A 57671-nucleotide genomic window follows, 5' to 3' on the forward strand; every position below is an offset into this window, starting at 1 on the left:
TGGTAGCCGTCCTTCTGAGCGCCCACCGTGCCAAAGGCGATCCCGACCTCCCACACCGAGTCCGCCCAGGGCCGGACGATCTTCAGGACGTCCTCGGGACGGGCATCGGTAGTGAAGTCCAGGTCGTTCCCGAGCCTGCCCAGAAGTGCGTCCCGGACCGAGCCGCCGACCAGGGCGAGACTGAATCCGGCATCCTGGAATCGGCGGGCGAGATCGTCGGCGACCGGGGACACCCGGAGCAGTTCACTGACTGCGCGGTGCTGCACCTGGGTCAGGACACTGGCGTTGTCTTCATTGGCATTCGGCACAACAGAAAAGGGTACGTGCCCGGACCGGCCCGGACGTCATGGTTTCCTTCAGCCCTGCGAGACTCTCCCGATCATGTGCCGTACACCCCAGCACTTAGCCGCCGCGCACATCGTTACCATGCGTGGACGCAGCAACGGACGACGATCGACAGCAGCTCATGACGACGAGGGACGGGTAGGCGCGTGGCCGAGGCGGCAGACTTCCAAGGGATGAGTCCCTCTCCTGCCCGCCGGTGGCTGCGGCGCACAGCCGCCGTGCTCGCCGGGGCTCCGCTCATCGCCGCCCTGCTGGCCGGGGCAGCCGCTCCGGCGGCACAGGCCGGCGTGCCGGACAAGGCCCCGACGAGCTCCGGGACGGTCGCGGTGTCCCTGGACACGGTGACTCCGAGTGCCCCGGTGAAGGGGGACACCCTCACCGTCTCCGGCACCCTGACCAACAAGAGCAAGGAGACCGTCACCGCGGCTCAGGTCGATCTGCGCGTGGGCCCCCGGCTCTACAGCAGGACGTCGATCGACGCGGCCAACCGGCGCACGGGATATCTGCCCGGTGCCGACCCGTCTCCGGTCGGCGGCAAGTACACGGTGAAGATCGCCAAGCTGCCCTCCGGGATCAGCCAGGACTTCACCCTGTCCGTGCCGGTCAGCAAGCTGGGGCTCGGCGACGACGGCGTGTACCAGCTCGGCGTCACCCTGTCGGGCCGGACGTCCCACACCCTGTACGACCAGGTGCTCGGGATCGAGCGGACGTTCCTCCCCTGGCAGAGCGAGGACCGCGATTCCAAGCCCCGGATCAGTTACGCCTGGCCCCTGATCGCAGCGGCGCACCTCACCGCGGAGACCGGCTCCGACTCCCAGCAGACCCCGGTGTTCGCCGATGACGGGCTGGCCGCCGAGATCGCTCCGGGCGGCCGCCTGGAACAGATGGTGTCGCTGGGCAGGCAGCTGCCCGTGACGTGGGTCATCGACCCGGACCTGCTGGCCAGCGTGGACGCGATGACACGGGACTACCGGGTCAAGTCCGGTGACACCACGATCGCCGGTACGAATCAGAACGTGGCCAAGCAGTGGCTGAGCTCGCTGGAGGCGGCGGTGACCGAGGGCAAGGTCATCGCGCTGCCGTTCGGTGATCCCGATCTGGCATCGATCGCGCACCGCGGCAAGAACGTGTCGGGCACCCTGAGCCACCTCCAGAACGCCAGCGAGGTGGCCGTGACGACGGTGCAGACGATCCTGCACCTGAAGCCCTCGACGGACTTCGCGTGGCCGGTCGACGGTGCCATCGATCCGTCGATCGTGGACGTGGCCACATCGGCGGGCGCCCACAACGTGATCTCCCGCAGCGACAGCCTCCAGGAGAACGGCGGCCTGGTGTACACGCCCACCGCCGCCCGGCCGATCGGCGGCGGCACCACCGCCGTGGTCTCCGACTCCCGGCTCTCCACCGCCTTCCAGGGCGATATGACGAAGGCCGGGGACTCCACGCTCGCCGTGCAGAAGTTCCTCGCCCTCACGCTCTCCCTGGCCGAACAGGACACGGACAAGGACCGCAGCGTCGTCGTCGCGCCCCAGCGGATGCCGACCGTCGCCCAGGCCCAGACGATGGCCCGTGCCCTGCACGCCCTCGACGACGATCGCTGGACGCAGTCCCAGGGGCTGATCCAGGCGGCCGAGGGGAAGCCCGACGCGAAGGCGACCACACAGGTCCCCCGGACGTCCCGGTACCCGAAGAAGCTGCGCAGCCAGGAGCTGCCCACCCAGGCCTTCCAGGACATCAAGTCCACCCAGGCCTCCCTCAACAACTTCCAGGTCATCCTCACTCAGCCCGAGCGCGTGGTGACCCCCTTCGGCAACGCGGTCAACCGCTCCATGTCGACGTCGTGGCGGGGCAGGCCGCTGGAGGCCCAGCAGTACCGGGATTCGGTGCGCACCTATCTGCAGGGCCTCGTCAACGAGGTCCAGCTGATCTCGAAGTCGGACGTCACCCTGTCCGGGCGGAGCGCCACCATCCCGGTGACGGTGCAGAACAGGCTGTTGCAGGACGTCGACCACCTGGTGCTGCGGCTGAAGTCGGAGAACGCGACGCGGCTCAAGCTGAACGACGGCGGCGCTGTGGCGGAGCAGCCGATCCAGATCGCCGGCGGTCACAGCCAGTCCGTGAAGTTCGACGCCGCGGCCAACATCAACGGCCAGGTCCAGATGACCGCCCAGCTGTACACGGAGGACGGCACCCCGTACGGCGCGGAGATGAACTTCACCGTGAAGGTGTCCGAGCTGACGCCGACCGTCCTTCTCGTGATCGCCGGCGGACTGCTGCTCCTGGTCCTCGCCGGCATCAGGATGTATGCACATCGCAAGCGCGCCAACGCGGGCGGCGCGGCGGGCGACGACGGCAGTGAACCCGAGCAGCCGAGTGACCCGACGCCGGACACCGGTCCCGAAAGCACGGAGCCGTCGGGCACGGGTGAGAAAGTGGACCGTTGAGCGATGTCTGTCGTGGCCGGTCGGCCGGGGACGATGAGGTGGGGTTTCGATGAACGCGCCGTACGACGGTGATCGCGGTCAGGGTACGGGCGGAGCTGGGTTTTCCGGCGGTCCTCCGGTGCCCCCTGATCCGGAGCAGGTGCCACCGGCACACGATCCGTATCTGCAGGCCGCGTACGACTACGACCCCTACCGGGCGCAGGACCTCTCGGCACAGGATCCGGTGAACGAGGCCCTGTACGACCGGGCGGCGCATCCGCCGCCGCCCCCCGGCACCTACCAGCAGCCGCAGCCGCTCTACCAGCAGCCGCCTGCCGCCCCATACGCCCCCGACCCGCGGATCTGGGCACAGACTCCACCGCCCGAGCCCGACGGCCCCTCCCGGCACCTTCCGTACGGCGACGACGCGGCGACCACCCAGTTCGTCGGCGTGGACGATCTCGTCACCCAGGCCTCTGCGGGGCGCGACGAACCCGACGCGTTCGCCCACCTCTTCCGGGACCAGGAGGGCCCGGCGGGCTCCCCCGTCCCTGAACGGCCAGAACCGGCCCCTGCACCCGTACCGCCGAAGTCCGGCGGCCGGGCCTCCGGGCTGCTGAAGTCCAGTGCGGTCATGGCGGCCGGCACCCTCGTCTCACGGCTCACCGGATTCGTACGCAGCCTGGTGATCACCGCGGCGCTCGGCGCGGCCCTGCTCGGTGACAGCTTCATCATCGCCTACACGCTGCCGACGATGATCTACATCCTCACCGTGGGCGGCGGCCTCAACTCGGTGTTCGTCCCCCAGCTCGTCCGCTCCATGAAGGACGACGAGGACGGCGGCGAGGCCTACGCGAACCGGCTGCTGACCCTGGTGATGGTCGCGCTCGGCGTGATCGTCGCCCTGGCGGTCTTCGCGGCGCCCTGGCTCATTCATCTGATGTCGCCGACGATCGCCAACGACGCGGCGGCCAACAACGTGGCCACGACCTTCGCCCGGTACTGCCTGCCCACAATCTTCTTCATGGGCGTGCACGTCGTCATGGGCCAGATTCTCAACGCCCGCGGGAAGTTCGGCGCGATGATGTGGACCCCGGTCCTCAACAACATCGTCATGATCTTCACCTTCGGCATGTTCATCTGGGTCTACGGCACCTCCGCCGATTCCCACATGCGTGTGCAGACGATCCCGCCGGAGGGCGTGCGGCTGCTCGGTGTCGGCACCCTGCTCGGTCTGATCGTCCAGGCGCTGGCGATGATCCCGTACCTGCGCGACGCCGGCTTCCGTTTCCGTCCCCGCTTCGACTGGAAGGGGCACGGGCTGGGCAAGACGGTCAGCCTGGCCAAGTGGACAGTCCTGTTCGTCTTCGCCAACCAGGCCGGTGTCATCGTCGTCACACAGCTGGCGACCGCGGCCGGTAAGGCGTCCGGTCGGGACGGGGCGGGCTTCCTCGCCTACTCGAATGCCCAGCTGATCTGGGGCATGCCGCAGGCGATCATCACCGTCTCGGTCATGGCCGCCCTGCTGCCCCGTATCTCCCGTGCCGCCCACGACAACGACCCGGGCGCGGTCCGCGACGACATCTCGCAGGGCCTGCGCAACTCCGCCGTGGCCATCGTGCCGGTCGCCTTCACCTTCCTCGCCCTGGGCGTTCCGATCTCCACCCTGCTGTACGCCTCCACCGGTCCTGAGGCCGCCCGTTCGATGGGCTACATCCTGATGGCCTTCGGCCTCGGGCTGATCCCCTACTCGGTGCAGTACGTGGTGCTGCGAGGGTTCTACGCCTACGAGGACACCCGCACCCCCTTCTACAACACGGTCATCGTCGCTCTGGTCAACGCGGCCGCCTCGGCCATCTGCTACGTCGCCCTGCCCGCCCAGTGGGCGGTGGTCGGCATGGCGGCCTCGTACGGCCTCGCCTACGCCGTCGGTGTCGGTATCGCGTGGCGCCGGCTGCGGAACCGTTTGGGCGGCGATCTGGACGGCGCCCACGTCCTGCGCACCTACGCCCGGCTCTGCCTCGCCGCGATCCCCGCGGCACTGATCGGCGGCGGTGTGGGGTTCGCCCTTCTCCACGCGCTCGGCGACGGCGCATCGGGCTCGCTCCTCGCGCTGGTCTGCGGTGGGATCGTGCTGCTGGGTGTTTTCGTCGTCGCGGCGAAGCGGATGCGGATCGAAGAGATCAACGGCATGGTCGGCATGATCCGGGGACGGCTCGGCCGCTGAAGATCACCGGCCCGCACAACCATCTCCGGCCCCTGCGTGTCGTGCATGGTGCCGGAGTATGGGCACAATTGGCGTGACTGTGCAGAGCTGGCTGGCATCGCGCAACGGATGGGGAGGCAGGAACGACGGTGGCGGAACGTAGCACGGCTGCCGTTGACGTGGCCGACAACAGCGGCAACAAGCCGCTGTCCGCCAAGGCGGACGAGGCCACGACCGACGGCACGGCAGAAGCCCAGGAATCAAAGGGCGCAGGCCCCCAGGAAGCGGTGGACGAACCGGCAGACGCCGATGCCACCGTGTCTTCCCCCGATCTGCACAGCGGTCACAAACTCGCCGGGCGCTACCGTCTGGAGGAGTGCGTCACCCGTCTGGACGGTTTCAGCAGCTGGCGCGCCGTCGATGAGAAACTGCGTCGCGCGGTGGGCGTCCATCTCCTCCCCGCCGACCACCCGCAGGCCCGCTCGGTGCTGGCCGCGGCCCGTTCCTCCGCGCTGCTCGGCGACCCCCGCTTCGTGCAGGTCCTCGACGCCGTGGAGGAGAACGACCTCGTCTACGTCGTTCACGAATGGCTTCCGGACGCCACCGAGCTCACCGCGCTGCTCGGCGCGGGTCCGATGGACGCCCACGACGCCTACCAGCTCGTCAGCCAGATCTCCCAGGCCATGGCAGCTGCGCATCGCGAGGGACTGGCCCATCTGCGGCTCACTCCCGGCGCGGTGCTCCGCAGCTCCTCCGGTCAGTACCGGATCCGCGGTCTCGCGGTGAACGCGGCACTGCGCGGCATCACCTCCGAGGGCCCCCAGCGCGCCGACACCGAAGCGATCGGCGCCCTGCTCTACGCCGCGCTGACCCAGCGCTGGCCGTACGAGAGCGACGCCTACGGCCTCACCGGGCTCCCCAAGGGCGTGGGCCTGATCCCGCCCGACCAGGTACGGGCCGGCGTACACCGCGGCCTCTCCGAGATCGCCATGCGGGCGCTCGCCAACGACGGCGCCACGGCCTCCCGCCAGGAGCAGCCGTGCACCACGCCCGACGAACTGTCCAAGGCAGTCGCGGCGATGCCGCGCATCCGCCCGCCCGAGCCCACGTTCACCGCACCGCCCGAGTACCAGCGGACCACCTACCAGCAGGGCACCTACGGACGTCCCGCCGTACCCGGCGCCCCTCCCACCCAGTCCATGCACGCCGTACCGCCCGCCCCGCTCCAGAGCCGCACCGGCAAGGCACTCAAGTGGGCCGTCTCCGCGCTGCTCATCGCCGCACTGGGCCTCGGCAGCTGGCAGCTCGCGGAAACCCTCCTGAACCGCGACAGCAAGTCGGGCGACCCGGGTACCACGCAGAGCAACCCGGAGAACGGCGACGCCCCGCCGGTCGAGAAGAGCAAGCCCGTCCGGATCGTCAGCGCCAAGGACTTCGACCCGCTCGGAGACGGGACCGAGAAGCCTCAGGACATAGATCACGTCTACGACGGAGACGTGAACACGTACTGGCACACCGACGGCTACTACTCCGCCGACTTCGGGAACCTGAAGGAAGGCGTCGGGGTCGTACTCGATCTCGGAGAGGTCCAGCGGGTCCGCAAGGTGGACGTGACGTTCCTGGGCGGCACCACGTCGGCCGAGTTGCGCACCTCCAGCGATGCCACGGCACCGACAATGCCCAACAGTTTCAGCAAGGTTGCCGAAGGTTCGGGCACAAACGTGTCACTCAAGCCCGGCGAGCCCGTTCAGGCGCGGTACCTTCTGGTCTGGCTCACCAAGCTGCCGCCGAGCGAGGGGACCTTCCGGGGCAAGATCTCGGACATCAAGGTCACCAGCTGACAGCACCGAGGGAGGGGGCTCACCGTTGGACGACACCAGATTCGCCGACTCGACTGATCAGGACCTTCTGGCCAGCCACGTAGCCGGTGAGCCGGACGCCTTCGGTGAGCTCGCACGGCGACATCGCGACCGGCTGTGGGCTGTGGCTCTGCGCACCCTGGGCGACCGCGAGGAGGCGGCAGACGCCGTGCAGGATGCCCTCGTCTCCGCCTTCCGCGCCGCCCACACCTTCCGCGGCCAGTCCGCCGTGACCACCTGGCTGCACCGCATCACCGTCAACGCCTGTCTCGACCGGATCCGCAAGGCGTCCTCCCGGAAGACCTCGCCCGTCAACGACCCGGAGCGGCTCGACCAGCTTCTGGAGCCGCACGAGTCCGCCGAGGCGCCGGCCGAGCGACAGGACCTGCACCGCGAACTGTTCGCGGCCCTCGCCACTCTCCCCGCCGCACAGCGTGCGGCCCTCGTCCTCGTCGATATGCAGGGGTATCCGGTGGCCGAGGCCGGTCGCATCCTCGACGTGCCGGTCGGCACCGTGAAGAGCCGCTGCGCCCGGGGCCGCGCCAGACTGGCCCCGCTGCTCACCCATCTCCGGGGAACCGGGGACAGCGGTGAGCGGGATACGGGAAGGAACCGGACGGCGAGGACATCCGTCCCACCGGCAGCGGGGCCAAGAGACGCGGGAACAAGCGATCCAGCTGGAGTGAAGGGCGGAGGTGGGCGGACATGACATCGACAACCGACACGCCCCAGCACCCGGACGTCTCAGAGATCTCCGACCTCACCGAGGGCGTGCTCTCACCTCCGCGCACCGCTGATGTCCGCCGCCACGTGGACGGCTGCGAGCTCTGCTCCGACGTCCAGGCCTCGCTGGAGGAGATCCGCAGCCTGCTGGGCTCCATGCCTGCCCCGCAGGCCATGCCCATCGACATAGCGGACCGCATCGATGCCGCGCTCGCCGACGAAGCCCGTGCCGTTGCTTCCGCTTCCGACACGGAGGCAGATGTTTCACGTGAAACAGAGCCGGCCGCTAGCGGGCAGGAGCTCGCGGACCGCCCCGCCGGGCATGCGCGCGCTGCCACCGGTCCCGGCCGCAGTCCCGTGCGCCGACGCCGCCGCAGGGCGGTGCTCGGCACCACACTGGGTGCTGCCGTAGTCGGTGTCAGCGTCTTCCTGCTGCAGAACATCCCCACGTCACACAACTCCGCCGATGTCAGTGCCTCTGACCAAGGAACCAGCGCCAAGAAATCCGACTCGCAAGCGTTCTCGCAGTCCACGGTCCAAGAGCGTGTCCGGAGTCTGCTGAGTTCCAGCACGGAACCGTCGGACCCGGAGAAGCCGGCCGGCCAGAATCAGGCACCTTCCATCGACACGAAGTCCTCGCCGGAGACCGAGCCTCCCGGCTCGGCGTCCCCGCAGGCGCCACTTCGCGCTCCGGCAGTGACTGTCCCTTCCTGTGTGGAGAAGGGGATAGGACGGAACGCCGCCGTCCTCGCTGTGGAGAAGGGCACCTATCAAGGCGCGGATGTCTTCCTCGTCGTCCTTCCTCATCCCACCGACACGACCCGGGTCGAGGCCTACGTCGTCGATGCCGCATGCGTCGGCGCGGACCCTGGAGTCAAGGGGAAGCTGCTGCTGACCCACGCCTACGCCCGCCCCTGAGCATCACGCCGGATGCCGCCCCGGGCACGTCGGGAATGCATCCCCCGTAGGATCCGTTGGGTGGGGTGAGAGTCGTTGAACCGGCCCCAGTAGGCGTGGACAGTAGGCAGTCTGCAGAGACGAGGAAGAAACCCGTGAGCGACGTGCGTAATGTGATCATCATCGGCTCCGGCCCAGCGGGGTACACGGCCGCGCTGTACACCGCGCGCGCCTCTCTGAAGCCGCTGGTCTTCGAGGGTGCCGTCACCGCCGGTGGCGCGCTGATGAACACGACCGACGTGGAGAACTTCCCCGGATTCCAGGACGGAATCATGGGCCCGGAGCTCATGGACAACATGCGCGCCCAGGCCGAGCGGTTCGGTGCCGAGCTGGTCCCCGACGACGTTGTCTCCGTCGACCTCACCGGTGACATCAAGACCGTCACCGACACCGCGGGCACGGTACATCGCGCCAAGAGCATCATCGTCACCACCGGGTCGCAGCACCGCAAGCTGGGTCTGCCCAACGAGGACGCCCTCTCCGGGCGCGGCGTCTCCTGGTGCGCGACCTGCGACGGGTTCTTCTTCAAGGACCAGGACATCGCCGTGGTCGGCGGCGGCGACACCGCGATGGAGGAGGCAACGTTCCTCTCCCGCTTCGCCAAGTCGGTCACCATCGTCCACCGCCGCGACTCGCTGCGAGCCTCCAAGGCCATGCAGGACCGCGCCTTCGCAGACCCGAAGATCAAGTTTGCCTGGGACAGCGAGGTCGCCGGGGTGCACGGCGAGCAGAAGCTGTCCGGTCTGACCCTGCGCAACACCAAGACCGGCGTTACCTCCGAGCTCCCCGTCACCGGCCTGTTCATCGCAGTCGGCCATGACCCGCGCACCGAGCTCTTCAAGGGCCAGCTCGACCTCGACGACGAGGGCTACCTCAAGGTCCAGGCCCCCTCGACGCGCACGAACCTCACCGGTGTCTTCGGCGCAGGCGATGTCGTCGACCACACCTACCGGCAGGCCATCACCGCTGCCGGCACCGGCTGCTCCGCCGCACTCGACGCCGAGCGCTTCCTTGCCGCGCTCGCCGACGACGAGAACGCCGCCGCAGCCACCGTCTGATCCAAGCCTCACTCACACCCCCGCGAAGTTAAGGAGGCCGCCGTGGCCGGCGCGCTGAAGAACGTGACTGACGACTCGTTCGACGAGGTCGTCCTGAAGAGCGACAAGCCCGTACTGGTGGACTTCTGGGCTGCCTGGTGCGGCCCGTGCCGCCAGATCGCCCCCTCGCTGGAGGCCATCGCGGCTGAGCACGGCGACCGGATCGAGATCGTCAAGCTCAACATCGACGAGAACCCGGCCACCGCCGCCAAGTACGGCGTCATGTCCATCCCGACGCTGAACGTCTACCAGGGCGGCGAGGTCGCCAAGACCATCGTCGGCGCCAAGCCGAAGGCCGCGATCCTTCGCGACCTCGAAGGCTTCATCGCCGAATAAGGCAGAACCGCTGCCTGATGTTTCACGTGAAACGGGCTCACCCCTCGGGGTGAGCCCGTTTCACGTTTCACGGCACGTACATACGACTACGACACCTCTGTGCGTCGTCCGAATCAGAGCGGCCGCAGCACCGGCTCCTTCTGGACCGCACCCAGCAGCCGGTCCAGAGCCAGCTCCACATCCTCTTTCCACGAAAGGGTCGTACGCAGCTCCAGCCGCAGCCGCGGATGCGACGGATGTGTCCGTACGGTCTTGAAGCCCACTGCCAGCAGATGATCCGCAGGCAGCACGCAGGCCGGTTCCTTCCAGCGGGCGTCCGCGAACGCCTCGATCGCCTTGAATCCGCGACTGAGCAGATCCTTGGCAACGGTCTGCACCATGACCCGACCCAGGCCTTGTCCCTGGTACCCCGGCACGATCAGGGCAGTCATCAGCTGAACGGCATCGGGGGAGACCGGGCTGGTCGGAAAGGACGCAGCCCGCGGGACGTAGGCCGGTGGTGCGTAGAGGACGAAGCCGACCGGAACATCATCGACGTAGACAACGCGGCCGCAGGATCCCCACTCCAGCAGGACACCGGAGATCCAGGCCTCCTTCTCCGCACCGGGCCTGCCGGCCTTGACCGCGGCCGCCCCACGCACCGGATCAAGTTCCCAGAACACACAGGAACGACAGCGCTCGGGTAGATCAGAGAGGTTGTCCAGCGTGAGCGGTGCGAGCCGACGCCCCATGAAGGCTGTTCCTCACTTCCTCGTCCACCGCATCGCGTGCGACGGACGGTGCACTCCGTTCACGGAGACGGATCAACCGGATGTGGCCTACCTGAACGCATCGTATCCACGAAGGGATCAAGCTGACACCGAGAGAAAGCAAAGGGCGGGCTGTGTTCCGTCCTACCGGAACACAGCCCGCCCACCGTCGCTCAGAAGTCAGCTCTCGTCGTTCTCAGACTGCTCCTCCGCCGGACTGCGGTCCAGCACACGGCCTTCGCCGGGAGCGAGACTGCCAAGGATGCGGTCCAGATCCTCCATCGAGGCGAACTCGACGACGATCTTGCCCTTCTTCTGACCGAGGTCGACCTTCACCCGGGTCTCGAAGCGGTCCGAGAGCCTGGATGCCAGATCGGACAGGGCCGGTGACAGCCGACCGCCGGCTCGCGGTCCCTTGGCCTTGATGGTGCTCGTGGGCCTGGAGCTCATGAGCGTCACGATCTCCTCGACCGCGCGCACCGAGAGGCCCTCGGCCACGATGCGATGTGCCAGCTTGTCCTGCTCCTCGGAGTCGTCCACCGAGAGCAGCGCACGTGCGTGTCCCGCCGAGAGCACACCGGCAGCGACCCTTCGCTGCACCGGGGGCGACAGCCTCAGCAGACGCAAGGTGTTGGACACCTGCGGCCGGGATCGCCCAATGCGGTCGGCCAGCTGGTCATGCGTGCACTTGAACTCCTTGAGCAGCTGGTCGTACGCAGCCGCCTCCTCCAACGGGTTCAGCTGAGCCCGGTGAAGGTTCTCCAGGAGCGCGTCCAGGAGGAGCTTCTCGTCATCCGTGGCCCGGACGATGGAGGGGATCCGCTCCAGACCTGCTTCACGGCAGGCCCTCCAGCGCCGCTCGCCCATGATGAGCTCGAAGCGGTCGGCGCCGGTCTGCCGCACGACGACCGGCTGAAGGAGACCGACCTCCTTGATGGAGGTCACCAGCTCGGCGAGCGCGTCCTCGTCGAAGACCTCTCGGGGCTGGCGAGGGTTCGGCGTGATGGAATCGAGCAGGATCTCGGCGAAGTACGCCCCTGCCACCTCGCTCGGTCCGCCGGCCCCGGCCGAATCCGAAACAGGAGCACTCGTCTCCGGCACCGCACCGAGTGACGTCACCTTGGCGGCAGCAACTCCCCGCTCGGCCGTCATGACCGGACCCGCCCCGGCAGAGGACGCACCGGACTTGGTCGACGAGACCGGCTTCTCCTGCGGAGCGGCGGGAATCAGGGCACCGAGCCCTCGCCCCAACCCTCTACGACGCTCACTCACTGGATCCCCTCCGAAGTGTTCTGCTGGCTGTTCCGACTGCCCGTGTGGGCCTGCTGCGCCTCGTAATGCAATCCCACCCCGCGCAGAGCGATCTCACGTGCCGCCTCAAGATACGACAGGGAGCCGCTGGACCCGGGATCGTAGGTGAGCACGGTCTGCCCGTAGCTCGGCGCCTCGGAGATCCGCACCGAGCGCGGAATGCTGGTGCGCAGCACCTCCTTGCCGAAGTGGGTGCGCACCTCCTCCGCGACCTGCGACGCGAGCCTGGTCCGGCCGTCGTACATGGTGAGCAGGATCGTCGACACATGGAGTTCGGGGTTGAGATGCCCCCGTACGAGGTCGACATTGCGCAGCAGCTGCCCGAGCCCTTCCAGCGCGTAGTACTCGCACTGGATCGGGATCAGCACCTCGGCACCGGCCACCAGGGCGTTGACGGTCAGGAGACCGAGCGAGGGCGGGCAGTCGATGAGGATGTAGTCCAGCGGCTGTTCATAGGCCTGGATCGCCCGCTGGAGTCGACTCTCCCGCGCCACCAGCGACACCAGCTCGATCTCCGCACCGGCGAGATCGATGGTCGCTGGGGCGCAGAAGAGACCTTCGACGTCCGGGACGGGCTGAACCACGTCGGAGAGAGGCTTGCTCTCCACCAGGACGTCATAGATCGAGGGGACTTCGGCGTGGTGGTCGATGCCTAGCGCCGTGGAGGCGTTCCCCTGCGGATCCAGGTCGACCACCAGGACCCGAGCACCGTGGAGGGCTAGTGACGCGGCAAGGTTGACCGTCGAGGTGGTCTTGCCCACCCCGCCCTTCTGGTTGGCCACCACCATGACGCGCGTCTGGTCAGGTCGCGGCAGCCCCTCGCCGGCGCGGCCAAGGGCCTCGACCGCCAGCTGGGCCGCGCGGCCGATGGGTGTGTCGTCCATCGGCGGCGGTGTTTCACGTGAAACACCGTCCACCGCCGATTCGGATCGGGGACCGGGGACCGGGTCGGTCATCGGTCCCGCGATGTTGGCGTCGGACCGCAAGGATTCACCCTCCTCGACTTCAGGCTCGCAATGAGCAGAGCCTGCCATGCTTTCGGGGTCGCGAACCAGCGAGGCCCGCTCTTCTGTGGACGAATCCACTTCTGTGGACAACTCCGTAGCCCTAACGGGCCTGCGATGGCGAGGCGCGGCAGCCGCACGACCGCGGCCGATAATTCCATGCAGCAGAGAGCGACGTTTCACGTGAAACACGATGCCCCTGCAGCGTAGCTACAGGGGCACGACACTCCGCGCGGGGTACGTACACCTCCCCGTGCGAGGCATCCCCGATACGACCACCAAACGGTGCGTAACGGTCATGCGCACAGCGTGATCGGACAGGTCAGCGACGACGGCGTGTCCGGCTGACTCTCGCGGCCTTGGCCCTCTTTGCGGCGAACCTCACACCACCGGGACTCTCGCCCACCACCACACGCACCACGGTGGACATCGGATCAACGATACCCTCGCCCACCTGCAGGACCTCGGTCTCCAGCACACCGAGCTTGCTCAGGGCCGCCCGCGCACCGTTGATCTCCTCCTCGGCGGTATCACCCTTGAGCGCCAGCATCTCGCCGTACGGGCGAAGCAGTGGCACTCCCCAGCCCGCCAAGCGGTCCAGCGGCGCCACCGCGCGGGCCGTCACCACGTGGACCGGCTGAAGCGTCCCCAGGACCTCCTCGGCCCGGCCGCGGACGACCGTCACATGATCGAGCCCCAGGAGCTCGACGACCTCCTGGAGGAAGTTCGTCCGCCGCAGCAAGGGCTCCAGTAGGGTGATCTTCAGATCCGGCCGCACCAGCGCCAGCGGAATGCCCGGAAGCCCGGCACCCGAGCCCACATCGCAGACCGTGACGCCGTCGGGGACGACCTCGGAGAGCACCGCACAGTTCAGCAGGTGCCGCTCCCACAGCCGGGGCACCTCGCGCGGACCGATCAGCCCGCGCTTGACCCCCGCGTCGGCCAGCAGTTCCGCGTACCGGACAGCCTCGGGGAAGCACTCACCGAACACCTCCCGGGCCTCGTCGGGCGCCTGGGGAAGCTCTACTTCCTCCGTCACGGGAACCGTCCTTCCATACCGCATTACCGCACCATGGTGGCTGACTATCAGGCTGACAAAGATCGGCCCCGCCTGCGAACAGACGGGGCCGACAGGAGAAGAGCCGGTCAGGCCGGCAGGACGACGACGAAGCGCTGCGGCTCCTCGCCCTCCGATTCGCTGCGCAGACCTGCGGCCGCGACCGCGTCGTGTACGACCTTGCGCTCGAACGGCGTCATCGGGTCCAGCTTCACCGGCTCACCGGAGCTCTTGACCTCGTCCGCGGCCTTGGCACCCAGCTCGGCCAGCTCCGTACGCTTCTGCGCACGGAAGCCCCCGATGTCGAGCATCAGACGGCTGCGGTCACCGGTCTCCCGGTGCACGGCCAGCCGCGTCAGCTCCTGGAGCGCCTCCAGCACCTCACCGTCGCGGCCCACGAGCTTCTGCAGTTCACGTGCCGACTCACTGATGATCGAGACCGCGGCCCGATCGGCCTCGACGTCCATGTCGATGTCGCCGTCGAGATCGGCGATGTCGAGCAGGCCCTCAAGGTAGTCCGCTGCGATCTCCCCTTCCTGCTCAAGGCGGGTCAAGGTGTCGCTGCCCTCAGCGGCCGTGGAGGTGGTGCCTTCCGTCACGGATGGACTCCTTCTTACTTCTTGGACGGGTGCTTGGGCCGCTGCGGGCCCTTGCGCTGTCCGGACTTGGCTTGGCGTGAGTAGCCGGACGCGGGCTTGCCGCCCGCAGGCTTGGGCTTGTCGTCCTGCGGTGCCTTCTTCTGCAGGGAGGTCGTGGTCCCCGACTCGCTGGAGTCGGTGTCCTTCGCCCCGCCCTGCTGACCCGAGGCGGTCTGACGCTTCGCCTTGGTCTGGCGCTTGGGCTGCTGGCGTCGCTGCGCGGCTCCGGCCTCGGCGTCGGCCGCGGCGGTCTCGCTCTTCACCACCGTGCCGTCCTCCTGGGCGGCGAGACCGAGCTTGGCGAGTCCGGTGATGAACTTCCGCTCGATGTCATTGCGGTCCGGGCCCTTGGACACGATCCGCTTGACCGTATTGCGCTTGGTCCTGCCGCGCACCTCACCGTGGGTGGTGACGCTCTTCAGCAGACGTCCCAGGTACTGGTCCTGCGCCTTGCTGCCCGGCGTGGGGTTCTGGTTGATCACGTACATCTGCTGACCCATGGTCCAGACGTTGGTGGTCAGCCAGTAGACGAGGACACCGACAGGGAAGTTGATACCCATGACGGCGAAGATCAGCGGGAAGATGTACATCAGCATCTTCTGCTGCTGCATGTACGGCGTCTTGACCGTCAGGTCGACGTTCTTCGTCATCAGCTGGCGCTGGGTGAAGAACTGCGAGGCCGACATCATCACGATCATGACCGCGGTGACGACCCGGACATCCACCAGCGAGGCGCCGAGCGCCTGGACCTTGTCCGCGCTGTCCATAAACTTGGCGGCCAGCGGGGCACCGAAGATGTGTGCCTGACGCGCGCTGTCCAGCAGCGACTGGTCGATCACACCGATCTTCTTGTTCGACGCGATGGCCGAGAGCACGTGGTACAGGGCGAAGAAGAACGGCGACTGCGCCAGGATGGGAAGGCACGAGGACAACGGGTTGGTACCCGTCTCCTTGTACAGCTTCATCATCTCTTCGGACTGACGCTGCTTGTCGCTCTTGTAGCGCTCCTGGATCGCCTTCATCTTCGGCTGGAGCACCTGCATGTTCCGCGTCGACTTGATCTGCTTGACGAACAGCGGAACGAGACAGATACGGATCAGCACCACGAGGGACACGATGGACAGACCCCAGGCCCATCCCGTGTCGGGGCCGAAGATCGCCCCGTACAACTTGTGGAACTGGACGATGACCCAGGAAACAGGCCATGTGATGAAGCTGAACAGACTGGCAATCGTGTCCACTAATCAGGCTCCTTGAGCATTGGGCGAAGTCTCTGCGGCCGAGCTCGGAAGATCGGTGGCCGATCCCCCGGGAGGCACATCAGCGGCGGAGTCCCCGCCCTTACCGCCGCGGAAGAGATCTCGCAGCAGTTCGTGCCAACGCGGACGTTTGCGTGGTGGTATGTAATCCACGCCGCCGGGTGACCACGGATTGCATCGCAGGATGCGCCAGGCTGTCAGCGCCGTTCCCTTGATCGCTCCGTGCCGGTCGATCGCCGTATATCCATAGTGGGAACACGACGGGTAGTAACGGCAGACAGGCCCGAGAAGTGGGCTGATCGTCCACTGGTACAGCTTGATGAGAGCCAGCAGCGGGTACTTCATCGCGCGCCCCCTCCCAGCAGCCGCTGGAGGGCGGCATCCAGGTCTCGGGCCAGCTGTTCATGGTCGGCGCCGCCCGCACCGGGCAACGCTCGTACGACAACCAGGCTACCGGGGGGCAGCAGGGCCAGTCGCTCTCGGACCAGATGGCGAAGCCTTCGCTTCACCGCTGTGCGGACGACCGCGCCACCCACGGCTTTGCTGACAACGAAACCCGCACGCGGCGGGGGAGCGTTCTCCCCAGTCACGTGCGGGTCCGTTGCACCGCTACGTAGATGGACGACGAGTAGCGGGCGGCCGGCCCTGCGTCCTCGTCGTACCGCGGTCGCGAAGTCCTCGCGCCGCCTCAGCCGATTCTCGGTAGGCAGCACGTCATGACGACCTGTACGCGATCAGGCGGACAGGCTAGCGCGGCCCTTGCCACGGCGGGACGCGAGAATCGCGCGGCCGGCACGGGTCCGCATACGCAGGCGGAAACCGTGGGTCTTCGCGCGACGACGGTTGTTCGGCTGGAAGGTGCGCTTGCTCACTCGGGGGCTCCAGAAATGATCGTGTGTTGGCGGGACATCGCCTGGCTGTCACCGTGCGCCCACGAGAGACTCGCGTAAACGCCCTAGTGCACCGCTTCACAATCACAGATCGTGATCTTTGCCCATCGGAGGCAGGCGGCAGCAGCCATCGACAACTCGACCTGTTCACGGTACGCGCGGCTACGCCATCCGGTCAAACCGACCCTGTCGGGCCTTCCATTGTGCACAGCCTGTGGACAACGACTTGAACCGCACGGGTCGGCCCGCCTACCGTGGCCGAACCCCGGTTCTTTTTCTTCCCGCCTGCCGGTCCTCACCCATCCCGACCCATACGTCCCGAGAAACACACATTCGTGGGACCAGCGAGAGAGCGTGCCTTGTGGCTGACGTACCTGCCGATCTTGCCGCAGTGTGGCCACGAGTGCTGGAGCAACTCCTCGGGGAGGGCCAGCAGGGCATCGAGCCGAAGGACAAACAGTGGATCGAGCGCTGCCAGCCGCTCGCCCTGGTTGCCGACACCGCGCTGCTCGCCGTCCCCAATGAATGGGGCAAGCGCGTCCTGGAGGGCCGGCTCGCTCCGCTCATCAGCGAGACGCTGACCCGGGAGTGCGGCCGCCCGATCCGGATCGCGATCACGGTCGACGACTCCGCGGGCGAGCCGCCGAGCCCGCCGGCGCCCCCGATGCACCAGTCGCAGCAGCACCAGTCCCAGCAGCAGCACCGCTACCAGGGACCGCAGCACGACGAGCGGCAGCACAACGACTCCTACGACGGTTACGGCCACCGCCCCTCGGACGACGGCATGCCGACCGCCCGTCCCGCCTACCCCGACTACCAGCAGCAGCGCCCCGAACCCGGCGCCTGGCCGCGCACCCAGGAGGACCTCTCCTGGCAGCAGCCCCGGCTCGGCGGATACCAGGACCGCGACACCTCCGGCGAGCACTGGCGCGAGCCGTACGGCGGCCGCTCCCAGCAGCAGCCCCAGCACGACTACCGCCAGCAGCCCCCCGAGCACCAGGGCTACGACTCCCAGCGGTCCGAGCGGCGCGACATGCAGGAGCCCCAGCACCGGCAGGGCGGCGGAACGGGCCGGCCCGGCGGCGTCCCGGGACCGATGGGCGCACAGCCCGCACCCGCGCCCGGCCCCGGTGAGCCGCACGCCCGGCTGAACCCGAAGTACCTCTTCGACACCTTCGTCATCGGAGCCTCGAACCGCTTCGCGCACGCCGCGGCCGTCGCCGTCGCCGAGGCGCCGGCCAAGGCGTACAACCCGCTCTTCATCTACGGGGAGTCGGGACTCGGCAAGACCCACCTGCTGCACGCCATCGGGCACTACGCCCGCAGCCTCTACCCGGGCACCCGGGTGCGGTATGTGAGCTCTGAGGAGTTCACCAACGAGTTCATCAACTCGATCCGCGACGGCAAGGGCGACACCTTCCGCAAGCGGTACCGCGATGTCGACATCCTGCTGGTCGACGACATCCAGTTCCTGGCGAGCAAGGAGTCGACGCAGGAGGAGTTCTTCCACACCTTCAATACGCTCCACAACGCCAACAAGCAGATCGTGCTGTCCTCCGACCGGCCGCCCAAGCAGCTGGTGACCCTGGAGGACCGGCTGCGGAATCGTTTCGAGTGGGGTCTCACCACCGATGTGCAGCCGCCGGAGCTGGAGACGCGTATCGCGATCCTCCGTAAGAAGGCGGTGCAGGAGCAGCTCAACGCTCCGCCGGAGGTGCTGGAGTTCATCGCCTCCCGTATCTCCCGCAACATCCGGGAGCTGGAGGGCGCGCTCATCCGGGTCACGGCCTTCGCCAGTCTCAACCGCCAGCCGGTGGACCTCGGGCTGACCGAGATCGTGCTGAAGGACCTGATCCCGGGCGGCGAGGACGCCGCCCCGGAGATCACCGCACCGGCCATCATGGCGGCGACCGCCGACTACTTCGGGCTGACGGTGGAGGATCTCTGCGGATCGTCCCGCAGCCGGGTGCTCGTGACGGCGCGCCAGATCGCGATGTACCTGTGCCGTGAGCTGACGGACCTCTCACTGCCCAAGATCGGCGCCCAGTTCGGCGGCCGCGACCATACGACCGTGATGCACGCCGACCGCAAAATCCGGGCCCTGATGGCGGAGCGGCGTTCCATCTACAACCAGGTCACCGAGCTCACCAACCGCATCAAGAACGGCTGACGGCCCACCACCTCGTCTCACAGCCGCGCCTCCACGAGCACCGAAAGGGCGCTCCGAGACCCGAATCGGGTCTCGGAGCGCCCTTTTCAGTCCAGTCCGGGGCCGCTGCGCACGAGGTTTCCGGGGCGCGGGCCCGTCCCCGCTGTTCGAATACCTGCCGCTGAGGGGCCGTTCTCCACAGATCTGGGCACAATCTCCCCTCCACAGCCTGGGGATTGAAAAGTTGTCCATACTGCTTCCACAGGCACGGCAGCCGATACTCCATCAGGCCTGCTCAGAGGCCTGGGGATTTGTGGTCAACAATGATCCACAGCCTGTGGACAAGTTTTTCGTCCACAGGGTCGCGTCAGCGTTGTCCACCGGCGGCCCACAGGCCGGGCCTTCTTGTCCCCAGCTTGAGCAGGCTTCTCCACACCTCTGTCCACTGTTCGGCAACACGACACCCGCTGTCACCGCCCCGAGTGAAAGGCGTCACACCAAGAGGGCAGGTTGGGCTGTGGGGAAGCTGGGTAAAGCTGGGGACAGACCTGGGGAGAAACCCCCCTGCCCTGTGTACCGGTTGTGCAGAACTTTCGGGTGTCCACAGAAACCCCGGGTTGTCCACCGGTTCCGCCCACAGGACCGGTGGACAAAAAATAGGGCCTGACCTGCGGAAACGACGTTATCCACGGTTTCCACAGGCCCTACTACTACTACTACCTCTAGTTAGCCCGGAATCCGCTTCGAAGTGGGGCCTGTGCACAACTCGGCGCCGGAGCTCCGCGGACCGCTTGTCGCGACTTGACCCCGAGCAGCACCGAGTGTCGGTGCCGTACGTCAGACTGGACCCCGGCGTCCTCCCCGTCCCATCGGTGGAGCGACCCGACCAGACGACGAAGGCCAGCAGGGCGAGCGAGCAACAGCAGGAGGCGGTTCCGGTGAAGATCCGGGTGGAGCGCGATGTACTCGCGGAGGCTGTGGCCTGGGTGGCCCGTAGCCTCCCGGCCCGGCCGCCGGCGCCCGTTCTTGCGGGGCTGCTGCTGAAGGCGGAGGACGGCGCCCTCAGCTTCTCCAGCTTCGACTACGAGGTCTCGGCCCGGGTCTCGGTGGATGCCGAGATCGAGGAGGACGGCACGGTGCTGGTCTCCGGCCGGCTGCTCGCCGACATCTGCCGCGCCCTGCCCAACCGGCCGGTGGAGATTTCCACAGACGGTGTACGGGCGACGGTGGCCTGCGGCTCCTCGCGGTTCACACTCCACACCCTTCCTGTGGAGGAGTACCCCGCACTCCCCGAGATGCCGACGGCGACCGGGACGGTCCCCGGTGAGGTCTTCGCCTCCGCCGCCGCCCAGGTGGCCATCGCGGCGGGCCGTGACGACACGCTGCCCGTCCTGACCGGTGTGCGCATCGAGATCGAGGGCGACACCGTCACCCTGGCCTCCACCGACCGCTACCGCTTCGCGGTCCGCGAGTTCCTCTGGAAGCCGGAGAACGCCGACGCCTCCGCCGTCGCCCTGGTCCCCGCCAAGACGCTGCTGGACACCGCCAAGGCGCTCACCAGCGGCGACACGGTCACGCTGGCGCTGTCGGGCTCCGGTGCCGGTGAAGGTCTCATCGGCTTCGAGGGCGCCGGCCGGCGGACGACCACCCGGCTGCTCGAAGGCGACCTGCCGAAGTACCGCACGCTCTTCCCGACCGAGTTCAACACGGTCGCGGTCATCGAGACCGCCCCGTTCGTCGAGGCCGTCAAGCGCGTCGCGCTGGTGGCCGAGCGGAACACCCCGGTCCGGCTCAGCTTCGAGCAGGGTGTGCTGATCCTGGAGGCGGGTTCCAGCGACGACGCACAGGCTGTGGAGCGCGTGGACGCGGTCCTGGAGGGCGACGACATCTCGATCGCCTTCAACCCGACCTTCCTGCTGGACGGGCTGAGCGCGATCGACTCCCCCGTCGCCCAGCTCTCCTTCACGACATCCACGAAGCCCGCGCTGCTCAGCGGCCGCGCCGCCGTGGATGCCGAGGCTGATGACGCGTACAAGTACCTGATCATGCCGGTCCGCCTCTCCGGCTGATCCGGTCACCGGTCCTGTCACGGCAGGCCCCGACGGGCACGCTCAGCGCCGAGCATGCCCGTCGCCCTGTCCCCGGCCGGGCGTAGGCTCGGTCCTGGGTACGAATCGGCACAACGCTTAAGGAATCTCTGATGGAGATCGGTCTCGTCGGCCTCGGCAAGATGGGCGGCAACATGCGCGAGCGCATCCGCCGCGCAGGTCACACCGTCATCGGTTACGACCGCAACCCGGACGTCGCCGATGTCCACAGCCTCGAAGAGCTTGTGGGCAAGCTGAAGGGCCCCCGGCTCGTGTGGGTGATGGTCCCGGCCGGTGCCGCGACCCAGTCCACGATCGACGAGCTGGCGGAACTGCTGTCGGCCGGTGACGTCGTGGTGGACGGTGGGAACTCCCGCTGGACCGACGACGAGAAGCACGCGGTCGAGCTCGGCATCAAGGGCATCGGCTTCGTCGACTGCGGCGTCTCCGGCGGTGTCTGGGGCCTGGAGAACGGCTACGCGCTGATGTACGGCGGCGACGCCGAGAACGTCGCGAAGGCCCAGCCGGTCTTCGACGCACTGAAGCCCGAGGGCGACTTCGGTTCCGTCCACGCGGGCAAGGTCGGCGCCGGCCACTTCGCGAAGATGGTCCACAACGGCATCGAGTACGCCATGATGCAGGCCTACGCCGAGGGCTGGGAGCTCCTGGAGAAGGTCGACTCCGTCACCGACGTGCGCGAGGTCTTCCGCTCCTGGCAGGAGGGCACGGTCATCCGTTCCTGGCTGCTCGACCTGGCGGTCAACGCGCTGGACGACGACGAGCACCTGGACCAGCTCCGCGGTTTCGCCGCCGACTCCGGCGAGGGCCGGTGGACGGTGGAGGCCGCGATCGACAACGCCGTTCCGCTGCCCGCGATCACCGCGTCGCTCTTCGCCCGGTTCGCCTCGCGCCAGGACGACTCCCCGCAGATGAAGATGATCGCCGCGCTGCGCAACCAGTTCGGCGGCCACGCGGTCGAGAACAAGAAGTAGCACCGAAGGGGTGCGGGCCGGACCGGGTGTCCGCCCGCACCACACAGCACGGAGCAACAGCACGGAGCAGGAAGCCGGGAAGGTCGGCGTACACCATGCATGTCACGCATCTGTCGCTGGCCGACTTCCGCTCGTACGCCCGGGTCGAGGTGCCTCTCGACCCGGGCGTCACCGCGTTCGTGGGGGCCAACGGCCAGGGCAAGACCAATCTGGTCGAGGCCGTCGGCTATCTCGCGTCGCTCGGCAGCCACCGCGTCTCCTCGGACGCGCCGCTGGTGCGCATGGGCGCGGAGCGGGCCGTCATCAGGGCTGCCGTCACCCAGGGCGAGCGCTCGCAACTGGTCGAGCTCGAACTGAATCCGGGCAAGGCCAATCGCGCCCGGATCAATAGATCGTCGCAGGTCAGACCCCGTGACGTGCTAGGCATCGTACGGACGGTGCTGTTCGCTCCGGAGGATCTGGCGCTGGTGAAGGGCGATCCGGGCGAGCGCCGCCGGTTCCTGGACGAGCTGGTCACGGCACGGTCGCCGCGGATGGCCGGGGTCCGCTCCGACTACGAGCGGGTGCTGAAGCAGCGCAACACGCTCCTGAAGTCGGCGGCGATGGCGCGCAGGCACGGTGGCCGTTCGATGGACCTGTCGACGCTCGACGTCTGGGACCAGCACCTGGGCCGGGTGGGCGCCGAGCTGCTGGCTCAGCGGCTTGATCTGATCGCGACGATGCAGCCGCTGACGGACAAGGCGTACGCGGACGTGGCTCCCGGCGGTGGCCCCGTGACGCTGGAGTACCGCAGTTCGGTGGGCGCGGACGTGAGCCCCGCCCGTACCCGCGAGGAGCTGTACGCGCAGCTGATCGCGGCCCTGGCAGAGGTGCGCAAGCAGGAGATCGAGCGGGGCGTGACGCTGGTCGGCCCGCAACGCGACGACCTGGTGCTCGGGCTGCGCGGAATGCCGGCCAAGGGCTACGCGAGCCACGGGGAGTCCTGGTCGTACGCGCTGGCCCTGCGGCTGGCCTCGTACGATCTGCTGCGCGGCGAGGGCAATGAGCCCGTGCTGGTCCTGGACGACGTCTTCGCCGAGCTGGACGCCCGGCGGCGTGAGCGCCTTGCCGAGCTGGTGGCGCCGGGTGAGCAGGTGCTGGTGACGGCCGCGGTGGACGACGACGTCCCTGGGGTGCTCGCAGGGACGCGGTACGCGGTGACCGCGGGCGAGGTGGAGCGGCTGTGAGCGGCGCCGTGGGCAGCCCGGAGCCGCTCCCGGAGGGACCGCGCGAGGCGGCCCCGGGAGAGGTGAAGCAGCCGGAGCCCTCGGGGGTGGACCTGGCTCGGGTGGCTCTGCGCGCGGCGAAGGAGCAGGCGCGGGCCCGCGGTGCGGCGGTGCAGCAGAAGAAGCAGGCCCGGCGGGGCGGCGGGCTGCGGTCCGGGGCGCGGGCGGACGGCCGGGATCCGCTGCCACTGGGTGCGGCGATCAACCGGCTGATCACCGAACGCGGCTGGGAGGCGCCCGCGGCGGTGGGCGGTGTGATGGGCCGCTGGCCGCAGATCGTAGGTGATGATCTGGCCAATCATTGTGTTCCGCTGCGCTACGACGAGGATCCCGACGCGCGGGTGCTGACGGTGCAGTGCGACTCGACGGCGTGGGCGACCCAGCTGCGGCTGCTGGCGCCTCAGCTGGTGGCCCGGCTGAACGCGGATCTGGGGCACGGCACGGTGCGGATGATCAAGGTTCTGGGACCGGGAGGACCGCAGCGGAGGTTCGGTCCGCTGCGTGCGCCGGGCAGCAGGGGACCGGGCGACACCTACGGCTGACCTGGTCTTTTACCCGTTTTCGAGACCGGTGCGGCGGTCCTGTCGAAGGGGGCCGCGGTGAGGTCTGCCCCGTGTGTTCCCGATGCCTGTGGACTCCGTGTCGCACGGGTGCACGGTGGTGGAAACCACGGGGTGCGGAGCGGACGTCCCTCACCGTAGCGGGAGGTTGACAGGCCGAAGCGCTCAACGCCCGTTTGAGCCCCTTGAGGCCCCTTCCCGAATATGGGGAGTCGTCAGGCGTGGATTCAGGGCGGCACATGCGGACTCAGGTACCGGCAAACCCCCATTCGGGTCGGCGCTACCGGTAGACTGGTGGACAATCCCGCGTCCTTGCGGGATTCGTCGATACAAGCCGAACGACGCAGCCGCTCCCGCCTGCCCGGAGAACGGCCTGTGCTGTGCCAGAAAGGGCGCTTCGTGGCCGATTCCGGCAACCCCAACGAGAACATTCCGTCCATCCCCGACGGGAGCGACGCCGCTCCCGTGACGGGCGAGGTGACCTCACCCGTCACGGGCGAGGTGACCGCCTCGTACGACGCCAGCGCGATCACCGTGCTGGAGGGCCTGGACGCGGTCCGCAAGCGACCGGGCATGTACATCGGCTCGACCGGTGACCGCGGTCTCCACCACCTCGTCCAAGAGGTCGTCGACAACTCCGTCGACGAGGCCATGGCCGGTCACGCGGACACGATCGACGTCACGATCCTCGCCGACGGCGGCGTGCGCGTGATCGACAACGGCCGCGGCATCCCGGTCGGCATCGTGCCGTCCGAAGGCAAGCCGGCCGTCGAGGTCGTGCTCACCGTGCTGCACGCGGGCGGAAAGTTCGGCGGCGGCGGCTACGCGGTCTCCGGCGGTCTGCACGGCGTCGGTGTCTCCGTCGTCAACGCCCTGTCCACCCGGGTCGCCGTCGAGGTCAAGACCGACGGCTACCGCTGGACCCAGGACTACAAGTTCGGCGTCCCGACCGCCCCGCTGAAGCAGAACGAGGAGACCGACGAGACGGGCACGTCCGTCACCTTCTGGGCCGACGGCGACATCTTCGAGACGACCGAGTACTCCTTCGAGACGCTCTCGCGCCGCTTCCAGGAGATGGCCTTCCTCAACAAGGGCCTCACGCTCAAGCTGACGGACGAGCGGGAGTCCGCGAAGGCGACGGCGGGCGCGGACAGCGCGGAGGTGACCGAGGTCCCCGAGGACGAGACGACCCGTACGGTCACGTACCACTACGAGAACGGCATCGTCGACTTCGTCAAGTACCTCAACTCCCGCAAGGGCGATGTCATCCACCAGTCGGTGATCGACATCGAGGCCGAGGACAGGGACCGGCTCCTCTCGGCCGAGATCGCCATGCAGTGGAACACGCAGTACAGCGAGGGCGTCTACTCCTTCGCCAACGCGATCCACACGCACGAGGGCGGCACGCACGAGGAGGGCTTCCGCGCGGCGCTGACCTCGCTGGTCAACCGGTACGCACGCGACAAGAAGCTGCTGCGCGAGAAGGACGACAACCTCACCGGCGAGGACGTCCGCGAGGGCCTGACGGCGATCATCTCGGTGAAGCTGGGCGAGCCGCAGTTCGAGGGCCAGACGAAGACCAAGCTGGGCAACACGGAGGCCAAGACCTTCGTGCAGAAGGTCGTCCACGAGCAGCTCACGGACTGGTTCGACCGGAACCCCAACGAGGCCGCCGACATCATCCGCAAGGGCATCGCCGCGTCGACCGCCCGGGTGGCGGCCCGCAAGGCGCGTGACCTGACCCGCCGCAAGGGGCTCTTGGAGAGCGCCTCGCTGCCGGGCAAGCTGAGCGACTGCCAGTCCAACGACCCGACGAAGTGCGAGATCTTCATCGTCGAGGGTGACTCCGCCGGTGGTTCGGCGAAGTCCGGCCGTAACCCGATGTACCAGGCCATCCTGCCGATCCGAGGCAAGATCCTGAACGTCGAGAAGGCCCGGATCGACAAGATCCTGCAGAACACCGAGGTCCAGGCGCTGATCTCGGCCTTCGGCACCGGGGTCCACGAGGACTTCGACATCGAGAAGCTCCGCTATCACAAGATCATTCTGATGGCGGACGCCGACGTCGACGGGCAGCACATCAACACCCTGCTGCTCACGTTCCTCTTCCGCTTCATGCGGCCGCTGGTCGAGGCCGGGCACGTCTACCTCTCGCGCCCGCCGCTCTACAAGATCAAGTGGGGCCGGGACGACTTCGAGTACGCGTACTCGGACCGCGAGCGCGACGCCCTCGTGGCGCTCGGCAAGCAGAACGGCAAGCGGATCAAGGAAGACTCGATCCAGCGCTTCAAGGGCCTCGGCGAGATGAACGCCGAGGAACTGCGCGTGACCACGATGGACGTCGACCACCGCGTGCTCGGCCAGGTCACGCTCGACGACGCGGCGCAGGCCGACGACCTGTTCTCGGTGCTGATGGGTGAGGACGTCGAGGCGCGACGCTCGTTCATCCAGCGCAACGCCAAGGACGTCCGCTTCCTCGACATCTGAGTCGGCCGTACAAGCAAGCCGAAGCCGCAGCGCGAAAGGACTTTGACCAGCAATGGCCGACGAGAACACCCCTGCCCCCGTGACACCGGAAGAGGTTCCGCCCGTCGAGGGCGTAGGCATGCGTGTCGAGCCCGTCGGGCTCGAAACGGAGATGCAGCGCTCCTACCTCGACTACGCGATGTCCGTCATCGTGTCGCGTGCCCTGCCCGACGTGCGGGACGGCCTCAAGCCCGTCCACCGCCGGGTGCTGTACGCGATGTACGACGGTGGCTACCGGCCCGAGAAGGGCTTCTACAAGTGCGCCCGCGTCGTCGGTGACGTCATGGGTACGTACCACCCGCACGGCGACTCCTCGATCTACGACGCCCTGGTGCGCCTGGCGCAACACTGGTCGATGCGCATGCCGCTGGTCGACTCCAACGGCAACTTCGGTTCACCGGGCAACGACCCGGCCGCCGCCATGCGGTACACCGAGTGCAAGATGATGCCGCTGTCCATGGAGATGGTCCGCGACATCGACGAGGAGACCGTCGACTTCCAGGACAACTACGACGGCCGCAACCAGGAGCCGACCGTCCTGCCGGCGCGCTTCCCGAACCTGCTGGTGAACGGTTCCGCGGGCATCGCGGTCGGCATGGCGACCAACATCCCGCCGCACAACCTGCGCGAGGTCGCCTCCGGTGCGCAGTGGTACCTGGAGCACCCGGAGGCCTCGCAGGAGGAGCTCCTGGACGCCCTGATCGAGCGGATCAAGGGCCCGGACTTCCCGACCGGCGCCCTCGTCGTGGGCCGCAAGGGCATCGAGGAGGCGTACCGCACGGGCCGTGGCTCGATCACGATGCGCGCGGTCGTGGCGGTCGAGGAGATCCAGAACCGACAGTGCCTGGTGGTCACGGAGCTTCCGTACCAGACCAACCCCGACAACCTCGCGCAGAAGATCGCCGACCTGGTCAAGGACGGCAAGGTCGGCGGGATCGCCGACGTCCGTGACGAGACCTCGTCGCGTACGGGTCAGCGCCTGGTCGTCGTGCTCAAGCGGGACGCGGTCGCCAAGGTCGTCCTGAACAACCTGTACAAGCACACCGACCTGCAGTCCAACTTCGGCGCCAACATGCTGGCGCTGGTGGACGGCGTGCCGCGCACCCTGTCGATCGACGCGTTCATCCGCCACTGGGTGACGCACCAGATCGAGGTCATCGTCCGGCGCACGCGGTTCCGGCTGCGCAAGGCGGAGGAGCGGGCGCACATCCTGCGCGGCCTCCTCAAGGCCCTGGACGCCATCGACGAGGTCATCGCCCTCATCCGGCGCAGCAACACCGTGGAGATCGCGCGTGAGGGCCTGATGGGCCTCCTGGAGATCGACGAGATCCAGGCGAACGCGATCCTGGAGATGCAGCTGCGCCGGCTGGCCGCACTGGAGCACCAGAAGATCACCGCTGAGCACGACGAGCTCCAGGCGAAGATCAACGAGTACAACGCGATCCTGTCCTCGCCCGAGCGGCAGCGGCAGATCGTCAGCGAGGAGCTGGCGGCGATCGTCGACAAGTTCGGCGACGACCGGCGCTCCAAGCTGGTGCCCTTCGACGGTGACATGTCCGTGGAGGACCTGATCGCCGAGGAGGACATCGTCGTCACGATCTCCCGCGGCGGCTATGTGAAGCGTACGAAGACCGAGGACTACCGCTCGCAGAAGCGCGGTGGCAAGGGCGTGCGCGGCACCAAGCTGAAGCAGGACGACATCGTCGACCACTTCTTCGTGTCGACCACGCACCACTGGCTGCTGTTCTTCACGAACAAGGGCCGCGTCTACCGGGCGAAGGCGTACGAGCTCCCGGACGCCGGCCGTGACGCGCGCGGTCAGCACGTCGCCAACCTGCTGGCCTTCCAGCCGGACGAGCAGATCGCGCAGATCCTGGCGATCCGTGACTACGACGCCGCGCCGTACCTGATCCTGGCCACGAAGGGCGGTCTCGTGAAGAAGACCGCGCTGAAGGACTACGACTCCCCGCGCTCCGGTGGCGTCATCGCTATCAACCTGCGCGAGACGCCGGACGGCTCGGACGACGAGCTGATCGGCGCGGAGCTGGTGTCGTCGGAGGACGATCTGCTGCTCATCAGCAAGAAGGCCCAGTCGATCAGGTTCACCGCGACGGACGACGCGCTGCGCCCGATGGGCCGTGCCACCTCGGGCGTCAAGGGCATGAGTTTCCGCGAGGGAGACGAACTCCTCTCGATGAATGTCGTCAGGCCCGGTACTTTCGTGTTCACTGCCACTGACGGCGGGTACGCGAAGCGGACCCCTGTCGACGAGTACCGCGTCCAGGGTCGCGGCGGCCTGGGCATCAAGGCCGCCAAGATCGTGGAGGACCGGGGCTCACTGGTCGGTGCGCTGGTGGTCGAGGCTACGGATGAGATCCTTGCCATCACGCTCGGCGGTGGTGTGATTCGTACGCGAGTCAATGAAGTCAGGGAGACGGGCCGTGACACCATGGGCGTCCAACTGATCAACCTGGGCAAGCGTGATGCCGTGGTCGGCATCGCCCGTAACGCCGAGGCGGGTCGTGAGGCCGAAGAGGTCGACGGTCCCGTCGACGCCGACGGCGATGCGGCCGAGGCAGTGACTGCTGAGGCAGTGACTGCTGAGGCCGAGACGGCCGACGCGGCTGGTGAGAGCACTGTCGAGGGCACGACGTCCTCGACCGGGGAGCACGAGGAGTAGAGCGTGAGTGGAGCCACGGGCGCCGGTTCGGCCGCTTCCGGAGCCGGCGCGAACGGTGCCCGTGGCCCTGCCACGGACTCCCAAGGGGGCACTGTGACGGATACCCGGGGTCCTCAACCCCAGTACGAGGGCTACGCGGCCGGGCCCCTGCCCGGCGAGCGTGAGCCCGCACCGGGCCAGGCGGGGCCCTATCACCCGCCGCAGGCCTACCCTTCGCCTCCGGGCGGGACCCACGGGGGCCGCCCCCAGGGGGCCCCGCAGGGCGCGGGCGCGGCTCAGGCGGCCCGCAAGCCGCGGACGGGGGCGCGGACCACTCCGCGTACCCGCAAGGCGCGCCTGCGGGTGGCCAAGGCCGATCCGTGGTCGGTGATGAAGGTCAGCTTCCTGCTGTCCATCGCGCTCGGCATCTGCACGGTGGTGGCGTCGGCGGTCCTGTGGATGGTGATGGACGCGATGGGCGTCTTCTCCACCGTGGGCGGCACGATCAGCGAGGCGACCGGCTCCAACGAGGGCAGCGGCTTCGACCTGCAGTCGTTCCTGTCGCTGCCCAGGGTCCTCATCTTCACGTCGGTCATCGCCGTGATCGATGTGGTGCTGGCGACCGCGCTGGCGACGCTGGGTGCCTTCATCTACAACTTGTCGGCCGGCTTCGTGGGCGGTGTCGAGCTCACGCTGGCCGAGGACGAGTAGCGGCGCATCTATCGATTTTGGGACTGGCCCCGACGTGCGCTAATCTTCTTCACGTCAGCGCGACACAAAAGCGCGGCGGGGCTATAGCTCAGTTGGTTAGAGCGCATCCCTGATAAGGATGAGGCCACAGGTTCAAATCCTGTTAGCCCCACAGCGACAAACAGAAGGCCCGGTTCCTCTTCGGAGAGACCGGGCCTTCTGCGTGGGCGGGGTGCGGTGTTGGGGGTGGGGTTGAGGCTGGGGGCGAGGGGCCGCTCCGGTGGTACGGGGCCTGCTGCGGTGGGTCGCACCGTCGGGGACGAGTGCTCCGGGTGCGTCCAGGTGCCCCGTCCGGTACGGGCGTGACTGCTGCGGCCTCTGTCTGCTGTGGCCTCCTGCTGTGACCTGAGCTGTGGCCTTCTGCCGGCGTGGGCGGCGGGCGCACGGGAAAGCCCCCGTCCGGTGTGAACCGGCCCGGGGGCTCTGGGAGTCAGGTGCGCCGCTCTCAGGGGGGCAGCAGGGACGCGTCCCCCGCCGGGGCTCCGTGTGAGGCGCGGGCGGTACTGGTGGTGTTCGCGGTGTTCGTGGTGTCTGCGCTGTCCGTGGTGTTGGCGGACAGGTGCCGGGTCGAGGGTGAGGAGCCGTGTGCCTCGGCGCGGATGCGCTGCTTCATCGTGGGCGGCAGCGCCCGGTCACGCGGAAGGGTCCATCGCACCGACGGGGTGGTCGCGGTTGCCGCGGTCGCACCCGTGTGCTCATGGGTCGTGGTCGTCGGCTCCGTGACCGTGGCTTCCGTGGCGGAAGCGGTGGAGCCCGCGAGGCCCAGTGCCGCGAGAAGTGCGAAGAACGCTGTGATGAAGGCGGTCCAGATGTTCTTGGCCCGGTAGGTGCTCATGGCCCCTCACTCACTTTCAGGTGGTCCGTTTTGCTTACCTTCCTGATGATGTGGATCCGGGGCGCGATTTCACGGACCGACGCCGCCGATGCGCCGATGTTCAGATGAACACCACTCGTATGGTGCAACCGGGCCCGATCGGTCGGAGCGGGGCCCTTGAAGGCGTCGGTGACGGGGTGTCGGCGGGGGTGGCCCGATCCTTCGACGATCGCTTCTCCGCAGGCCCCAGTTGGGTTGCGGGGAGGTCACCGGTCGATATCGGCCGGTGTGTATAGTCGGGCGGCAGAAGTCCCCTACGCCAACGAAAGACGAGGTCGCGCGGTGAAGAAGCTTCTCCTGGTCGCACTGGCCGCCATCGGCGGGCTCCTCGTGTACCGCCAGATCCAGGCGGATCGCGCCGAGCAGGATCTGTGGACGGAGGCGACTGACTCCGTGCCCGCAGGTTCGGGTGTGTGAGACAGAACAGCCTGTTCGCGAGCCCCGGTCGCCCTGAGCGGCCGGGGCTTCGTGCTGTTGCGGGACCGTGACACCTGTGCTCTTGAGTTTCACCTAAGCAAATCAATAGGTTGCTTGAGCAAATAAGCCGGGGATTTCGGTCTAGGGGGAACGGATGAGGGCTGGCAGCCACCGCCGCATGGTGCGGGCGGGGACACTGATCGGTGGGGCACTGTTCGCCCTGGTGGCAGGCGCGCTGCCCGCTACGGCGGCGCCCGGGGGGACCGGTGCGGCGGCGAACGCGTCCGGCGGCAGCGGCAGCCTGGTCATGGTGCTCGACTCGTCCGGCTCCATGGGAGACGACGACGGTACGGGCCGGACCAGGATGGAGAGCGCCCGCACGGCCGTCGGCACGGTCGTGGACGCCCTTCCCGACGGCCACCCGACGGGCCTGCGGGTGTACGGCGCCGACCGGCCGCAGGGCTGCACGGACACCCGCCTCGTGCGCCCGGTGCAGAAGCTCGACCGGACCGCGCTGAAGCGGGCGGTAGCGGCCTTACGGCCCAGGGGTGACACCCCCATCGGCCTGTCACTGCAGAAGGCGGCGCGGGATCTGCCGCGGCCCGCGGCCGGCGCCATCGGCACGCGCACGATCCTGCTGATCTCCGACGGCGAGGACAACTGCGGTACGCCGCAGCCCTGCGAGGTCGCCGAGCAGCTCGGCAAGGAGGGCGTCGGGCTGCGGATCGACACCGTCGGCTTCCAGGTGAAGGGCGCGGCCCGCGAACAGCTCGAATGCATCGCCCAGGCGGGCAACGGGCGTTACTACGACGCCCCGGACGCCAAGGCGCTGTCCCGTCAGCTCCAGCGCGCCGCGCAGCTCTCCGCCGACGGGTACCGCTTCCGGGGCGAGCGGGTGACGGGCGCGGCCACGGCGGACCGGGCCCCCGTGCTGGTACCCGGGCAGCACCTGGACACCATCGGGCCGGGCGAGAAGCGGTACTACGCGGTGGATCTGGACGCGGTGTCCACGGCGGACTTCGCGGCTACGGCGGTCCCGCAGCCGGGTGCGGCCGTCGACACGTTCGACGCGCTGAGCACCAGGATCGCCTACGACGAGCACGGCTCCTGCGGGTCGGACACCGCGCGCTTCCTGCAGAAGGAGGGGGCGGCCCCGCTGACATCGGCGGTCGCCCGGATCCGCTCGGAGGAGGGCACCCGCACCTGCGACCGGGCGGGCCGCTACCGGCTGGTGGTGGAGCGGCAGAGCAAGAAGGGCTCCGACGCGGCACGTTGGCCGCTGGAGCTCGTGTACGGGGTCGAGGCGCCGCTGGACAAGGGCGTGACGCCCGCCCAGTCGGAGGCGGAGTACGGCAGGGGCGGCAAGGAGGCCGTGCTGCCGACGGACGATCCCCGCGATGTGCGGGGCGGCACCGGATTCAACGATGCCCGCAAGATCGGCCAGGGCGTCTGGCGCGACCGGATCCTGCCGTCACAGACGCTCTGGTACAAGGTCCCGGCCGGCTGGGGCCAGCAGGTGCGCTACGACGTGGAGTTCGCCAACGAGCCCACGGTGGACCGCACCTCCGGCACCTACTCCTACGGGGCGACCCAGCTCTACACCCCGGCCCGCCACCCCCTCACCGGAGGCGGCGAGTTCCCCTCGACCACGATGTACAACGGGCGGCCCGCGGCGCTTCCGATGGGCGGTGTCCCGGTCTCCTGGACCAACCGCTACGAGAACCGGAGCAATGTCCAGCCGGTGCACGCCAGGGGCGGCTTCTACATCTCGGTGACGCTGGGCGCGCGGGCCGCGGAGATCGCGGAGAACCCGCAGATCGGCCTGGTGCTGCGGGTGTCGGTGCTCGGCGCGGAGCGGACCGGCCCGCAGCACGGAGCGCCCGTGGCGGCCGGATCCGGCGGCAGTACCGACAATGCCACCGGCAACGATGCGGACAAGAAGGGCGAGTCGACCGCGTCCGCAGACAGCGGTGGTGCTGGAGGGGCAGGATGGACCGGCATCGCGGCTGCTGCCGGGGCGGCCGTCATGGCTGTGCTCATCGCCGTGTTCGTATATGTACGCAACCGCCGCGGGGCAGCCGCACGGACGACGAGGGGAAGCGCGTGATGAGGCAGCGCAGCAGGGGCCGGGCGATACTGGCCGCGGTCGCGGCGATGTGCGCGGTGGCGGCGCTGCCGGGGCAGGCGTACGGAGCCGGCGCGGCAGCCGCGTACACCTTCGAGCCGGAGGCGAAGACGGTCAGTGGCGCCGAGGTCAATACCGATGCGAACGAGCTCACGGCCGGTTCGGTCTACCGGAGTTCGATCAAGTTCGGCCAGAAGCTGTACTACCGGCTGAACCTGAAGGCGACGACGAACGCGTACGTCTCGGCCGTCGTCGTGCCCAAGGACGGCGGCAAGGTCGCCTACGGGGACGGCATCTCGATCAGCATCAGGGACAAGTCGGACCTGTCGTGCAGCTCGGAGAGCGCCCGCTTCGGGTCCGCGGAGTACCCGCGCCCGATCGCCGCGTACGCCTACCGCAACGTGGACAAGGACAGCAACAGCTGCCAGGGCGCCGGTGTGTACAACGTCCTGATCGAGCGGACGAGCGAGGACACCTCGGGGCGCGGGGAGTGGGAGCTGGAAATCCGTTACGCCTCCGAGCCGGGGCTCGCGAAGGGCGGGGCGACGCGGACCGAGGCGCCGGAGGACTGGCCGTCCGCGTCACCGGAGCCGCCCGAGGCGGCGAAGGACAACCGCAGGCACGGCGGCAGCAGTTACTACGAAGCGACGAGTCTGGAGACCGGTGAGTGGAAGGACGAGGCCAAGCCCGGCCAGACGCTCTTCTACCGGGTTCCGGTGGACTGGGGCCAGCAGATCTTCGCCACCGCCGCACTCGGCAACAGCACCGTCCCGGACGCGGACGAGTACGTCAGCGGTGCGCTCGCCCTGTCCCTGGACAATCCGGCGCACGGCCACGTCGACAACGCGTCCCCGATGGCCTACTCGGGCAAACCGGCCTCTGTCTCGCTGGACCCGGTGCCGCCGGTGGCGTACGAGAACAGGTTCTCCTCCAACACCAGCGTCAGCGCGATGCGCTTCGCGGGCTGGTACTACCTGTCCGTCACGCTGAGCCCGGAGGTCGCCAAGGCGTACGGTTCCAAGCCGTTCCCGCTGACCCTCACGGTCAAGGTCGAGGGTGAGGCCGGGGACACGCCGTACCAGGGAGACGCGGGGATCTTCGGCGTCTCACAGGGCGACAAGGACATGGCGAGGAGCGGCCAGAGCGGCGCCCAGGCCGCCGAGAGCAAGAGCGGCAACATGAAGCTGCTCGGCGCGGCCGGCATCGGCGCGGGCGCCGTTCTGGTGCTCGGGCTCGGAGCGTGGATGCTGCTCGCACGGCGCGGGCAGGCCGCGACCGCGGCACCGGGCGGGCCGGTCGACGGCGGGCAGCAGAATCCCTACGGAGGCCCGCCGCAGGCCTGGTAGCCGGACGGGGGCCGAAGCCTGTCGGGGTGCCGAAGCCCCTCGGTCAGGCCTGGGTCAGGGCCCAGATCCCCACGGCGAAGCAGATCAGCGCCACCAGCAACACCGGGACCACCACCTTCGTGGACGGTCCCGGACGCTTTTGCCGGGCGGGTGCCGGGATCTGCGAAGCGGTCATGACCTGCGGCGACGGCGACTGCGCGTAGTGCGGCGGTGCCCCGGCCCCGGCAATTCCCGGTCCGGGAACGGGAACCTGCGACGGCTGAGCGGTGTATGGACGAGTGAGAGCTTGTTCGTGCTGCACCGCCGCCGTGGTGACCTGTGAGGGGTTCGGCACGGCGGCGGGGAAGGGGGATGCCGCATGCGCCGGATGCTGCGGGGCGGGGATGCCGGGAGGCACGGCCGGAGTGCCGGGCTGCGCCGGTTGGTGAGCGGCGTGCTGCGGGGCCTGGGGTGCGGAGTCGGGCTGCCGCGGGGGCGGCGGGAGGTGGAAGCTGCCCGTCTCCGACATCGAGGCCGGGGGCTGCGCGTACGACTGCTCCGTGGGCTGCTGCCCCGTGTGCTGTGGGCCTGTGTGCTGTGGGCCTGTGTGCTGTGGGCCTGTGTGCTGCTGGCCTGTCTGCTGTCCTGGTACCAGCGCTGCCTGTCCCTGTCCCTGAGCCTGTCCGGTCGGGGAGTCGGGGCGGCCGGGCTGCTGGGGTGGGGGTACCGGGCCCGTGGGACCGAAGCCGTCGGGCAGCGGGCCGATCTGGTCGAAGACCTCCACCGGCTCGTCGTCCGGGCCGGGCTCGGGCAGCATCTCGACGGCGGCGGTCAGCGCCTTGCGCGCGCCCGTGGCCGTACGGAAGCGGGCCTGCGGGTCCGGCTGCAGCAGCCCCGCGAGCACCTGCCAGAGAGGCTCGGGGATGCCCTGCGGAGCGCTGGGTGTGCCGTGCGCGGCGAAGTGCTCGATGAGCGCCTGCGCGTCGGGCTTCTTCCCCTGGAGCAGATACAGGGCGACGAGGCCGACCGCGAAGAGGTCTGCGGGGAAGTCCGGCTCCGCGCCCATCATCTGCTCGGGAGCGAAGTAACCCGGCGTTCCCACCACGTAGTTGGTCTCGGTGAGGCGCGGCTCACCCTTGCGCATGGAGATGCCGAAGTCGGAGAGCCGCAGGTGCGGCCGGCCGGTGCCGGTGGCCTCCATGAGGATGTTGGCGGGCTTGATGTCCCGGTGCACGACCCCCTCGGCATGCACCGTCGACAGCCCGGACAGCAACTGGTCGAGCAGGGTGCAGACGAACCGAGGGGGGAGCGGGCCGTAGTCACCGATGACGTGGGCCAGCGAACCGCCGGTGATGAGGTCCATGGTGAACAGGACCTTGTCGTCGTCCGCGGCCCAGCTGGCCGGAGCGAGCACATGCGGATGCTCGATCCGCAGGGCCTGTTCGCGGACGAAGCGCAGCAACGTGTGTGCGTCGCTCTGCTGGAGGACCTTGGCCGCCACATAGCGGCGGCGCCGGTGATCCCAGGCACGCCAGACAGCCCCGACCCCACCACGTCCGATCGGATCGATCAGCTCGTACCGACCAGCGAAGACCTCACCCATTGCGCTGCGCTCGCTCCCCGTTCCTGCTCTCGGCCGGCGTATGTGCCCCGTGCCCGGATCCTGCGGCTGTCCGGCCGGTTGCCCGGACTAGCTCTGGTGTCCCTCGTAGTGCGCCACCGCGTCCGCGGTGCGTCCTGCTCCGTACACCTTGAGGAACTCTGCCAGTTCCGGGTGGGTCGGGGCGAGGGAGTCCGCAGCATCGATGATGTCACCGGCCGCCGCGACGGACCGCAGCAGCGACTGGATCTCGCGGACCACACGGCGCACGGTGGGCGCCCCACTGGTCGAAGACGTCTGGCCCGTCCCGGTGAGCACGGAGCCGCCCTGGGACTTCTTGATCTCTTCCATCCGGTCGGTGGCCTCTCCCGCGCTGACACTGCCGTCCGCGACCTGACTGGCCAGCTCCTGGAGCGCCTGGACGCGCTGCACCACTGCCGGGTTGCCGATTTTCGCCCGCTGACCGCTCATGAGCTGGGAGAGCATGGGGGCGGACAGCCCGAGCACCGCCGCCAGCCGGGCCTGGTTCAGGCCCAGATCATCGATCAGTCGACGGAAGAGCGCCCCCAGCGGTTCCCCGTACCAACTGCGCTGAAGTTCCCTGGCTCTCGCTGTCGCCTCTTGCTGTGCCGCGTCCATAGCGTCTCCCCTTCGCTGAGGCTTCGCTGCTGCGAACCCCGACGAGCATCTTACGGAGCGTGGTCGTCGACCGGGAGCCCCAATTTTTGGAGGATTCGGGGGATCAGCGGGTACTCTGGTCTGCGGCGGTGACCACGATGCCGGCACGTCCGGTGGTGCCCGCTATCCGGGGCCTTAGCTCAGTTGGTAGAGCGCTGCCTTTGCAAGGCAGATGTCAGGAGTTCGAATCTCCTAGGCTCCACCTATTCAAGACCCCCCTGACCTGCGGAAACGCGGGCAGGGGGGTCTTTTGGTGCACGGCTGATCTCGCTGGTCACGGGCATCCCGGCCGCTTCGGTGGTGTCGGAGTCGAAGCCGCGTCCCTCACCCGCTACCTGTCGGTGTGCGGGGCTGTCGCGGGGAGTTCCACGGTGATGTGGAGCCCGCCGGCAGGGCGAGGGGCGATGGTCCGGTCGCAGCTGTGCGGGTGGCGTGGGTGATTCGGTCCACGACGCGAGCATGCGGCCGACGACGACCCATCCTCCAGGAGGCCGAATACCAGCAGGACTCGTCTTTCGCGTCCGTACCCGTACCCGTACCCGTACCCGTACTCGTCAGTCCAGTCGGTGGCGAGTCCACCGGGCGCACAGCGCAGCGAGGGCGACGGCGAGGCCGAGGAAGATGCCGGTCTCCGCCCATTGCAGGGTCCAGAAGCTGTCGGCGGCCTGGTAGGTGACGCGTTGCCGGTAGCCGGCATCGGCGAGGGCGTCGACGCAGGCCTTGATCGAGTCGCAGTCGGCGTATGCGGGTGGCAGGGACTGGGCGGGGTGGCCGGTGGCGTCGAGGGTCCGCTCCGCGACGGTCCAGATGTCGGGTCTGCCGATGTCGACGTGGGAGACGGAGTCGAGGAAATAGTTCGCCGCCCGGTCATGGGTGAAGGGGACCGTGACAGTGGTGGAGGGGGCCAGGTGCGCGCGGATCCACAGCGGCATCGGGAGGAGGACCGCGATGTACGTGGCGAGGGTGGCGGCCATGGCCGGGAGCGTGCGGCGGATGAGGACACCGAAGGTGACGCCCAGGACGAACGCGAAGACGGCGTAGCCGAGCGGAACGATGCCTCGGGCGCTGAAGATCGTCGGGTCGATGCGGGGGACGAAGTTGTCGGTGTTGTCGGATCCGCCCGCGGCGACGGCCCGGTCGACGGGGCCGCTCCACCAGGTGACCGCGAGGCTGATCAGACCGCTCGCGGCCGCGGTGGTGAGGCCGGTGAGGCCGATTTTGGTCAGCAGCCAGCGGGTGCGGGTCACGCCCTGGTTCCAGGCGAGGCGGTGGGTGCCGCTCTCCAGTTCGCGGGCGACGAGCGGGGCGCCCCAGAACATGCCGATGAGGGCCGGTACGAGGAGGACGGTCACGCCGCCGACGAAGTAGAGGGCGGTGCCGGTGAGCTGCGAGACGATGCCCCGCCCCGCGGTGGCGTGCAGGCCGGCCAGGTGGGAGGAGAGCAGTACGGTCATCTCCCGCCCGGCGATCGCCTCCGTGACGTCGTCCAGGAACTCGCGGCGGGCCAACGGGTTCAGGGCGGCGACCGGCTCGTCCAGGACGAGGAGTTCGGGGCGTTTGGCCAGTCCCAGCGTGAGGGCGAGCTGGGCGCGCTGCCCGCCGGACAGTCGGCCGGCGCGCTGGTCCGGATCAAGGGCCTCTCGTTTGGATCATGCCGGGCTCGCGGGGTCTGGCACGCACATCTACGGCGTTGTCGTCAATCAACAACGCTCCGCGTTGCCTCAATCCTCCGCCTCGCAGCTGCACGCACCAGGCTCCGCTCCCTGATCCGGCCTGATCCGAACGAGAGGCCCTCGGCCGGTGCGGCGGATCCGGTCGCGGGCCAGCGCGGCGTCCCAGCGGGGGTTGAGCCGGGCGCCGAGCGCGAGGTGGTCCGCGACGGACAGGGCGGCGTAGGCAGGGGTGTCCTGGGCGACGAAGTCCACCTTGGCGAGCTGCGCGGGGCCGGTGGCCGGGCGGCCGCCGCAGACCTCGATGGTGCCCGTGGTCGGGGCGAGCAGGCCGGCGGCGAGGTTCAGCAGGGTTGATTTCCCCGCTCCGTTGGGGCCGACCAGGCCGACGACGCGGCCTGCGAGAACGTCGAGGGTGCAGTCCGAAAGGGCCCACCGCCGTCGGTATCTCTTGCCCGGGCCCTGGGCTCTCAGTACGGCAGTCACGCGTCGTCCTCCAACGTCCTTCGGCGCGGGCCTCGTTGACCCGCACCGCTGGACGCTACGAGTGCGGGGCGGGCGGCCGCGTCCGGCGTTCGGACCCTTTGCGTTCCTCCGGGCGGAGGACGCCGGCCGGGGTCCTCCGCGCGATGTAGACGAGCGAAGTAGGCGAGTGCGCGGGCACGGGCCCGAGGGAGGACGCGGCGGGCGAAGGAGGGCTGTGACAATCGGCGGGTGATGAACGTACCGGCCGCGGACCAGCTGCGGGACGGCCTCGCGGCGCTGCTGCGGCCGACGGGTCCGATACCCCGGCCCACCCGGCGTGACCTGGTCCTGGACGGGGCCCTCGCCCTGTTCGCCGCGGTGGCCGCGGTCAACTCCGGGCTGAGCGTCGGCATGGACCGCACGTACCGGATCGTCGACGGCACGGTGCGGGTGGTCGAGGGTTCCGGCAACTACGCCGGCGCGCTGGCACCGATGCTCCTGTGCTCCCTGCCTCTGGCGCTGCGCCGCCGCTACCCGCTGGCGGTGCTCTGGGCGGTGATCGCCGCAGGGCTGATGGCTCCGGGCAGCGAGGCGCGGATGATCCTCTACACGGCCCTGGTCGCGACGTACTCCGCCGTCATGCACAGCCCGTACCGGATTCCCACCCTGGCGAGCGTCGCCGTCGCGCTGCTCGTCCTGAACGGGGCCAGGACCCCGGACGTACCCACCGTCCAGAACGAGTACGTCGCCCTGCTCATCGTGCTGCCGCTCGCCGTGGTCGCGGACGGCATGCGGCAGTGGCGGACGCGCGCCGGCGCACGCCAGGAACGCATGGCCGCCCTGGAGCGGGAACAGGCCGCGGAGCTGCGCCGCGCCACCGAGCGCGAGCGGGCCCGTATCGCCCGCGACCTGCACGACGTGGTCACCCACAACGTCAGCATGATGGTCATCCAGGCGGGCGCCGCCCGCAAGGTCATGGACGCCGAACCCGGGATGGCCCGCGAGGCGCTCCTGGCCGTGGAGTCCGCCGGCCGCTCCGCGATGGCGGAACTGCGGCACACGATGGGGCTGCTCACCATGAACGCGCGGGACGACCCCGCCGCCCCTGTCGGGGAACTCGCCCCGCAGCCCGGACCGGACCAGCTCGACGCGCTCGTCGGCCGGGTGCGGGAGACGGGTCTGAGCGTCGAGCTGACGGTGACCGGAAACCGCCGTCCGGTCCCGTCCGGCATCGGTCTCGCCGTCTACCGCGTGGTCCAGGAGGCGCTGACCAACACCACCAAGCACGCGCACGGCGCGAGCGCGCGGGTGGCACTCGACTACGGGCCCGAGGCCCTGCGTACCGAGGTCGTGGACACCGGCGGCGCACCGGGACCCGGCGTGGTGCGAGGGGGAGGCCATGGGCTGCTGGGACTGCGGGAGAGAATCGCGGTCTACGGCGGCACCCTCCACGCCGGACCGACCCCCGACGGCGGGTTCCGCCTCGCCGCCGTGATCCCTCTGGAGCCGTCGTGACCAGTCACCCGCCGCGCGTGGTGGTCGTCGACGACCAGGCGCTCGTGCGCACCGGATTCCGCATGATCCTGATGGCCGAGGGCATCGACGTGGTCGCGGAGGCGGCCAACGGCGCCGAGGCCGTGGACGCCGTGCTCCGTACCCGCCCCGATGTCGTCCTCATGGACATCCGGATGCCCGAGCTCGACGGACTGGAGGCCACGCGCCGCATCCTGCGCGACTTCCCGGACGCGGCCGCCGTACCCCGCGTGATCATGCTGACCACCTTCGACCTCGACGAGCTCGTCTACGAGGCGCTGTCGGCCGGCGCCAGCGGGTTCCTGCTCAAGGACGTCACCCCGGAACACCTCGTTGCCGCCGTCCGGCTCGTACGGACCGGCGACGCGCTCCTCGCTCCAGCCATCACCCGCCGCCTCGTCGAACGCCACGCCCGCCGGACACCCGAAGCGGAGCCCGCCGCACCGCATCCCGGCCTGGCCGCCCTGACCCCGCGCGAACTGGACGTACTGCACCTGCTCGCCCAGGGCCTGAGCAACACCGAGCTCGCCGCCCGCCTCCACCTCTCCGAGACCACCGTCAAGACCCACGTCTCCCGCATCCTCGCCAAGCTCCAATTGCGTGACCGGGTCCAGGCCGTGGTCCTCGCCTACGAGACCGGGCTGGTCAGGGCGGGGGGTGAGGGCGGGGCGTGGTGACGGGTGCGCGGCCTGACGCGTGGTCCGCTGTAGTGCTCGGCGGTGACGTGCTCCAGCCACGTGGTCCCCGGCCGGTCGTCACCGGCCGGGGTCCCCTCCCACAGGGCGAGGTGCTCCATGAAGCGGTCCTCGGTGGCACCGTGCCAGTGCTCCTCACCGGGCGGACAGGTCACGGTCTCGCCGGGGTGGGTTTCGAGGACAGTGCCGTCGCGGGTGCCGATCAGGGCGATACCGGCGACGACGTGGAGGGGCTGGCCGACGGCGTGATGGTGCCAGGCGGTGCGGGCTCCGGGGGCGAAGCGGACCATGTTGGCGCGCAGCCGGGAGGGCTCCTGGCCGGCGTGGATGACGTCGAACCAGACGTCGCCGTTGAACCAGGGATCCGGCCCCTTGCCGGTGGGCTGCGGTGTCACGAATTCCATGCGGTGTTCCTCCAGTCGGGTTCCATGCGGTGCTTCTCGGGTGGGACGGCCGGGACGGGGCGGGTCAGGCGGCCTCGTCGTGGGAGAGGCCGGAGCCCAGGGCACGGGAGGCGGCGGCCTGGGCGGTGATCTCCTTGCCCTTGGCCTCTGCGGTGGGGATGGCGTCGTCCCCGGCGACGAATCGCAGCGGCGGCTGCTCCAGGCCGATGACCTCGATCAGGGCGTCGGCGAGCTTGACGGGGTCACCGTCCTGCCGGCCGTTCATCGACTGCCACATCTTCTTGGTCTCGGTGGTGCGCTCGGCGTAGCCGTCGAGGGACAGCTCGGCCCAGCTGGTGGAGGCGTCCACCAGCAGCTCGGTCCGGAAGAAGCCCGGCTCGACGATCGTGGTGCTGATGCCGAACGGTTCGACGTCGTGGCGCAGCGACTCCATCCAGCCTTCGAGGCCGAACTTGGAGGCGGCGTAGGCGACGCAGAACTCCTGGCCGACCAGACCGGCGATCGAGGAGACCGTCATGACGTGTCCCGAGCGCTGGGCGCGCATGACGGGCAGGACGGCGCGGGTGACGTTCATCGGACCGAACAGGTTCGTCTCGATCTGTGCCCGCATCTGGGCGTCGGAGATCTCCTCGAAGTAGCCGGCCTGGAACATGGCGGCGTTGTTGATGAGTACGTCGATCCGGCCGAACCTCGCGGTGGCGGCCTCGACCGCGGCGCGGGCGGCGTCCGGCTCTGCGATGTCCAGGGCGACGGCGAGGAGGCTGTCGTGCTCGCCGCCGAGGGCTTCGAGGACCTTCTGCGGGTTGCGGCCGGTGGCCACGACCCGGTGGCCGGCTTTCAGGGCCCTGCGGGCGATATCGGTGCCCAGGCCGCGTCCGGCACCGGTGAGGATAATGACCTTGCTCATGGGAAGTGCTTCCTTGAAAGGCTCGGGAAGGAGGAGTCACGTACGGCGCAGGGCGCGAAAAAGGGTCGTGCGGTGAAGGAGTCGTACGTGTGCCATCCGGTGACGTCATTCACCTTGGCATCCGTGCGTGAGCCGGAAAAGAGGAGACTTTCCTCCTGTGTAAAAACATCCTGGGACAGGTTCCTCCCCCTCACACGTGGGGTCCTTCCTGCGAGACTGGACGCATGAGTTCACAGCCGCATCTCAACGAGCTGGGCGAGTTCCTCAAATCCCGCCGCGCCGAGCTGACCCCCGCGCCGCGGGGCTGCCCGAGAGCGGACGGCCGCGCAGGGTGAGCGGGCTGCGAAGGGAAGAGGTCGCGCAGCTCGCGGCGATCTCCACCGACTACTACACCCGGTTGGAACAGGGCCGCATGCCGGCTTCGGCACCCGTCCTGAAGGCGGTTGCCGACGCGCTGCAGCTGGACGAGGACCAGCGCCGCTATCTGTTCGGTCTGGCGGGGAAGGAAGCCGTCCGGCCGCGCCGCCGCGCACTGCAGAGGGTCCAGCCGCAATTGCGCAGGGTCCTGGACGACCTCACGTCCACCCCGGCGATCGTCATGGGACGGCGAATGGACGTCATCGCCTGGAATTCGCTGGCAGGGGCACTGGTAACCGAATTCGGCGCCGTTCCGGAAAAGCGCAGAAATCACGTGCACATTCTTTTCACCGATCCGGTGATGCGCACCCTCTAAGCCGACTGGAAAAGCGTTGCCCGCACGGCCGTCGCGCAATTGCGCATGGAGGCGGCGAAGTATCCGGACGATCCCCGGCTGACGGCCCTGGTCGGGGAACTCTCCGTGCGGGACGCGGACTTCCGCCAGTGGTGGGCCGCCCACCATGTCGCCACGCTGAGCGTGGGCACCAAGGTCCTGGACCACCCCGTCGTCGGCGAGCTCAGCCTGGACTGGGACACCCTGACCGCCAGCACCGATCCCGACCAGCGGCTGGTGGTGTGGACGGCGGAGGTCGGCTCGCCCACGCAGGAGCGGCTGCGCATCCTCGCTTCCTGGGCCGCCGAGCAGCACGTGCCCGTCGCGGGCCAGGACGACTGACGGGCGCCGGAGACCTCAAGGCCTCCGGCGCCCGTTCCCCGTGCTGGTGCCGCCGCTCAGGGGCGGTCGTCCAGGTCCGTGCTGTCCACGGCGTCCGGTCCGTCCGGTCCGTTCGCCTCCGCGTCGGCCTGCTTGGCCTGGACGTCGGGGTCGAGGACCGTCGAGCCGCTTCCGTCGACCGAGGTCAGCGGGGCGCGGTCGTCGACCTCGGTGGGGGCGGGCGGCTCGACCAGCCAGTCGGGGTTGGCCTGCTTGTCCCACCAGCGCCAGACGACGTAGGCGCCGCCCGCGAGTACGGAGATCACGGCCAGCCCCTTGAACGTGCGGCCCGCCCTGGCCCGCCGCTCGTGCTTGCGGGTCAGCTTCCTGATCTCCTTCGCCGTGACCTGCCCGCGCAGAGCGGCCAGTGCGGCGGCGCTGCGGGCACCGGCCTCCTGGGCGACCGGCTGGGCCGCGGCCATCGCGTGCTCTACGCGGGGCACGGTGTAGTCCGCCGCGCTCCGGGCCGCCTGACGGGTGCGGACCGCGGCGCGCTGCGCGGCCTCGTCGACCTTGGGGGGCACATGCGTACGGGCGAGTTCGATACGTGGTGCGAGGTGCGCGCCGTACTGGACGCGGGCCTGCTGAGCTGCCTTCGAAACCTTCGGCGCGAGCAGCGTGCGGGCCTCGTGCGCGTAGTGAACGGCCTGTTCCCTGGCCGTGTCGGCGTAGGGGGCCGCCACTTCCGCGGCGTGCTGCACGCTGTCCCTCGCCGAGTCGGTTGCGGCGCGCACGCTGTCGATGCGGGTCACGGGATCCTCCTCCTTGATGGCGGGTTGGTACTCCGCCTGTCCACCCAATTCGAGATCATGCCTACTCGGGGCCTGCGCGGCACGCGGGGCGGGCATCCGGGTTATTCAGGTCATGAGGGACACCCGCGGGCAATGAGGTGCAAGGGGAGCCTGTCGACGACAATGCCACGGTTCGGCCCGGCACGCGCCGTTCGTCACGCACTTGGCCGCATTCGTTTCGCCGGAGGCCGTGGCGGGACGTCCGTGCGGGGGTGCCGGGACGCCCGTGCGGCGGGCGCGGGACGGGCGACGCGGGGTGTGGTCCGTGCGAGGATCGGTGGACGTCAGAGCAGACTTACGGAAGGCAGATCGTGGCCGAGCAGCTTTACGCCACCTTGAAGACCAATCAGGGCGACATCGAGATCCGGCTTCTGCCGAACCACGCGCCCAAGACGGTCAGGAACTTCGTCGAGCTCGCCACCGGTGAGCGCGAGTGGACCCACCCCGCGACCGGGAACAAGTCCCAGGACCGGCTGTACGACGGCACCGTCTTCCACCGCGTCATCAGCGGCTTCATGATCCAGGGCGGCGATCCGCTGGGCAATGGCACGGGCGGTCCCGGGTACGAGTTCGGTGACGAGTTCCACCCCGATCTGGCCTTCACCAAGCCGTACCTGCTGGCCATGGCGAACGCCGGTCCGGGGACCAACGGCTCGCAGTTCTTCGTGACGGTGTCGCCGACCGCCTGGCTGACCGGCAAGCACACCATCTTCGGTGAGGTCGTGGACCCGGCGAGCCAGAAGGTCGTCGACACCATCGCGGCCGCCCCGACCAACACGCGCACCGACCGCCCCGTGCAGGACGTGGTCATCGAGTCGGTCGTCGTCGAGAAGCGCTGACCGCCGACCGCCGAACGTAGCCGGCCGCTCACTCTCTGATCCGTCCGGGAACCAACTGCCCCGCCCGTCCGTACTTGATGACAGAACGGACGTGCGGGGCGGCTCGGTGCGCCCCGCCGTGATGACGAGGACCGAGGGGACCGGGAAGTGATGGGACCGATGGACCAGCAGCCGCCGGGCGAGCAGAACGCGTCCGCTCCCGCGGACGGTCCGGTCACCTGCTACCGCCACCCGGGCCGGGAGGCCGGGGTCCGCTGCACCCGCTGCGACCGCCCGATCTGCCCGGACTGCATGGTCAGCGCCTCGGTCGGCTTCCAGTGCCCGGACTGCGTCCGGCAGGGATCCGGTACGGGGCACAGCCCCGCCGCCAGCCGGCCGCGCACGATCGCCGGCGGCTCGGTCGCGGCGGACCCCCGCCTGATCACCAAGATCCTGCTCGGGATCAACATCGCGGTGTTCGTCGCGGTGCTGGCCAACAGCGCGCTGGTCGACGATCTGGTGCTGCTGGGCCGCGCCAACTTCTACTACGGCGGCCCGCCCGAGGGAATCGCCGAGGGCCAGTGGTACCGGCTGGTGACGTCGATGTTCCTGCACCAGGAGGTGTGGCACATCGCCTTCAACATGCTGGGGCTGTGGTGGCTCGGCGGTCCACTGGAGGCGGCGCTCGGCCGCGCCCGTTTCCTCGCGCTCTACATGCTCTCGGGTCTGGCGGGCAGTGCCCTGACCTACTGGCTCGCCGCGCCGAACCAGCCCTCGCTGGGTGCCTCCGGTGCCATCTTCGGTCTGCTGGGCGCCACCGCGGTGCTCATGCGCCGGCTCAACTACGACATGCGCCCGGTCTTCGCGCTCCTCGCGATCAACCTGATCATCACCTTCAACCCCTGGGGCGGAATCGCCTGGCAGGCGCATGTCGGCGGGCTGGTCGCGGGCACGCTGATCGCGATCGGCATGGTGCACGCCCCGCGCGAGCGGCGCAATCCGGTGCAGTACGGCACCTGCGCCGTGGCCCTGGCCGTGGTGATCCTGATCGTGGTCCTCAGAACAGCCTCACTGACGTAGAAAGTGCGCCGTCAGCTCGATACGGACCGTTTGTGATCGAAGTTGTCCACAGCGTGTGCCTGATCTTGTGCATTCGGTGGGTACAACTGCGCCCCTTGCCGCTGAGCTGGGTTTTTCCAGCAGGGACAAGGGGCGTACCGCCCGAGTGAGGGGCGGCTGCGGTCACACCGGCGTCAACGGCCAAGGAGTTATCCACAGATCGTCTGACCTTTTCCCCCGCCTGTGGATAACGCTGTGGGTAACTCAGGGCAAGGGTTGCGGAACCGGGGTCCGCTGTGGTGCTGCGTGCTCAGCGGGGCTACTTCCACTGGGTGGAGACGCCGAAGCCGCCGGCGATGAAGCCGAAGCCGACGACGATGTTCCAGTTCCTCAGTGCATCGATCGGCAGGTCGCCGTCGGTCACGTAGAAAACGACGATCCAGGCCAGACCGATCAGGAAGAGCGCCAGCATGACCGGCGCCACCCAGCTGCGGTTGGTCAGCTTTATAGCCGTTGCCTGCTTCGCCGGAGGGGGCGTGAAGTCGGCCTTCTTGCGGATACGTGACTTCGGCACGAGGAACTCTCCTGTCGATGCGCTGCGTTACCGCGCAGGGAACTGTTGGCTGACGCCGGGCGTGGTGCGAGGGGGAAATCCTGCCTCCCCCGGGCGTCCGTTAGCGTAGTGCTTCCGTGGCGCCGAAGGAGATAAGGGTACGTTGAGCAATTCTGCCGACTCTCCCCCAGGGCCGGTCCGGCGCTCCCTCCGGAACCCGGTCAGAGTGCTCACCGCTGCCGTTTTCGCCCTGGCCGGTCTGATCTTCGTCACCAGCGCGAACACGGCCAAGGGCACCGACATCCGCACGGACTCCTCGCTGCTGAAGCTCTCCGACCTCATCCAGCAGCGCAGCGCCAAGAACGCGGGCCTGGAGGAATCCGCCGCGGCCGTGCGCGGGGACATCGACGCCCTCGCCCAGCGCGACGACGGCAGCACCAAGGCGGAGGACGCCCGGCTCAGGGCGCTGGAACGGTCGGCCGGCACCACGAAGCTCTCCGGCCGGGCCGTGTCCGTCACCCTCGACGACGCCCCGCCGAACGCCACCGCCAACCCCGGCTACCCCGATCCGCAACCCAACGACCTGGTCATCCACCAGCAGGACCTGCAAGCGGTCGTCAACGCCCTGTGGCAGGGCGGGGCCGGCGGCATCGAGGTCATGGACCAGCGGCTGATCTCCACCAGCGCGGTGCGCTGCGTCGGCAACACCCTGATCCTCCAGGGCCGGGTCTACTCACCGCCGTACAAGATCACGGCCGTGGGTGACCCCGGGAAGCTCAAGCAGGCGCTGAACGCCTCCCCGGCGATCCAGAACTACCTGCTGTACGTGAAGGCGTACGGGCTCGGCTGGAAAGTCGATGAGCGCCAGGCGGTGACTCTTCCCGGCTACTCGGGCACAGTGGATCTCCACTATGCGGAGCCGGTGAAGTAGCGACAGCTGCGGGGAGGCCGACCGGTGTCGGTGCGACTGATCGTCAGGACGTTCAGCGAACTGTGCATCACGATCGGTGCCCTGATCATCCTCTTTGTGGTGTACGTGCTGTTCTGGACCGGAGTGAAGGCCGCCGGTGCGACCGAGGGACAGATCGACGATCTGCAACGCCAGTGGGCCCAGGGGGCGATCTCCGCACCCGCACCCGCCCCGTCGGGACCGGCCGCACCGGACTCACCCTCATCGCCGGACCCGAAGGCCCCGAAGCCCCCGGCCCCGGAGGCGTACCGCGACGGGAAGCCGTTCGCGATGCTCTACATACCGCGCTTCGGGAAGGGCTGGGACTGGCCCATCCTGGAGAACACCGAGGTGAAGACCTTGCAGAAGGGGCTGGGGCACTACCGCGGCACCGCCCGCCCCGGAGCGACCGGCAACTTCGCGGTGGCCGGCCACCGCCGCACGTACGGCGACCCCTTCAAGGACTTCCCGAAGCTGCGCCCGGGGGACCCGGTGCTGGTGACGGACGGGACGACGTGGTTCACGTACCGCATCGACAAGAAGCCCTACCGCACCGTGCCGAGCGATATCGGCGTCATCGACCCCGTCCCGCGCAAGTCCGGCTTCGAGGGGCCCGGCCGCTATCTCACGCTGACCACCTGCGACCCGGAATGGGGCAGCAGCCACCGGCTGATCGCCTGGGCGCACCTGGACGCGGCCCAGCCCGTCACCGACGGAAGGCCCGCGGCTTTCCACAGCTGACCCACGGCCCTGCTTCCGCCCTTTAGTCTGGTCCCGTATCGAATACGGAGGGGTCAGCATGTACGGCTGGATCTGGCGTCATCTGCCGGGCAACGTGTGGGTGCGCGGGTTCATCTCACTCGTGCTCGCCCTGGCGGTTGTCTACGTGCTGTTCCAGTACGTCTTCCCGTGGGCGGAGCCGCTGCTTCCGTTCGGCGATGTGACGGTCGACGGCGCGGCCGCGACGGGGGCAGGCCGATGAGCGCCCGCATCCTGGTCGTCGACAACTACGACAGCTTCGTCTTCAACCTCGTCCAGTACCTCTACCAACTCGGCGCCGAGTGCGAGGTGCTGCGCAACGACGAGGTGACCACGGCCCACGCAGAGGACGGGTTCGACGGCGTCCTGCTCTCGCCGGGCCCCGGCACCCCCGAGCACGCGGGTGTCTGCGTCGACATGGTGCGGCACTGCGCACAGACCGGTATCCCGGTCTTCGGGGTCTGCCTCGGGATGCAGTCGATGGCGGTGGCGTACGGCGGTGTCGTGGACCGCGCCCCCGAGCTGCTGCACGGCAAGACGTCCGAGGTGACCCATGAGGGCAAGGGCGTGTTCGCCGGTCTGCCCTCGCCCTTCACCGCGACCCGCTACCACTCGCTCGCCGCGGAGCGGGACACGGTTCCCGAGGAGCTGGAGGTCACCGCGCGCACGGCCGACGGCATCATCATGGGGCTGCGGCACCGGGAGCTCGCGGTCGAGGGAGTGCAGTTCCATCCGGAGTCGGTGCTCACCGAGCACGGTCACCTGATGCTGGCCAACTGGCTCGCGCAGTGCGGCTACGCCGGAGCCGTCGAGAGGTCGGCGGGGCTCGCGCCGGTGGTGGGCAAGGCCGTCGCGTGACCCCACCGCGCCACGGTCGCGACGCCGGTCGGGACGGCCCGCACGAAGAGGGGACGGACGGGGCCGCGGGCGCGTTCGAGGCGGCGGTCGGCCAGCTGGCGGACCCGCTGAACGACCCGCTGCCCGGGGAGCACACCTCCCCCTGGTTCCGCGCGGAGAGCACCCCCGCGAGGGCGGCCGGTCCGGACGGCGGTCCGGGGGCCGCCGGTTCGCCGTCGCCGCAGGCGCCACACGGGCCGCAGGCGGCTCAGGAACCCCCGCGTGAGTGGTACGACCCCGAGGGATACGAACGGGACTGGTACGGCCACCAGGGGCCCGCCCCGGCTGCCCCGCCCGCCCCGGCCGTGGTGCCACCCGCCCACGACGAGACGGTCGCTCTGCGGACGTCGGACACCCGGCGAATAGCGTCCCGCGCGCAGCAGCAGTCGCAGCAGCAGTCGCAGCCGCCGCAACAGCGGCCGCCGCTCCGCCCGGAGCCGGAACGCGGGCCGGGCACAGAGGACGCCACGGAAGTCATGGCGGTGGTCCCGGCCGACGGGCGCGCGGAAACCGTGCAGGCCGTGGACGCCCCGGACGCCTCGGACGCCTCGGACGCGGAGCCGAACAGCACCGGCGGCCGGGCCGAGCGGCGGCGTGCGGCCAAGAGCCGAGGACGGAGGCGCGGCGACCAGCGCCCGGGAACGGGGACAGGGACAGGGTCAGAGCCCGCCGCCCCCGCGAAGCCGATGTCGCGCGTCGAGGCACGACGGGCCGCGCGGGCGGCCAAGGACAGCCCGGCCGTCGTGGTCAGCCGGGTGGTCGGTGAGCTGTTCATCTCGCTGGGCGTGCTGATGCTGCTGTTCGTCACGTACCAGCTGTGGTGGACCAATGTGCGCGCCGACCAGATCGCCGGCAACGAGACGCACAAGATCCAGGACGACTGGGCCAGCGGGAAGCGTGCCCCCGGCGTGTTCGAGGCCGGCCAGGGCTTCGCCATCATCCACATCCCGAAGCTGGACGTGGTCACGCCGATCGCCGAGGGCACCAGCAAGGACAAGGTCCTGGACCGAGGCATGGTCGGCCACTACGGCGAGAAGCCGCTGCGCACGGCGATGCCGTCGGACAAGCAGGGCAACTTCGCGCTGGCCGGCCACCGCAACACCCACGGTGAGCCGTTCCGCTACATCAACCGGCTGAAGCCCGGTGACCCGATCGTGGTCGAGACCCAGGACGCCTACTACACGTACGAGATGACGAGTGTGCTGCCCCAGACCGCGCCGTCCAATGTGTCGGTGATCGGCCCGGTGCCGCCGCAGTCGGGGTTCACCAAGCCCGGCCGGTACATCACACTGACGACCTGTACGCCCGAATTCACGAGTACGTACCGAATGATCGTCTGGGGCAAGATGGTCGACGAACGGCCGCGCAGCAAGGGGAAGCCCGACGTGCTCGTGGACTGAACGGGCCGAACATCATCAGAACAGGGACGGTGCGGTGGCAGCGAGGACCGAGGACCAAGAGCAGATCGGCGAGTCCGCACCCGTGGTGCGGCGCACGCGCCGCCATCCCTTCGCGACCGCGGTCAGCGTCTTCGGCGAACTCCTGATCACCGCGGGCCTGGTGCTCGGCCTCTTCGTCGTCTACTCCCTCTGGTGGACCAACGTGCTCGCCGACCGCGAGGCGACCAAGCAGGGCCACACGGTCCGCGACCGCTGGGCCGACGGCCCCGGGGCGCTGGACACCAAGGACGGCATCGGCTTCCTGCACGTCCCGTCGATGAAGAACGGCGAGGTGCTCGTCAAGAAGGGCACCGACACCGAGAACCTCAACGACGGCATCGCCGGCTACTACACCGACCCGGTGAAGTCGGCGCTCCCCTCTGCCGAGAAGGGGAACTTCACCCTGGCCGCCCACCGGGACGGCCACGGGGCGAAGTTCCACAACATCGACAAGGTGCGGACCGGGGACGCGGTCGTCTTCGAGACCAAGGACACCTGGTACATCTACAAGGTCTTCAAGGAGCTTCCGGAGACGTCGAAGTACAACGTCGACGTGCTCCAGGAGGTCCCGAAGGGCTCGGGCAAGAAGAAGCCCGGCCGCTACATCACGCTGACGACATGCACGCCCGTCTTCACGTCGAAGTACCGCTACATCGTGTGGGGCGAGCTGGTCCGTACGGAGAAGGTCGACCGCGACCGTACGAAGCCGGCGGAGCTGCGCTGAGCCGAGCACCGACAAGCACGAGGGGCCCCGATCACCGTTGAGGTGATCGGGGCCCCGTGCTGTGCTGTGGCGCGACGGCTAGTGGCTGTTGTTTCCGTTGTTCCCGCCCAGGAAACCGTCCCCGTCCCCGTCCCCGCCCATGGTGGTGAGCGTGATGGTGGTGGCGGCCGGGTCTGCCTGGGTGTTCGGCTGCGGGTCGAGGTTGGCGACGATGGCGTTGTCGTCGTCGGAGCTGCCCTCCGCGAACTGGATGTTCGTGAAGCCGGCATCGGTCAGGAGCTGCTTGGCCTCGGAGACCTTCTTCATCCTGACCTCCGGAACGGGCTTCGTCGTCGGCTGCGGCGGGCCCTTGGAGACCTTGAGGAGGATCGCGGTGTCCTTGCCGACCTTCTCGTTGGCCGCCGGGGTCTGACCGACGACCTCGCCCGCGGGCTTCTCGTTGTCGACCTCGGACTTGCCGACATTGGTGAAGCCGAGTTGCGTGAGCTGGTCCAGCGCGGCGTCGTACGAACGGTCAGTCACCGGGGGCACCAGGATCAGCTTCTCCGTCGCGACCGAGATCTCGACCTCGGAGTTCTTCTCGGCCTTGGCGTTGCCCTTGGGCGACTGGTCCAGGACGGTGCCCGGCTGGGCGTCGGCGGACTCCACCGACTTGACGTTGACCGTGAAGCCCTGGTCCTCAAGGACCTTGCGCGCGCTGTCCTCCGACTTCTCCGTGACGTCCGGGACGCTGACCTTCGGAGCACCCGTGGAGACGAAGACCGTCAGGGTCTCGTTCTCCGACATCTGCTCGTCGGGCGTCGGGGTCTGCCGGCAGATCTTGTTCTTCGGCTGGTCCTTGCACGCTTCCTTCGGGCCCAGCTTGAGCACGATGGTGGCGTTGTCGGCGAGCCTCTGCGCTTCCTTGACGGTGCTGCCGACCATGTTGGGCGCGTCGAACTTGTCGCCGCCGCCGCTCGTGTCACCGAAGACCGACTTGCCGATCAGGACCGCCCCGATCAGCACCAGGACGCCCGCGACGATCAGCAGGATCGTCGAGGTGTTGCTCTTCTTCTGACGGCGGCGGTCGGGTCGGTCGTCGTAGCCGTAGCCGTCGTGGTCCGGGTTGACCGGGGGCAGCATCGAGGTCTGGGCGCCGTTCTGGTCCGCGGGGCGCATGGCGGTGGTGGGCTGGTCGTTGCCGTACCCGTCGTAGCCGCCGTAGCCGGCCGCGCCCATCGCCGCGGTGGCTGCGACCGGCTGGCCGTCGAGGCAGGCCTCGATGTCGGCGCGCATCTCGTCGGCCGACTGGTAGCGGTAGTCCGGGTCCTTGACCAGGGCCTTCAACACGATCGCGTCCATCTCGGGCGTGATCTCGGGGTCGAAGTTGCTCGGGGTCTGCGGCTCTTCCCGTACGTGCTGGTAGGCGACCGCGACGGGCGAGTCACCGATGAACGGCGGCCGGACCGTCAGCAGCTCATAGAGCAGACAACCCGTCGAATAAAGGTCTGACCTGGCGTCGACCTGCTCGCCCTTGGCCTGCTCCGGGGAGAGGTACTGGGCGGTGCCGATGACGGCCGAGGTCTGGGTCATCGTCATACCGGAGTCGCCCATGGCGCGGGCGATGCCGAAGTCCATGACCTTGACCTGGCCGGTGCGCGTCAGCATGACGTTGGCCGGCTTGATGTCACGGTGGACGATGCCCGCGCGGTGCGAGTACTCCAGCGCCTGGAGGATGCCGACCGTCATTTCGAGGGTGCGCTCCGGCAGCAGCCTGCGGCCCGAGTGCAGCAGCTCTCTGAGCGTCGAGCCGTCGACGTACTCCATGACGATGTACGGGATCGAGACCCCGTCGACGTAGTCCTCACCCGTGTCGTACACCGCGACGATCGCCGGATGGTTCAGGGAGGCGGCGGACTGGGCCTCACGGCGGAACCGGGCCTGGAAGGACGGGTCGCGGGCGAGGTCCGCCCGAAGCGTCTTCACAGCTACGGTGCGGCCGAGCCGGGTGTCGTGGGCGAGGTATACCTCAGCCATGCCACCACGGCCGAGCACCGAGCCCAGCTCGTACCGGCCGCCGAGGCGACGCGGCTCTTCCATAACTGTTCCAGCCCTCTCCGTCAGTCCTGACCGCACCGGTGTGCGGTCCGGCGGTGTGCTGTTCGCGCATACGCTACCGGCCGCGCCCTACGTGATCAGCCCGCAGCCCCTACCTGATATCCGACCGGTATCCCAACGTGCGGATATGGCGTCCGGCGTGACGGGTGTCACTTCTTGCTGTCGATGACCGCCTGCATGACCTTCTTCGCGATGGGGGCCGCAAGGCCGCCACCGGAGATGTCGTCGCGGGTGGCCTTGCTGTCCTCGACGACCACGGCGACGGCGACGGGGGAACCGCTGTCGGTCTTCGCGTACGAGACGAACCAGGCGTACGGATTCTCGCTGTTGCCGAGACCGTGCTGGGCCGTACCCGTCTTGCCGCCGACGGTGACGCCGGGGATCTTGGCGTTGCTGCCCGTTCCCGACTCGACGACGGTCTTCATCATTTCCTGGATCTTCTGGGCGTTCTCACCCGACAGGGGCTGGCTGAGCTGCTCCGGCTCGTGGGTGTAGATGTCGTCCAGGCCGGGCGACTGCCGCTTGGCGACCATGTACGGCTGCATCAGTTTGCCGTCGTTGGCGACCGCGGAGGCCACCATGGCCATCTGGAGCGGGGTGGCGCGGTTGGACGCCTGACCGATGCCGGCCATCGCGTTCTGCGGCGGGTTGTCCTTGGGGTAGACGCTCGCGTCGGCGCGGACCGGGGTGAAGACTTCCTTGTTGAAGCCGAACTTGTCGGCCTCGTCGATCATCTTCTGGTTGCCGAGGTCATCGCTGATCTTGCCGAAGACGGTGTTGCAGGAAATCCGCAGCGCCTCCCGGAGCGAGACGTTCTCACACTGGATGTTGCCCTCGTTCGGCAGGTCCTGGGTGGTCTGGGGCATACGGAAGGGCACCGGCGAATCTGTCTTGGCGTCGATGTCGGTGTAGAGCCCGTTCTCCAGGGCGGCGGCCGCGGTGACGATCTTGAAGGTCGAACCGGGCGGGTAGGTCTCGCGCAACGCCCGGTTGAGCATCGGCTTGTCCTTGTCCTTCTGGAGCGCCTGCCAGGCCTTGGAGTCCTTGCCGGAGTTGCCCGCGAAGGTCGAGGGGTCGTACGAGGGCGTGCTGGCGAGCGCCAGGATGGCGCCGGTCTGCGGGTCGAGGGCGGCGACGGCGCCCTTCTTGTCACCGAGCCCCGTGAAGGCGGCCTTCTGCGCGGCGGAGTTGAGCGTGGTGACGACGTTGCCGCCCTGCTTCTTGTCGCCGGTGAACATCGACATGGTGCGGTCGAAGAACAGCTGGTCGTCGTTGCCGGTGAGGATGCCGTCCTCGATGCTTTCCAGCTGGGTGGCCCCGAAGGCCTGCGAGGAGTAGCCGGTGACCGGGGCCCACATGGGGCCGTCCTGCCAGACCCGCTTGTACTTGAAGTCGCTGTCCTCGGTCTCCTTGGACCCGGTGACGGCCTTGCCTCCGTCGACGATGATGTCGCCGCGCTCGTGGGCGTACCGCTCGATGCGGACGCGGCGGTTCTCGTCGCGGGTGTTGAGCTCGTCGGCCTTCACGTACTGGAGGTAGTTGGTCCGTACGAGCAGGGCGAAGATGAGGACGCCGCAGAAGATCGCGATCCGGCGCAGGGGCTTGTTCACGGTCGGACCACCTGGGTCATCTCGGCGTCGGAGGTAGGCGCGGGGGCCGGGGCGGGGCGGCGGGCGGTGTCGCTGATCCGGATGAGGATGGCGATCAGTGCCCAGTTGGCCAGTACGGACGAACCGCCGTATGCGAGGAAGGGCATGGTCATACCGCTGAGCGGGATGAGTCCCATGACGCCGCCGGCCACCACGAAGACCTGGATCGCGAAGGCACCGGAGAGGCCGATCGCGAGGAGCTTGCCGAAGGGGTCACGGGCTGCGAGGGCGGTGCGGACGCCCCGCTCGACGATCAGCCCGTAGATCAGCAGGACGGCCATCATCCCGGCCAGCCCCAGCTCCTCGCCGACGGTGGAGAGGATGAAGTCCGCGTTGGCGGCGAACATGATCAGGTCCGAGTGTCCCTGGCCAAGGCCGGTGCCGAGTGTGCCGCCGGAACCGAATGACATGAGGGACTGGGCGATCTGGTCGCTCTGCGCCATCGTCGCCGTTGAGAACGGTTCGAGCCAGGCGTTCACTCGTTCCTGCACGTGAGGCTCGAAGGACGCCACCCCCACCGCACCGGCTGCCGACATCAGCAGACCGAAGACGATCCAGCTGGTCCGCTCGGTGGCGACGTACAGCATGACGACGAACAGACCGAAAAACAGCAGGGACGTACCGAGGTCGGTCTCGAAGACGAGGATCAGGATCGACAGGGCCCAGATGGTGATGATCGGGCCGAGGTCGCGTCCGCGCGGCAGGTACATCCCCATGAAACGGCGGCTGGCCAGTGCCAGAGCGTCCCGCTTGACCATGAGGTAGCCGGAGAAGAACACGGCGATGAGGATCTTGGCGAACTCGCCCGGCTGGATGGTGAACGAGCCGAGGCTGATCCAGATCTTCGCGCCGTTCACCGCGGGGAAGAACATCGGGATGACCAGCAGGATCAGCGCCGCGACCATCGAGATGTACGTGTAGCGCTGGAGGATGCGGTGGTCCTTGAGGACGATCAGCACGGCGACGAAGAGCGCGACGCCGATGGCCGAGTACAGCAGCTGCTTGGGGGCGTCCGGGCTGTACGAGCCGTACAGGTACTCCGCTCGCTGGATCAGCCTGGGCGACTGGTCCAGCCGCCAGATCAGCACCAGGCCGAGGCCGTTGAGCAGGGTGGCCAGCGGCAGGAGCAGCGGGTCCGCGTACGGGGCGAACTTGCGCACCACGAGGTGGGCGACGCCGCCGAGCAGGATGAGCCCCGCTCCGTAACCGAACATGCCGGACGGGAGGCTCCCGTCCAAGGCCAGGCCCACGTTGGCGTAGGCGAACACCGAGATGGCGATGGCGAAGACCATCATCATCAGTTCGGTGTTGCGCCGGCTCGGTGCGTCGATCGCGCCGATCGTGGTCGTGTTGGTGACAACGCTCATAGTGCTGAAGGCCCCCTACGGCTTTACTGCTTACCGCACTGCGGGACCAGCTTCTTCTCTTCCTCCGAGAGGCTGGGACCAGGAGTGGGAGTCGCTGAAGTCTGGTTGGTCTTGGTGGTGCCGGACTTTCCGGACGACTTGTTGGTGTCCGTGTCCGTACCGCCGGCCTGGCCCTCGTCACTGGGGGCGTTCTTCTCGGCTGCGCGGCGCTGTGCGTCCTTCTTGCAGGCAGTCGCCTGGGCGGAGAGTTCGTCGATCTTCTCGCGGGCGTCCGCGAGGTTGCCCTCGGTGATGGTCGCCTCGACCTGCTTGCGCTGGTAGGGCGGCAGGTACTTGAGTTCGATCTCGGGGTGGTCGTTCTCCACCTTCGAGAGCGAGACCCAGGCGAGGTCCTGGCCGATGCCCCGGTACAGCGCGACGTTGTCGTTCTTGGCGCCCACGTAGAACTGGGTCTGCGTCCAGCGGTAGCCGCCGTACAGGCCGCCGCCGATGACCGCCAGCGCGAGCACGACGTACAGCGACCTCTTGAGCCACTTGCGGCCGCCGGGCTTGACGAAGTCCTCGTCGGAGTAGGACCCGAAGGACCCGTCCGGCATTCCGTCGTAGCCGGAGCCGTCACCGCTGCCGGGCGGTCCGAAGCCGCCCGAGGGTGGCGGGACGGGGCGGCCGAGGCCTGCCGCCCGTCCGGCGGGGGTCTGCATCGCGCCGTCGTCGTTGAGCTGGGCGGCCTGGTTCTCCGCCACCGCGCCGACGATGACCGGGGTGTCGTTGAGCTGCCCGGCCAGAGTGTCGTTGCCGTCGACGTCGAAGACGTCCGCGACGATGCAGGTGATGTTGTCCGGGCCACCGCCGCGCAGCGCGAGCTGGATCAGGTCCTGGATGGTCTCCTGCGGCCCCTGGTA

The 57671-nt window shown here is 68.8% G+C and carries 51 protein-coding genes, 2 tRNA genes and 1 pseudogene (2 of these 54 only partly in view); 31 read left to right on the forward strand and 23 right to left on the reverse strand.

The genetic code is table 11. From position 1 onward, the window contains the following. A protein-coding gene (locus tag RLT59_RS18570) for a CCA tRNA nucleotidyltransferase (RefSeq protein ID WP_311304438.1) crosses the window boundary here: on the reverse strand, window positions 1-308 show its 5' portion. Its footprint begins 1135 nt before the window's first position; 308 of the gene's 1443 nt are visible here — the first part of the coding sequence; the start codon lies at window positions 306-308; its stop codon lies off the left edge, out of view. 183 nt (window positions 309-491) lie between these two features. On the opposite strand from RLT59_RS18570, the gene RLT59_RS18575 reads away from it, so the two are divergent. The 7 genes from RLT59_RS18575 (at window position 492) to trxA (ending at window position 9946) form a co-directional block, all read left to right on the forward strand. Beyond that, window positions 492-2789, forward strand: a complete 2298-nt coding sequence (locus RLT59_RS18575; RefSeq protein ID WP_311304439.1) for a DUF6049 family protein — start codon at window positions 492-494, stop codon at window positions 2787-2789. Window positions 2790-2838: 49 nt separating this feature from the next. Beyond that, the gene (murJ, locus tag RLT59_RS18580; RefSeq protein ID WP_311304440.1) at window positions 2839-4995 is read left to right on the forward strand and encodes a murein biosynthesis integral membrane protein MurJ; all 2157 of its coding nucleotides are present in this window, start codon (window positions 2839-2841) and stop codon (window positions 4993-4995) included. A gap of 128 nt (window positions 4996-5123) precedes the next feature. Beyond that, the gene (locus RLT59_RS18585) at window positions 5124-6815 is read left to right on the forward strand and encodes a protein kinase family protein (protein ID WP_311304441.1); all 1692 of its coding nucleotides are present in this window, start codon (window positions 5124-5126) and stop codon (window positions 6813-6815) included. 25 nt (window positions 6816-6840) lie between these two features. After that, the gene (gene sigM, locus RLT59_RS18590; protein WP_311304442.1) at window positions 6841-7542 is read left to right on the forward strand and encodes an RNA polymerase sigma factor SigM; all 702 of its coding nucleotides are present in this window, start codon (window positions 6841-6843) and stop codon (window positions 7540-7542) included. Further along, window positions 7539-8474: an anti-sigma factor family protein gene (locus tag RLT59_RS18595; RefSeq protein WP_311304443.1), complete on the forward strand. Its 936-nt coding sequence runs from the start codon at window positions 7539-7541 to the stop codon at window positions 8472-8474. The genes sigM and RLT59_RS18595 overlap by 4 nt, the downstream gene beginning before the upstream one ends. A gap of 134 nt (window positions 8475-8608) precedes the next feature. Continuing rightward, window positions 8609-9571 (forward strand): thioredoxin-disulfide reductase, encoded by a 963-nt coding sequence (gene trxB / locus RLT59_RS18600; protein ID WP_311304444.1) that lies wholly within the window; start codon window positions 8609-8611, stop codon window positions 9569-9571. A 42-nt stretch (window positions 9572-9613) separates the two neighbouring features. After that, on the forward strand, window positions 9614-9946 hold the full coding sequence (gene trxA, locus RLT59_RS18605) for a thioredoxin (RefSeq protein WP_073733236.1): 333 nt from the start codon (window positions 9614-9616) through the stop codon (window positions 9944-9946). Window positions 9947-10059: 113 nt separating this feature from the next. On the opposite strand, the gene RLT59_RS18610 is transcribed toward trxA, so the two are convergent. The 9 genes from RLT59_RS18610 to rpmH form a co-directional block, all read right to left on the reverse strand. Further along, window positions 10060-10677: a GNAT family N-acetyltransferase gene (locus RLT59_RS18610; RefSeq protein ID WP_311304445.1), complete on the reverse strand. Its 618-nt coding sequence runs from the start codon at window positions 10675-10677 to the stop codon at window positions 10060-10062. 198 nt (window positions 10678-10875) lie between these two features. Then, window positions 10876-11967 carry a ParB/RepB/Spo0J family partition protein gene (locus tag RLT59_RS18615; protein WP_311304446.1) on the reverse strand — a complete coding sequence of 364 codons (1092 nt, stop codon included), beginning with the start codon at window positions 11965-11967 and terminating at the stop codon, window positions 10876-10878. Continuing rightward, window positions 11964-13040 carry a ParA family protein gene (locus RLT59_RS18620; RefSeq protein ID WP_311307769.1) on the reverse strand — a complete coding sequence of 359 codons (1077 nt, stop codon included), beginning with the start codon at window positions 13038-13040 and terminating at the stop codon, window positions 11964-11966. The genes RLT59_RS18615 and RLT59_RS18620 overlap by 4 nt, the downstream gene beginning before the upstream one ends. Window positions 13041-13332: 292 nt before the next feature. Further along, window positions 13333-14049 (reverse strand): 16S rRNA (guanine(527)-N(7))-methyltransferase RsmG, encoded by a 717-nt coding sequence (gene rsmG / locus RLT59_RS18625; protein ID WP_024489509.1) that lies wholly within the window; start codon window positions 14047-14049, stop codon window positions 13333-13335. A gap of 107 nt (window positions 14050-14156) precedes the next feature. Next, entirely contained in the window at window positions 14157-14666 is a 510-nt protein-coding gene (locus RLT59_RS18630) for a Jag family protein (RefSeq protein ID WP_073733240.1), read from the reverse strand. Window positions 14667-14680: 14 nt separating this feature from the next. Further along, the gene (yidC, locus tag RLT59_RS18635; RefSeq protein ID WP_311304447.1) at window positions 14681-15946 is read right to left on the reverse strand and encodes a membrane protein insertase YidC; all 1266 of its coding nucleotides are present in this window, start codon (window positions 15944-15946) and stop codon (window positions 14681-14683) included. A gap of 3 nt (window positions 15947-15949) precedes the next feature. Further along, a complete protein-coding gene (yidD, locus tag RLT59_RS18640; RefSeq protein WP_311304448.1) occupies window positions 15950-16309 on the reverse strand; it encodes a membrane protein insertion efficiency factor YidD in 360 nt (119 codons plus the stop codon). After that, window positions 16306-16677, reverse strand: a complete 372-nt coding sequence (gene rnpA / locus RLT59_RS18645) for a ribonuclease P protein component (protein ID WP_311304449.1) — start codon at window positions 16675-16677, stop codon at window positions 16306-16308. Before rnpA ends, yidD begins: the two co-directional genes overlap by 4 nt. Before the next feature lie 21 nt (window positions 16678-16698). Beyond that, a complete protein-coding gene (gene rpmH / locus RLT59_RS18650) occupies window positions 16699-16836 on the reverse strand; it encodes a 50S ribosomal protein L34 (protein WP_010985740.1) in 138 nt (45 codons plus the stop codon). A 379-nt stretch (window positions 16837-17215) separates the two neighbouring features. On the opposite strand from rpmH, the gene dnaA reads away from it, so the two are divergent. The 9 genes from dnaA to RLT59_RS18695 all read left to right on the forward strand — a co-directional run bounded on the left by dnaA (window position 17216) and on the right by RLT59_RS18695 (window position 29954). Next, the gene (dnaA, locus tag RLT59_RS18655) at window positions 17216-19024 is read left to right on the forward strand and encodes a chromosomal replication initiator protein DnaA (protein WP_311304450.1); all 1809 of its coding nucleotides are present in this window, start codon (window positions 17216-17218) and stop codon (window positions 19022-19024) included. Between the two features lie 917 nt (window positions 19025-19941). After that, window positions 19942-21072 carry a DNA polymerase III subunit beta gene (gene dnaN / locus RLT59_RS18660; protein WP_024489504.1) on the forward strand — a complete coding sequence of 377 codons (1131 nt, stop codon included), beginning with the start codon at window positions 19942-19944 and terminating at the stop codon, window positions 21070-21072. 131 nt (window positions 21073-21203) lie between these two features. Then, window positions 21204-22082, forward strand: coding sequence for a phosphogluconate dehydrogenase (NAD(+)-dependent, decarboxylating) (gene gnd / locus RLT59_RS18665; RefSeq protein WP_311304451.1), 879 nt, complete (start codon window positions 21204-21206; stop codon window positions 22080-22082). Between the two features lie 95 nt (window positions 22083-22177). Continuing rightward, on the forward strand, window positions 22178-23308 hold the full coding sequence (gene recF, locus RLT59_RS18670) for a DNA replication/repair protein RecF (RefSeq protein WP_311304452.1): 1131 nt from the start codon (window positions 22178-22180) through the stop codon (window positions 23306-23308). Between the two features lie 62 nt (window positions 23309-23370). Next, complete coding sequence (locus RLT59_RS18675; RefSeq protein WP_311307770.1) at window positions 23371-23889, forward strand: DciA family protein; 519 nt, start codon at window positions 23371-23373, stop codon at window positions 23887-23889. 393 nt (window positions 23890-24282) lie between these two features. Further along, window positions 24283-26394, forward strand: coding sequence for a DNA topoisomerase (ATP-hydrolyzing) subunit B (gyrB, locus tag RLT59_RS18680; RefSeq protein ID WP_311304453.1), 2112 nt, complete (start codon window positions 24283-24285; stop codon window positions 26392-26394). A gap of 52 nt (window positions 26395-26446) precedes the next feature. Beyond that, the gene (gene gyrA / locus RLT59_RS18685) at window positions 26447-29113 is read left to right on the forward strand and encodes a DNA gyrase subunit A (protein ID WP_311304454.1); all 2667 of its coding nucleotides are present in this window, start codon (window positions 26447-26449) and stop codon (window positions 29111-29113) included. Between the two features lie 93 nt (window positions 29114-29206). Next, window positions 29207-29803, forward strand: a complete 597-nt coding sequence (locus RLT59_RS18690; protein WP_311304455.1) for a DUF3566 domain-containing protein — start codon at window positions 29207-29209, stop codon at window positions 29801-29803. A 77-nt stretch (window positions 29804-29880) separates the two neighbouring features. Then, window positions 29881-29954, forward strand: a tRNA-Ile gene (locus RLT59_RS18695). Window positions 29955-30287: 333 nt separating this feature from the next. On the opposite strand, the gene RLT59_RS18700 is transcribed toward RLT59_RS18695, so the two are convergent. After that, window positions 30288-30677 carry a DUF6344 domain-containing protein gene (locus RLT59_RS18700; RefSeq protein ID WP_311304456.1) on the reverse strand — a complete coding sequence of 130 codons (390 nt, stop codon included), beginning with the start codon at window positions 30675-30677 and terminating at the stop codon, window positions 30288-30290. A 321-nt stretch (window positions 30678-30998) separates the two neighbouring features. Here RLT59_RS18700 and RLT59_RS18705 point away from each other — a divergent pair, with 321 nt between their 5' ends. The 3 genes from RLT59_RS18705 (at window position 30999) to RLT59_RS18715 (ending at window position 34604) form a co-directional block, all read left to right on the forward strand. Next, window positions 30999-31133: a DLW-39 family protein gene (locus RLT59_RS18705; protein ID WP_003958712.1), complete on the forward strand. Its 135-nt coding sequence runs from the start codon at window positions 30999-31001 to the stop codon at window positions 31131-31133. 154 nt (window positions 31134-31287) lie between these two features. Continuing rightward, on the forward strand, window positions 31288-33240 hold the full coding sequence (locus tag RLT59_RS18710; RefSeq protein WP_311304458.1) for a vWA domain-containing protein: 1953 nt from the start codon (window positions 31288-31290) through the stop codon (window positions 33238-33240). After that, a complete protein-coding gene (locus RLT59_RS18715; protein WP_399125672.1) occupies window positions 33240-34604 on the forward strand; it encodes a hypothetical protein in 1365 nt (454 codons plus the stop codon). Before RLT59_RS18710 ends, RLT59_RS18715 begins: the two co-directional genes overlap by 1 nt. 43 nt (window positions 34605-34647) lie before the next feature. On the opposite strand, the gene RLT59_RS18720 is transcribed toward RLT59_RS18715, so the two are convergent. Both RLT59_RS18720 and RLT59_RS18725 read right to left on the reverse strand, forming a co-directional pair. Next, window positions 34648-36186 (reverse strand): serine/threonine protein kinase, encoded by a 1539-nt coding sequence (locus RLT59_RS18720; protein WP_311304460.1) that lies wholly within the window; start codon window positions 36184-36186, stop codon window positions 34648-34650. 87 nt (window positions 36187-36273) lie between these two features. Continuing rightward, window positions 36274-36822, reverse strand: coding sequence for a helix-turn-helix domain-containing protein (locus tag RLT59_RS18725; protein ID WP_024489493.1), 549 nt, complete (start codon window positions 36820-36822; stop codon window positions 36274-36276). A gap of 168 nt (window positions 36823-36990) precedes the next feature. Between RLT59_RS18725 and RLT59_RS18730 the strand changes: the two genes are divergently transcribed. Continuing rightward, window positions 36991-37063: transfer RNA gene (locus RLT59_RS18730), tRNA-Ala, on the forward strand. Between the two features lie 352 nt (window positions 37064-37415). Here RLT59_RS18730 and RLT59_RS18735 read toward each other — a convergent pair. Together RLT59_RS18735 and RLT59_RS18745 are read right to left on the reverse strand one after the other, a co-directional pair. Next, window positions 37416-38369 (reverse strand): ABC-2 membrane transporter-related protein, encoded by a 954-nt coding sequence (locus RLT59_RS18735; protein ID WP_399125674.1) that lies wholly within the window; start codon window positions 38367-38369, stop codon window positions 37416-37418. Between the two features lie 213 nt (window positions 38370-38582). Continuing rightward, a complete protein-coding gene (locus RLT59_RS18745) occupies window positions 38583-39017 on the reverse strand; it encodes an ATP-binding cassette domain-containing protein (protein ID WP_399125676.1) in 435 nt (144 codons plus the stop codon). Between the two features lie 231 nt (window positions 39018-39248). On the opposite strand from RLT59_RS18745, the gene RLT59_RS18750 reads away from it, so the two are divergent. Both RLT59_RS18750 and RLT59_RS18755 read left to right on the forward strand, forming a co-directional pair. After that, window positions 39249-40511, forward strand: coding sequence for a sensor histidine kinase (locus RLT59_RS18750; protein ID WP_311307772.1), 1263 nt, complete (start codon window positions 39249-39251; stop codon window positions 40509-40511). Continuing rightward, the gene (locus RLT59_RS18755) at window positions 40508-41206 is read left to right on the forward strand and encodes a response regulator (protein ID WP_311304461.1); all 699 of its coding nucleotides are present in this window, start codon (window positions 40508-40510) and stop codon (window positions 41204-41206) included. The genes RLT59_RS18750 and RLT59_RS18755 overlap by 4 nt, the downstream gene beginning before the upstream one ends. On the opposite strand, the gene RLT59_RS18760 is transcribed toward RLT59_RS18755, so the two are convergent. Together RLT59_RS18760 and RLT59_RS18765 are read right to left on the reverse strand one after the other, a co-directional pair. Continuing rightward, on the reverse strand, window positions 41158-41628 hold the full coding sequence (locus tag RLT59_RS18760) for a (R)-mandelonitrile lyase (protein ID WP_311304462.1): 471 nt from the start codon (window positions 41626-41628) through the stop codon (window positions 41158-41160). The genes RLT59_RS18755 and RLT59_RS18760 overlap by 49 nt on opposite strands. A 64-nt stretch (window positions 41629-41692) precedes the next feature. After that, window positions 41693-42535: an SDR family oxidoreductase gene (locus tag RLT59_RS18765; RefSeq protein WP_311304463.1), complete on the reverse strand. Its 843-nt coding sequence runs from the start codon at window positions 42533-42535 to the stop codon at window positions 41693-41695. Between the two features lie 224 nt (window positions 42536-42759). On the opposite strand from RLT59_RS18765, the pseudogene RLT59_RS18770 reads away from it, so the two are divergent. Next, window positions 42760-43628, forward strand: a pseudogene (locus RLT59_RS18770) (helix-turn-helix domain-containing protein). Between the two features lie 56 nt (window positions 43629-43684). Here RLT59_RS18770 and RLT59_RS18775 read toward each other — a convergent pair. Continuing rightward, window positions 43685-44419, reverse strand: coding sequence for a DUF5324 family protein (locus tag RLT59_RS18775; RefSeq protein ID WP_311304464.1), 735 nt, complete (start codon window positions 44417-44419; stop codon window positions 43685-43687). 350 nt (window positions 44420-44769) lie between these two features. Between RLT59_RS18775 and RLT59_RS18780 the strand changes: the two genes are divergently transcribed. Together RLT59_RS18780 and RLT59_RS18785 are read left to right on the forward strand one after the other, a co-directional pair. After that, a complete protein-coding gene (locus tag RLT59_RS18780; RefSeq protein ID WP_311304465.1) occupies window positions 44770-45297 on the forward strand; it encodes a peptidylprolyl isomerase in 528 nt (175 codons plus the stop codon). Window positions 45298-45456: 159 nt separating this feature from the next. Next, window positions 45457-46356, forward strand: a complete 900-nt coding sequence (locus tag RLT59_RS18785) for a rhomboid family intramembrane serine protease (RefSeq protein WP_311307773.1) — start codon at window positions 45457-45459, stop codon at window positions 46354-46356. 298 nt (window positions 46357-46654) lie between these two features. On the opposite strand, the gene crgA is transcribed toward RLT59_RS18785, so the two are convergent. Next, entirely contained in the window at window positions 46655-46909 is a 255-nt protein-coding gene (crgA, locus tag RLT59_RS18790) for a cell division protein CrgA (RefSeq protein ID WP_311304466.1), read from the reverse strand. A gap of 142 nt (window positions 46910-47051) precedes the next feature. On the opposite strand from crgA, the gene RLT59_RS18795 reads away from it, so the two are divergent. Genes RLT59_RS18795 through RLT59_RS18820 form a run of 6 tightly spaced genes read left to right on the forward strand, consistent with a single transcriptional unit; the run spans window position 47052 to window position 51656 of the window. After that, on the forward strand, window positions 47052-47819 hold the full coding sequence (locus RLT59_RS18795) for a DUF881 domain-containing protein (protein ID WP_311304467.1): 768 nt from the start codon (window positions 47052-47054) through the stop codon (window positions 47817-47819). 24 nt (window positions 47820-47843) lie between these two features. Next, window positions 47844-48578, forward strand: a complete 735-nt coding sequence (locus RLT59_RS18800; RefSeq protein WP_311304468.1) for a class E sortase — start codon at window positions 47844-47846, stop codon at window positions 48576-48578. A gap of 58 nt (window positions 48579-48636) precedes the next feature. After that, entirely contained in the window at window positions 48637-48819 is a 183-nt protein-coding gene (locus tag RLT59_RS18805) for a hypothetical protein (RefSeq protein WP_073733271.1), read from the forward strand. Continuing rightward, a complete protein-coding gene (locus RLT59_RS18810; RefSeq protein ID WP_311304469.1) occupies window positions 48816-49454 on the forward strand; it encodes an aminodeoxychorismate/anthranilate synthase component II in 639 nt (212 codons plus the stop codon). The genes RLT59_RS18805 and RLT59_RS18810 overlap by 4 nt, the downstream gene beginning before the upstream one ends. Continuing rightward, the gene (locus RLT59_RS18815; protein WP_311304470.1) at window positions 49451-50893 is read left to right on the forward strand and encodes a class E sortase; all 1443 of its coding nucleotides are present in this window, start codon (window positions 49451-49453) and stop codon (window positions 50891-50893) included. Before RLT59_RS18810 ends, RLT59_RS18815 begins: the two co-directional genes overlap by 4 nt. A 34-nt stretch (window positions 50894-50927) precedes the next feature. Then, complete coding sequence (locus RLT59_RS18820) at window positions 50928-51656, forward strand: class E sortase (protein WP_311304471.1); 729 nt, start codon at window positions 50928-50930, stop codon at window positions 51654-51656. Window positions 51657-51734: 78 nt separating this feature from the next. On the opposite strand, the gene pknB is transcribed toward RLT59_RS18820, so the two are convergent. The 4 genes from pknB to RLT59_RS18840 all read right to left on the reverse strand — a co-directional run. Continuing rightward, the gene (pknB, locus tag RLT59_RS18825) at window positions 51735-53735 is read right to left on the reverse strand and encodes a Stk1 family PASTA domain-containing Ser/Thr kinase (protein WP_311304472.1); all 2001 of its coding nucleotides are present in this window, start codon (window positions 53733-53735) and stop codon (window positions 51735-51737) included. A 167-nt stretch (window positions 53736-53902) separates the two neighbouring features. After that, on the reverse strand, window positions 53903-55363 hold the full coding sequence (locus RLT59_RS18830; RefSeq protein WP_311304473.1) for a peptidoglycan D,D-transpeptidase FtsI family protein: 1461 nt from the start codon (window positions 55361-55363) through the stop codon (window positions 53903-53905). Next, on the reverse strand, window positions 55360-56769 hold the full coding sequence (locus RLT59_RS18835; protein WP_311304474.1) for an FtsW/RodA/SpoVE family cell cycle protein: 1410 nt from the start codon (window positions 56767-56769) through the stop codon (window positions 55360-55362). Before RLT59_RS18835 ends, RLT59_RS18830 begins: the two co-directional genes overlap by 4 nt. 23 nt (window positions 56770-56792) lie before the next feature. After that, window positions 56793-57671 carry the 3' portion of a PP2C family protein-serine/threonine phosphatase gene (locus RLT59_RS18840; protein ID WP_311304475.1) on the reverse strand. Its footprint extends 618 nt past the window's final position, so the window shows 879 of its 1497 coding nt (coding positions 619-1497); the start codon falls outside the window, past its right edge — the gene reads right to left on this strand; it ends in the stop codon at window positions 56793-56795.

The sequence above is a fragment of the Streptomyces sp. ITFR-6 genome, assembly GCF_031844725.1.
GTDB lineage: Bacteria > Actinomycetota > Actinomycetes > Streptomycetales > Streptomycetaceae > Streptomyces.

What these genes read in the sequence shown, in the direction of transcription:
- RLT59_RS18720 (WP_311304460.1), bottom strand. Translation starts at nt 36,186, where the DNA reads ATGGGTGAGGTCTTCGCTGGTCGGTACGAGCTGATCGATCCGATCGGA.
- RLT59_RS18595 (WP_311304443.1), top strand. Translation starts at nt 7,539, where the DNA reads ATGACATCGACAACCGACACGCCCCAGCACCCGGACGTCTCAGAGATC.
- RLT59_RS18710 (WP_311304458.1), top strand. Translation starts at nt 31,288, where the DNA reads ATGAGGGCTGGCAGCCACCGCCGCATGGTGCGGGCGGGGACACTGATC.
- murJ (WP_311304440.1), top strand. Translation starts at nt 2,839, where the DNA reads ATGAACGCGCCGTACGACGGTGATCGCGGTCAGGGTACGGGCGGAGCT.
- RLT59_RS18760 (WP_311304462.1), bottom strand. Translation starts at nt 41,628, where the DNA reads ATGGAATTCGTGACACCGCAGCCCACCGGCAAGGGGCCGGATCCCTGG.
- gnd (WP_311304451.1), top strand. Translation starts at nt 21,204, where the DNA reads ATGGAGATCGGTCTCGTCGGCCTCGGCAAGATGGGCGGCAACATGCGC.
- gyrA (WP_311304454.1), top strand. Translation starts at nt 26,447, where the DNA reads ATGGCCGACGAGAACACCCCTGCCCCCGTGACACCGGAAGAGGTTCCG.
- RLT59_RS18610 (WP_311304445.1), bottom strand. Translation starts at nt 10,677, where the DNA reads ATGGGGCGTCGGCTCGCACCGCTCACGCTGGACAACCTCTCTGATCTA.
- pknB (WP_311304472.1), bottom strand. Translation starts at nt 53,735, where the DNA reads ATGGAAGAGCCGCGTCGCCTCGGCGGCCGGTACGAGCTGGGCTCGGTG.
- recF (WP_311304452.1), top strand. Translation starts at nt 22,178, where the DNA reads ATGCATGTCACGCATCTGTCGCTGGCCGACTTCCGCTCGTACGCCCGG.
- RLT59_RS18805 (WP_073733271.1), top strand. Translation starts at nt 48,637, where the DNA reads ATGTACGGCTGGATCTGGCGTCATCTGCCGGGCAACGTGTGGGTGCGC.
- RLT59_RS18700 (WP_311304456.1), bottom strand. Translation starts at nt 30,677, where the DNA reads ATGAGCACCTACCGGGCCAAGAACATCTGGACCGCCTTCATCACAGCG.
- RLT59_RS18765 (WP_311304463.1), bottom strand. Translation starts at nt 42,535, where the DNA reads ATGAGCAAGGTCATTATCCTCACCGGTGCCGGACGCGGCCTGGGCACC.
- RLT59_RS18725 (WP_024489493.1), bottom strand. Translation starts at nt 36,822, where the DNA reads ATGGACGCGGCACAGCAAGAGGCGACAGCGAGAGCCAGGGAACTTCAG.
- RLT59_RS18620 (WP_311307769.1), bottom strand. Translation starts at nt 13,040, where the DNA reads ATGGCAGGCTCTGCTCATTGCGAGCCTGAAGTCGAGGAGGGTGAATCC.
- RLT59_RS18785 (WP_311307773.1), top strand. Translation starts at nt 45,457, where the DNA reads ATGGACCAGCAGCCGCCGGGCGAGCAGAACGCGTCCGCTCCCGCGGAC.
- yidD (WP_311304448.1), bottom strand. Translation starts at nt 16,309, where the DNA reads ATGAAGTACCCGCTGCTGGCTCTCATCAAGCTGTACCAGTGGACGATC.
- RLT59_RS18750 (WP_311307772.1), top strand. Translation starts at nt 39,249, where the DNA reads ATGAACGTACCGGCCGCGGACCAGCTGCGGGACGGCCTCGCGGCGCTG.
- RLT59_RS18715 (WP_399125672.1), top strand. Translation starts at nt 33,240, where the DNA reads ATGAGGCAGCGCAGCAGGGGCCGGGCGATACTGGCCGCGGTCGCGGCG.
- RLT59_RS18810 (WP_311304469.1), top strand. Translation starts at nt 48,816, where the DNA reads ATGAGCGCCCGCATCCTGGTCGTCGACAACTACGACAGCTTCGTCTTC.
- RLT59_RS18835 (WP_311304474.1), bottom strand. Translation starts at nt 56,769, where the DNA reads ATGAGCGTTGTCACCAACACGACCACGATCGGCGCGATCGACGCACCG.